This is a genomic window from Pseudomonas sp. Irchel s3f19, from assembly GCF_900187555.1.
Classification (GTDB): domain Bacteria; phylum Pseudomonadota; class Gammaproteobacteria; order Pseudomonadales; family Pseudomonadaceae; genus Aquipseudomonas; species Aquipseudomonas capeferrum.
Genome location: NZ_FYDW01000003.1, coordinates 284,396 through 342,066 on the forward strand (window position 1 = coordinate 284,396; position 57,671 = coordinate 342,066).

The window sequence follows — 57,671 nt, forward strand, 5'->3', positions numbered from 1 at the left end:
CAGCGATGCCCTGAGCCCGCGCACACGCATGGTCATCCTCAATTCGCCGCACAACCCCAGCGGCGCGTTGATCACCCGAGAAGACCTGGACCAGTTGGCGCGGCTGATTGCCGAGCGCGATATCTACCTGGGCAGTGATGAAGTCTACGAACACCTGGTCTACGACGGTGTAGGCCACGCCAGCGTACTGGCCCATGCCGAGCTGTATAGCCGTGCCTTCGTGGTCAGTTCGTTTGGCAAGACCTACCATGTGACGGGGTGGAAGACCGGCTACGTGATTGCGCCAGCGGCCCTGAGTGCAGAGCTGCGCAAGGTGCACCAGTACGTCAACTTCTGCGGGGTGACGCCTTTGCAGTGCGCGCTGGCGGACTTCATGGCCGAGCACCCCGAGCACCTCGACCAACTGCCCGGCTTCTACCAGGCCAAGCGCGACCTGTTCTGCGACTTGCTGGCGGGTTCGCGCTTCAGTTTCCGCCGCGCGGCCGGCACCTACTTCCAACTGGTGGACTATTCGCAGATCCGCCCGGACCTGAACGACGTCGACATGGCGCTGTGGCTGACCCGTGAGCATGGCGTGGCGACCATTCCGGTGTCGGTGTTCTACCAGCAACCTATCCCCGAGCAACGCCTGGTGCGCCTGTGCTTTGCCAAACGTGAGGAGACGCTGCGTCAAGCAGCGGAAAAACTATGCGCGATCTGAGTGCACTGCCCAACCTGAAAATCGCTCTGGTGCAAACCACCTTGGCCTGGCATGACCGCGAGGCCAACTATGCGCATTTCGAGGTATTGCTCGACCAGGCGGGTGACGTCGACCTGGTGATCCTGCCCGAGATGTTCACCACTGGGTTTTCCATGGAGTCGCAACGCCTGGCCGAGCCTGAGAACGGCCCGACCTACAAATGGCTCAAGGCCCAGGCCAAGCGGATCGACGCAGTGGTCACCGGCAGCGTGATCATCCAGGCCGCCGATGGCAGCCATCGCAACCGCTTGCTTTGGGCACGGCCGGATGGCGAGATCCTGCACTATGACAAGCGCCACCTGTTCCGCATGGCCGGTGAGCATAAGCACTACACCCCGGGCGAGCGCCAGGTGCAGTTCGAGATCAAGGGCTGGCGGGTGCGCCCGTTGATCTGCTACGACCTGCGTTTCCCGGTGTGGAGCCGCGATGCCCAGGACACCGACCTGTTGCTGTATACCGCCAACTGGCCGGCCGCGCGCCGCCAGCACTGGAACCGCCTGCTGCCGGCCCGCGGCATCGAGAACCTGTGTTATGTGGCGGCGGTGAACCGCGTGGGCACCGATGGCAAGGGCTTCGCTTATTCGGGTGACAGCCAGGTGCTGGACTTCCAGGGCGAGAGCCTGCTCAGCGCGGGCGAGGCGGACGGGGTGTTCACGGTGGTGTTGCGGGCGGCGGAGCTGGCGGCTTACCGCAGCAAGTTCCCGGCTAACCTGGATGCTGATACTTTCGAGCTTCACTGAGTCAGCACCGGCCCTTGTGTAGGAGCGGCCTTGCGTCGCGAACGGGCCGCGAAGCGGCCCCAGGATATTGGCGGCAGCGCTGAAATCGATGGGGCCGCTTCGCGGCCCGTTCGCGACGCAAGGCCGCTCCTACACAAAGGCGGGCTGCATCAGTTGTGGCAGTGATCAGTACACATCCCGCCGATAGCGCCCCTCTTCGATCAATTGCTCGACCAACGCTTCTCCGAGAATGCCCTTCAGCGCGGCATCAACACCGGCAGCCATCCCTTGCAGGCTGCCACAGACATACACACAGGCGCCGTCCGCGACCCAGCGCTTGACCGCTTCGGCCTGCTGCAGCAACACATCCTGCACATACACCTTCTCTGCCTGATCCCGCGAGAACGCGAGGTCCAGGCGCGCCAGGTCACCGCTGCCCAGCCAGCCCTGCAGCTCATCACCGCACAGCAGGTCGTGGGCCCGGTTACGCTCACCGAACAACAGCCAGTTGCGCTGCTCGCCCGCGTTGATGCGTGCCTTGATCAGGCTGCGCAAACCCGCCAGCCCGGTACCGTTGCCGATCAGAATCATGGGTGCCGGCGACGCGGGCAGGTGGAAGCCACTGTTGCGGCGCAGGCGCAAGCCCAGCGCGCCATCCACCGGCAGGTACTCGGTCAGCCAACCGGAACCCAGGCCGAGGGTGCCATCGGGGTGACGTTCCTGGCGCACGATCAACTCCAGCACACCGTCACTGGCGATCGAGGCGATGGAGTATTCACGCGTGCCGATCGGTACCAGCGCATCGACCAGCGCCTGGGCGTGCAGCCCCACCAGGTGATCGCGCCGGCTCGGCAGCTGGCGGCTGGCCAGCGCCTGACCCAAGGTTTCGCTCAGGCCGTCGAGCTGCACGGACGTGTCGGCATTCAGCCCCAGGCCATGGAGGAAGGCATCGACCCGCGGCTGACCATTGCGCGGCAAGATTTCCACCAGGTCACCAGCCTGCCAGCTGGCGGGCGCTTCGGCACGCAGGCCGATCAGGTAAACCGGCTGGCCTTGGCTGCCCGGGTTCATCAGCGCGCGTTGCACCAGGGTCCAGTTGCCGAAGCTTGCTGGCTGCCAGGCCGTTACCGGCTGAGCGCCGGTCAGTTGCGCCAGTGCCTGCTGCCATTGCTGCAGGGCCGCCGGGTCGGCGCTGTCTACCTCCACCGGGCTGAACGCAGTGCTGGCGCCGCGCTCAGCCAACCAGGCCTGCAGGCGCCGGGCGAAACCGCAGAAGTGCGGATACTGACGGTCGCCCAAGGCGAGCACTGCGTAGTTGAGGTTGTTCAGCGCCCACGGCTGGCCAAGCACCTTGCGCTCGAACGCGCGGGCGCTGTCAGGGGCTTCGCCATCGCCAAACGTACTGACCACGAACAGTGCACGGCGGGCTTGGCGCAAGTCATCCTCGCCCAGTTCGGCCAAGGCGCGGACCTGCACCGGGAGGCCTGCAGCCTGCAACTGCCCGGCACTCTGCCAGGCCAGCTGTTCGGCAAAGCCGCTTTGGCTGGCGAAGCTGACCAGCCAGCTGTCGCTGCCGGCGTTGACGCTGTCGACGTTGCCGCGGGCGGCGCGCACCTGGCGCTTCTTGCGGCGGCGGTCGAGGTACAGCAGCCAACCCGTCACGAAGAACAGCGGCATGGTCAGGCTGGCGACGGTGACGATGATGCGCCCCGGCAGGCCGAAGTACTCGCCCACGTGCAGGGCGTAAACGCTCTGCAGCAACTGCGCCTTGAAGGATTTGTCGGCGTAGCGGTCGTGGTTTTTCACCTGGCCGGTGGCCGGGTCCAGCATCAGGGTGTCGAAGGCGCGCGGGTGCGCAGCGTTGTCCAGCAGGAAGAACAAGTTGGCCGGTTGCCCACCTGCCGGTGGCAGGCGCAGGTTGTAGGCGGCCAGGCCGGGGCCTGCGGCAGCCTTGAGGCTGGCCCAGATGGCGTCGTAGTCGACCACCAGCGGCGGTGCGTTTTTATCGACCTTCTGTGGCCCGTGGCGGCCACGGCCTTCGCCGCGCTTTTGCTGCTGGCCTGCTGCCGGCGCGTCGGCCAGCAGGGTGTTCAGGCCTTGGCGATACCATTCGTAAGACCAGAACAGGCCGGTGAGGGCGAACAACAGATAGAACAGCAGGCACCAGGTACCTGCCACGGCGTGCAGGTCCCAGTTGAAGGCGCGGCCTTTCTTGGCCCAGTCGAAGGTCAGCCAGACCCGCCAATTGAGTGCCTTGCGCGGCCAGCGCAGGTACAGGCCGGAGAGGCAGAAGAAGATCAGTATCAGGGTGCAGGCGCCGGTGATCTGCCGACCACTGTCGCCCATGGCCAGGAAACGGTGCAGGTTGAGCATCAGGTTGAAGAAATCCTGCCCGGCCACTTCGCCCTTGAGCTCGCCGGTGTACGGGTCGGCATAGCGCAGCTCGCCGCGGCGCTGGCCCGGCGGTGGGGTGAAGAAGATTCGCGCTGCGTTGCCCTGATGAAGGTCGACCCACAGCATCGACACCTTCTCGCCTTGCGCAGCCTCGACCCGCTGCACCAGTTCGGCGGGCGGCAGCACGCCCTCGGGGCGCACTTCTACCTTCAGCACATCGGCATTGAACGCACGCAGCAGTTCTTCCTGAAACGACCAGATCGCCCCGGTAATGCCCATCAAGGCCAGCACCAGGCCAGCGGTGATGCCAAAGAACCAGTGCAATTGGAACAGCGTCTTCTTCACCACATCGATCACCTTGTCGTGCTGCCGCAACCTGCGCGGCGTGCATTATGCCTTGGTACGCAAAAGCCCCGCTCACTGGAATGAACGGGGCTCCGGGTTGCTGCTTTAGAAGTGGACGCTGGTGGTCAGCAACGCGGTCCGGCCCGCCGCCTGGTTGGCGAAGTGGGTGGAGAACGCCTTGTCGTAGTACACCTCGTTGGTCAGGTTCTGCACGTTCAGCTGCAGGTCGACGTTCTTGGTCAGCTTATAGGCCGCCATGGCGTCGTAACGTACATAGCTGTCGACCATGGTGGTGTTGGCCACGCTGCCGTAGACGTCATCCACATAGAACGCGCCGCCACCGACGGTGAGCTTCGGCGTGATCGCGTAAGTGGTCCACAGGCTGGCGCTGTTGTTCGGCGTGTTCGGCAGCTGGTTGCCGTCGTTGGCCTTGCCCAGCGCGCCACCGTCGATCTGGCGGGCCTGCATGTAGGTATAACCGGCGAAAACCTGCCACTTGTCGGTCAGCTTGCCGCTGGCCGACAGCTCGATGCCCTGCACGCGGGTTTCACCGACGTTTTCGTAGCTGGTGGTATCTACCTGCACGCGAGCGTTTTCCTTCTCGGTGCGGAACAGCGCGGCGGCCAGGGACAGGCGCTGGTCGAGCAGGTCCCACTTGGTGCCGATCTCGTAGTTGGTAGTTTCTTCCGGCTCCATGTCGCTGCTCAGCAGGTTGCCGGCGCGGTCACTGGTGTTGCCCAGCGGGTTGCCTTCGGTGCCTTCACCCAGCATTGCGCCGGGTGGCGTTGCGGAGGTGGCGTAGGAAACGTAGATGCTGCCGTTTTCGGCCGGTTTCCAGACCAGGCCCAGCTGGCCGGTGATGAACTCGCTGGTGTCACGGCCCTTGGAAGCAACGCCCTTGCTGTTCACCACGGTAGCGCCGGCGGCATCGTAAGTGCGGTACTGGGTGTCGAAGTGGTCGTAGCGCAGGCCCATGTTCAGCAGCCAGTCAGGCGTCAGCTCCAGGGTGTCGAACACGTAGAGGGCGCGGGTGTTGCTCTTGGTGTCGGTGCCCGCGTAGTTGCGCGCAATATTGCCGTTCCAAGGGTCGTCCGGGTTCGGGTTGCTCAGCGAGGTGCAGTTGTAGCCGCTGCTGGCGCCGATCATGCCTGGGGTGCAGTTGCTGTTGGCGCTGCCCCCCGGCACGGTATCGGTGTCAACGGTGTAGGACGAACGCTTGCTCTCTTCGCGGCTCAGCTCGATACCGGTGGAGAAGCTGTTCTTCATGCCGCCCAGGTAGAACTCGCCAAACAGGTCAGTCTGGTTGGTGGTGGTGGCGGTGTTGCCGACGCGGCTGTTGGCACGGCGCCAGACGCTGCCGTTGTTGACGTTGCCCTTGCTGTCGTCCGGCTGGGTCAGGATGTAGTCCTGCATGCTGTTGCCATGGCGCAGGGTGTTCTTGACGGTCAGCGAGTCGGTCAGGTCGTGTTCGATCGCGAAGGTGGCGATGTCGACCCGGCTCTTGCGGAAGTCACGGCCGGTCAGGCCGTAGAAGTTGTCGCTGTCGCTACCGTCGTTCGGCTTGCTCGGGTGCGCCGAGGTGCGCCCGCCGCTGCCCGAGGTCGGGATGGTGTAGGGAATGCCCGAGTCCGGCAGGTCGTCGCTTTCCAGGTGGTAGTAGTCGAGGTTGACGCGGGTCGGCGTGCCCAGGCCGAAGGCCAGGGACGGGGCGATGCCCCAGCGGTCGTAGTTGACCTTGTCACGGCCGGCGACGTTGCTCTCGTGGGTCATCAGGTTGAGACGACCGGCGACGGTGTCGCTGAACTGGTAGTTGCCATCGAAGGTGTAGCGTTGGGTCTGGTCACTGCCCCAGGTCCAGGCGCCGTCCAGCGAGTTGCCCAGGTGCGCACGCTTGCTCACCAGGTTGATGGTGCCGCCTGCGGCGCCTCGGCCACCGATGGCCGAGTTCGGGCCCTTGGCCACTTCCACCGACTCGATGGCGAAGATCTCACGGGTTTGCGCGCCGGTATCACGCACGCCGTCCAGGTAGGTATCGCCCTGGGCGTCAAAGCCGCGGATGAACGGGCGGTCGCCCTGGGGGTTGCCGCCTTCACCGGCACCAAAGGTGATGCCAGGTACCGTACGCAGGGCGTCCTGCAGGCTGAGGGCGTTGGTGTCCTTGATCACCTGCTGCGGAATCACCGTGACCGAGCGCGGTGTATCGACCAGCGGCGCGGTGTACTTCTGCGACGAGGCTTTCTCGACCTTGTAGTCGGTGCTGGCCTGTTCGGCCTTGCCGTTGACGCTGGTGGCATCAAGGGTAACGGCACGGTTGGCGGCAGGCTCGGCAGCGTAGGCGGTCGAGGCAGTGATGGCGACGCCGATGGCGGTCACGATCAGGCGTGGCGAACTCACAGCAGATGGCACGTAGTGACGCATTGGTAAGGACCTTCCCCAAGGTGATAAGGCGGCGGATCTTAATGTAAGCAATTGTGACTAACAATTGAGAGTCGTTACCATTCGTGAGGAATTTACAATCTTTACAGTTTGCCGTTACGGTTTTCGTCGGCTGAAACGTCTTAAGCGGCGAATGGGGCTTGTGGTGTGTAAAAGGTAATCAATATCATTGACGCCTTTACATTTGCCCAGGTGCCGCCGCCATGCTGCTTCACATTCCCGGCCTGTTCGATGCCGACGAACTCGCGCGTATCCGTGAGGCCCTGGAGCAGGCTGACTGGGCCGATGGCAAGGTCACGGCGGGTTATCAGTCGGCCAAGGCCAAGCACAACCTGCAGTTGCCTGAAGGCCACCCGCTGGCCAAGGAGCTCGGCAGCGCATTGATCGACCGCCTGTGGAACACGCCCCGGTTCATGTCGGCAGCGCTGCCGCACAAGGTCTTCCCACCGCTGATCAATTGCTACCGCGAAGGCGGCAACTTCGGCTTTCACATCGACAATGCCCTGCGCCAGCCCAAGGGCAGCGCGGAGCGGGTGCGTACCGACCTGTCGTCAACGCTGTTTCTCAGCGACCCGGACAGTTACGACGGCGGCGAACTGGTGATCCAGGACACTTATGGCGTGCAGCAGGTGAAGCTGGCGGCCGGCGACCTGGTGCTGTACCCCGGCACCAGCTTGCACAAGGTCAACCCGGTGACACGCGGCCAGCGCTATGCTGCGTTTTTCTGGACGCAAAGCCTGGTGCGCGAAGACAGCCAGCGGGCGCTGTTGTTCGAGATGGACAATGCCATCCAGCAACTCACCGCCGATGTGCCCGAGCACCCTTCGCTGCTGCAGTTGACGGGTACCTACCACAACCTGCTGCGCCGCTGGGCTGAGGTCTGAGACGTGTCATACCAATTGCGTCGTGAAGAAGTGATCGATGTTGCAGGCCTCAAGGCCATGCTCGAAGACAGCCCCGGCAAGGCTGCCCAGGCGATCCTGGCGGCAGCGGGGCAGGGGGCGGTCGAGGCACAGTTGCTGCTGGGGCAGATTCTGCTCGACGGGCGTGGCATCGAAGCCGATGCCGGTGTGGCCCGGCGCTGGTTCGGCATCGCCGCCCAGGCTGGCAATGCCATGGCGCACAACATGCTTGGGCGTTGCCTGGAACATGGCTGGGGGGGGGAGGTGAGCCTTTCGCAGGCGGCCATCCACTATGCGCGTGCGGCCGACGCGGGGCTGGGCTGGGGCCTTTACAACCTGGGCAACCTGCTGGCCACCGGGCGTGGGGTGCCGGCAAACCAGGCCCAGGCGTTGCTCTGTTACGAGAAAGCGGCGCACATGGGGCATGCCAAGTCGATGAACTTGTATGGGCGTTACCTGGAGCAGGGCATCGCCACGGCGCCCAGCCCGGCGCGGGCGGTGCGCTGGTATCGACGTTCGGCAGAGGCGGGGGACTTTCGCGGCATGTTCAGCCTGGCGCTGGTGCTGGTCGAGCGTGGGCAGGTGGCTGAGGCTGGGCCTTGGCTGGAGCGTGCGCGGGTTGAGGGGAATGTGAATTTTCTGCGCAGTGCAGTGGCCACTCTGCAGGGCGCTGGACCGTTGCTGGTGGGGTATGCTGCCGGGTACGCCGAGGAACTCGAACAGCGTCGGGAATAATGTTTACAGTGCCGGCCTCTTCGCGGGGCAAGCCCGCTCCCACAGGTTATCTGTTCCTGTGGCACAGCAGGGTCCGGTGGGAGCGGGCTTGTCCTGCGAAGAGGCCGGCATTGACACACACACATGAAAACGGGGCCTTTCGGCCCCGTTCTTCATTACAGGTAGTAAGCCTTCAGCGGCGGGAAGCCGTTGAATTCCACCGCGCTGTAGCTGGTGGTGTAGGCACCGGTCGACAGCCAGTACAGGCGGTCGCCGATCGCCAGGTTCAGCGGCAGGCCGTACTTGTAGTGCTCGTACATGATGTCGGCGCTGTCGCATGTCGGGCCGGCGATGACCACTTCTTCCATCTCGCCTTTCTTCTCGGTCCAGATCGGGAACTTGATGGACTCGTCCATGGTTTCGATCAGGCCGGAGAATTTGCCCACGTCGGTGTACACCCAACGCTCGACCGCGGTACGCGACTTGCGCGCTACCAGCACCACTTCGCTGACCAGGATGCCGGCGTTGGCGATCAGCGAACGGCCTGGCTCGAGGATGATTTCCGGCAGGTCGTCACCGAAGTCTTCCTTCAGGAAGCGGATGATCTCTTCGGCGTAGGTTTCCAGGCTGTTGGTACGGGTGATGTAGTTGGCCGGGAAGCCGCCACCCATGTTGATCAGTTTCAGCTCGATGCCGTCTTCTTCCTTCAGGCGCTCGAAGATCACCTTGACCTTGGCGATGGCCGCGTCCCACACGCTGATGTCGCGTTGCTGCGAACCGACGTGGAAGGAAATGCCGTACGGCACCAGGCCCAGGTCGCGGGCGAGGATCAGCAGGTCCATGGCCATGTCGGTCTGGCAGCCGAATTTACGCGACAGCGGCCAGTCGGCAGTGGTGGAGCCTTCGGTGAGGATACGCACGTAAACCTTGGAACCCGGCGCGGCCTTGGCGATATTGCGCAGGTCGGCTTCCGAGTCGGTGGCGTACAGGCGCACGCCCTTCTCGTAGAAGTAGCGGATGTCCTTGGATTTCTTGATGGTGTTGCCGTAGCTGATACGGTCGGCGCTGACGCCACGGTCCATCACTTTGTCCAGCTCGTAGATCGAGGCGATGTCGAAGCTCGAGCCTTTGTCTTTGAGCAGGTCGATGATCTCGACCGCCGGGTTGGCCTTGACTGCGTAGTAGACCTTGGCGAATTCGAAACCGGCGCGCAGGTCGTCGTAGGCCTTGCTGATCATCTGGGTATCGATGAGTACGAACGGGGTTTCTTGCTTGTCAGCGAACGCCTTCATTTTCTGGAAGGTGTCACGCGCGAAATAGTCTTCGACCTGGATCGACATGCTCAGGGACTCCATGGGCAAACTGAAAAGATAAGTGGCTGCAAACTGAACGTCCTCCGTATCCCCACTTTGGTTCGCCTACTCAGTACTTGAGCCGGATGGATCGTTTCCAGCATGGACGTTCGGCGCGCACTTTAGGGCGTGAAGAATGCAAGATCAACAGGCAATCCGGGCATGTTCGTCGCGTATCGACGACCTGCCATTTGAATAACCGACTCATGTGACCGGCAGATGTTCCCTGGGATGTTTGAAGCGTTAAATATTGTGGAATGGACCGTTTCGGCCCTTTGGCGGGTGAACCCGCTCCCATAGGGATTGCGCTAATCCTGTGGGCGCGGGCTCACCCGCGAATGGCCCTGAGGTGTTCATATTTATGGCCACATTTTCCTGGCACTGCAGTGCCTGAAATCCCTATAAATTTTTTGTTACCGACTGACGGATTTGCCGTGCTTGATGAGAAACATTACTATTCGCAGCCTTATCTGCCTCCCTGACGAACCCCGACCGTGTCCGGACCCAAAGGCTTCCTCGACCATTACCATGAGCTGATCGGCACCTGGACGCGCAAGCTGCGCAGTCGTCAGCAGGCCGAGGACCTCGCTCACGATGCCTTCGTACGGGTACTGGAAAACCCCCGCGAACAGGTCGAGCAGCCCCGCGCCTACCTGCACCAGACCGCCCGCAACATTGCCGTGGACGGTTTTCGCCGTGAAGACCGGCGCCAGGCACTGGCGCTGGAAGCCTTTGAGGAAAGCGCCAGCCACAGCGGTGACCCTGAAGCCTACGTACACGCGCTGGAGCTGGCCGACAGTGTCGAGCGGGCGCTGGCCGAGTTGCCGCTCAACTGCCGGCGGGTGTTCATCTGGCAGAAGCTCGAAGGCCTGACCCAGGCCGAGATTGCCGAGCGCATGGGCTTGAGCAAGAACATGGTCGAAAAGTATATGATCCGCACCCTCCGACACCTGCGTGAGCATCTGGATGTGTCGGCATGATGAGTCAGGAGACCTTTTCGATGAAACGGCACGGTACCGATAGCGTCCGCGAGCAGGCGGCCGAATGGTTCGCCCGCGTGCAGGATGCGCCGCGGGATGCCGAGCTGCTGGCCCGCTTGCAAGGGTGGCTGGAGGCGGACCCACGCCATCGCGAGGAATACCAGCAGCTCGCCAGCCTCTGGCGCGCCGCCGACTTCATACCGCGCCAGCGCCTTGATACCCTGTGCGCGCCAGAGCCCGTGCGCCAGCTGCCTCGGCGGCGTTTGCTGCGCCAGGCTTTGGCGGCCGGTGTGGCAGTGGTTGCCCTGGGGCTCGGCTGGAGTGGCTGGCAGTACCAGCGCCTCAATCATCAGGACCTGTTACAGACTGCCTTCGGTGAGCGCCGCCAGGTCGAACTGCCGGACGGCTCGCAGCTGACGCTCAACGGCGGTACGCAGTTGCAGGTCGATTTCAGCGCGGGGCGGCGGCACATTCAACTGAACGCCGGTGAGGCGATGTTCATCGTCGCCCACGACAGCAGCCGACCGTTCGTGGTCGACACGGCCCAAGGCAGCGTGACCGTCACCGGCACCCGCTTTGATGTACGGCTGGACCCGGCCGCCACCCGCGTAGCGGTCGAGCAAGGCTCGGTACGGGTGCAGGGCAAGGATGCTTCGCTGGCGCAACTGACGGCCGGCCTGGGCGCGCATATAGATGCACAAGGCAAGGTGGCGGCGCCCTACGCGGTCAATGCCGCAGCCCTGACTGCCTGGCGCCAGGGCAAGCTGGTGTTCGACAACGCCACCCTGGCCGAGGTGGTGGCCGAAGTTTCCCGCTACCGCACCCAGCCGCTGCGGGTTGCCCCCGGCAAGGTGGCACAGATGCGCCTCTCAAGCACCTTCAGCACCGACGACACCGATGCACTGCTGCGCGCCTTGCCGAGCATCTTGCCGGTGGGCATCAAAGCCCATGAAGACGGCTCTCGCGAAATAATCGCGAAATAGATTCAGGTTTATTTCAGCTCGTTCGTCTTCCTCGCCAGCTGCAACTGCCAAGCATTTACATTTGCATGCGGTTGGCGTTTATCCCGCACTTCAGGATGTCTGACGACGTGAACAACAACAAATCCTTGCCACGCTTTCGCGCCCTGGCGCTGGCTCTCGCGGTCAGTGCCGTGGCCGTCAACAGCCACGCCGAACAGGCTGGCGGCGCAATCCAGATCCAGGCACAACCGCTGGCCTCGGCCCTGAGCCAATTGGGCCAGCAGACCAACCTGCAACTGTTCTACAGCCCTGAGCTTGTGGCCGGCAAACAGGCCCCGGCGGTGTCCGGCAACCTGGCGCCGGTGCAGGCGCTGCAACAGTTGCTGCAAGGCAGCGGGCTGACCTTCGAGCAGGCCCAGGACACAGTGGTGGTAAAGCCGCTGCCGACCACCCTCGACCTGGGCAGCGGTAGCCTGGAGCTGGCGCCCACCGACATCAAGGTGGTCGGTGACTGGCTGGGCGATGCCGACCAGGCCGTGGTGCAGAACCACCCCGGCGCGCGCACCGTGGTGCGTCGCGAGGCCATGGTCGAGCAGGGTGCAATGAACGTTCGCGACGTGCTGCGCGGCATCCCTGGCGTGCAGGTGCAGGACTCCAACGGCACCGGTGGCAGCGACCTGTCGCTGAACGTTGGCGTGCGCGGCCTGACCTCGCGGCTGTCGCCCCGCTCGACCGTGTTGATCGATGGCATCCCGGCGGCGTTCGCCCCTTATGGCCAGCCGCAGCTGTCGATGGCGCCGATCTCTTCGGGCAACCTGGACAGCATCGACGTGGTACGCGGCGCAGGTTCTGTGCGCTACGGCCCGCAGAACGTCGGTGGGGTGATCAACTTCGTTACCCGGGCGATCCCAGAGAAGGCCTCGGCTGAGCTTTCCACCACCTTGGAAACCTCGCAGCATGGCGGCTGGAAGCACACCGAGTCGGCCTTCGTCGGCGGCACCGCCGACAACGGCATGGGCGTAGCACTGCTGTACACCGGGGTGAACGGCAACGGTTACCGCGAGAGCAACAACGGCAACGACATCGACGATGTGATCCTCAAGACCCACTGGGCCCCGACCGACGTCGATGAGTTCTGGCTCAACTTCCATTACTACGATGGCCGTGCCGACATGCCCGGCGGCCTGACCCAGGCCCAGTACGACAGCAACCCGTACCAGTCACTGCGCGACTACGACTACTTCGCCGGCCGGCGCAAGGATGTATCGTTCAAGTGGCAGCGCCAGCTCGACGACGCTACCCAGTTCGAAGTGCTGACCTACTACACCGACAGCTTCCGTGGCAGCGCCATCGCCTCGCGTGACATGAAGACCCTCTCGTCGTACCCGCGCAACTACCACACCTTCGCCATCGAACCGCGCCTGTCGCGGATCTTCTTCGCCGGCCCCACTACCCAGGAAGTCAGTGTGGGTTACCGCTACCTGAAAGAGGCCATGCGCGAGCAGTCGACCCGCCTGGCGCTGATCGACAACGTGCCGACGCCAACCCCGACTTCTGATGGCCATGTGTTCCAGGACCGTAGCGGCGGCACCGAGGCCAGCGCCTACTACATCGACGACAAGATCGACGTCGGCAACTGGACCATCACCCCAGGCATCCGCTTCGAGCACATCAACACCGACTGGCGCGACCGCCCGGTGCTGGACGCCAACAACCGCCCGGTGGCAGAGAAGAAGCGCAGCATCACCAGCAACGAACCGCTGCCGGCACTGAGCGTGATGTACCACCTCTCCGATGCCTGGAAGGTGTTCGCCAACTACGAGACCTCGTTCGGCAGCCTGCAGTACTTCCAACTGGGCCAGGGCGGTACCGGCAACAGCACGGCCAACGGCCTGGAGCCGGAAAAGGCCAAGACCTATGAGGTGGGTACGCGCTATGACAACGGCGGCTTCGCCGGTGAACTGACAGCGTTCTACATCGACTTCGATGACGAGCTGCAGTACATCAGCAACGATGTCGGCTGGACCAACCTGGGCGCCACCAAGCACCAGGGTATCGAAGCGTCGCTGCGTTTTGACCTGGCCGAGCTGGACCCGCGGCTCGAAGGCATGTCGGTGAATGGCGGCTACACCTATACCCGTGCCACTTACGAAGGGGAGATCCCAGGCTTCAAGGGGCGTGACCTGCCGTTCTACTCACGCCAGGTGGCCACTGCCGGCGTGCGCTATGCGATCAACCGCTGGACCTGGAACCTGGACGCCTATGCCCAATCCAAGCAGCGTGCGCCGGGCACCGGGATCAATAGTGATGGCAGCTTCAATGGTGACTACATCACCGAGCCGAGTGCCGATGGGCAATATGGGGATATTCCGGGTTACGTGACCTGGCATGCCCGTGGGGGGTATGACTTCGGGCCGCAGATGGCCAACCTGAAGGTGGCGGCGGGGGTGAAGAACCTGTTCGACAAGCAGTACTTCACCCGCTCCAGCGACAACAATGCTGGCCTCTATGTGGGTGAGCCGCGGACCTTTTATGTGCAGGCCAGTGTAGGGTTCTGATACAGCGTCGTCCCATTCGCGGGGCAAGCCCGCTCCCCACAGATGTGTGTAGGAGCGGCCTTGCCGGGGCGCCGGACCGGTCGGAAAGGGGCGCAAAGCGCCCCCAAAAAATCAGGAAACCACCGCCTCAGCCGGCGACACAATGCTGGTCTTCGCCCCACGCGATCGCCCCGAGCTCAAGTAAGCCGCAATCGACTCCTGCGTCACCTCGCCCAAGAACACCTGCTCGGCATCCAGCACCGGCAACCACGCCCGGTTGAACTCGTACATCCGCGACAGCAGGATGCGCAGGTTCTCATCGTGCGATGCGGTGGCATTGAACTGGCGCAGGAAGTCGCCGCAGGCCCCTTGCTGGCGGTGCATGTCGCGCCGGCGCACATAGCCCAGCGCCTTGTTCTGCGCATCGGTCACCACTACATAGCGGCGGTCGTGCTCGTCCAGCAGCTCCAGCGCATCGCTCACTGGCGTGTCCGGGCTGACTGACGGGGCGTTGTCCGCCGCATCTTCGGCACGCACCAGCAACAGGCGTTTCAAGGTGCTGTCCTGGCCGACGAAGTTGCTGACGAAGTCATCCACCGGGTGCGCCAGCAGGGTGTCCGGGTGGTCCAGCTGCAACAGCTTGCCGGCACGGAAGATGGCGATCTTGTCGCCCAGCTTTAGCGCTTCGTCGATGTCGTGGCTGACCATGATCACGGTCTTGTTCAACGCCCGCTGCATCTCGAAGAACTCGTTCTGAATCATCTCGCGGTTGATCGGGTCGACTGCGCCGAACGGCTCATCCATCAACAGCACCGGCGCGTCGGCAGCCAGCGCGCGGATCACGCCGATACGCTGCTGCTGGCCACCGGAAAGCTCACGGGGGTAGCGCTGCAGGTACTGCTTTGGCTCGAGCTTGATCATTTGCATCAGCTCGCGGGCGCGGTCGTGGCACTTCTGCTTGTCCCAGCCGAGCAGGCGCGGGACCACGGTGATGTTCTCCTCGATGGTCATGTTGGGGAACAGGCCGATCTGCTGGATCACGTAGCCAATGTGGCGGCGCAGGGTGACTTCGTCCAGCCCGCTGGTGTCTTCGCCATTGATGAACACCTGGCCGGAGGTGGGCGTGATCAGGCGGTTGATCATCTTCAGCGTGGTGCTCTTGCCGCAGCCCGAGGGGCCGAGGAATACGCAGATTTCGCCTTCGTTGACGGTCAGGCTGACCGCGTCGACGGCTTTGACATCCTTGCCGTTGACGTTGAAGGTTTTGCTGAGGTTCTTGAGTTCGATCATGAGCGCAGTCCTTCTGGAGTCAGGGCACGTTGCAGGGTTTGCAGGAGCAGGTCGGCGATGATCGCCAGCAGGCTGACCAGCACGGCGCCGACCAGCAACATCGACATGTCGCTGCGGCTGATGGAGGTCAGGATGAGCACGCCCAGGCCACCGGCACCGATGGTCGCGGCGATGGTCATCACGCCGATGTTCATTACCACGGCGGTGCGCACGCCGGCGAGGATCACCGGCACCGCAATCGGCAGTTCGACCATGCGCAGGCGTTGGCCGAAGGTCATGCCGATACCGCGCGCGGCTTCACGGATACCGGGCTCGACGTTGGTCAGGGCGAGGTAGGTGTTGCGCAGGATCGGCAGCAGTGAATAGAGGAATACCGCAGTGATCGCCGGCAGCGGGCCGAGGCCTTGGCCGAACTTGGAATAGAACGGCAGCAGCAGGCCGAACAGGGCGATCGAGGGAATGGTCAGCAGCACCGTGGCGCTGGCCTGCAGCGGGCCTGCGACGGCCGGGAAGCGGGTCATCAGGATGCCCAGTGGCACGCCGACGAGGATGGCCAGGCTGACGGCGATGCCAACCAGCATGATGTGTTGCCAGGTCAGTTGCAGGACCTGGGCCCAGTCAAGGTGGGCGAAGGTGTCGAGCAGGCTCATGGCTGTACCTCCTTCAAAGGATGCTCACGCAGGAAGGCTGCGGCCACGGCGGTGGGGTTCTGGTGTTCGACGTCGACCTGGGCGTTGAGCTGGCGCATGGTTTCGTCGTCGAGCTGCTCGGCCAGCGGCTTGAGCAGGGTGGCCAGGTTGGGGTTGGCGTCGAGCACGGCTTTGCGCACCACCGGGGCGGCGGTGTAGTCCGGGAAGTAGTGCTTGTCGTCGTCCAGCAGTTTGAGGTCGAAGGCGTTCAGGCGCCCGTCGGTGGTGTACACCAGGCCGGCGAACACCTGGTTGTTGCGCATCGCGGTGTACACCAGGCCGCCATCCATCTGGCGGATGTTGCGGCGGTCCAGCGGCAAGCCGTACAGCTCGCGCAGGCCTACCAGCCCATCAGGGCGGTTGGCGAACTCGGTGTCCAGGGCCACCAGGTGGGTGCGGTCGTGCTCATCACGCAGCACCTGGTTGAGGTCGCTGATCGAGTTCACCTGCGGGTAGGCTTCGGCCACTTGCTTGGGCAGGCCCAGGGCATAGGTGTTGCTGAAGTTCGAGGGGGTCAGCCAGATCAGGCCCTTTTTTGCGTCCAGTGCCTTGACCTTGGCGTAGGTGGCCTCGGCGTTGGGCATGCGTTCGTCGATGTGGTTGTACGACACCAGCGATACACCGGTGTATTCCCACATCAGGTCGAGCTGGCCGGTCTCTTGTGCCTGGCGGGCGATGTTGCTGCCAAGGCCGGTGGTCACGCGCACATCGAAACCGTTTGCGCGCAGGTATTGAGCGGTGATTTCGGCAAGCACGGTCTGTTCGGTGAACACCCGCGCACCGATACGGATCAGCGGTTTGTCCGCTGCCTGGGCAAAACCTGCGAACAGCAGGGCCGCGCCCAGCAGCAAGGCGATTCTCTTCTTCATACGTTCCCTCTTCTTATTGGGCCAGGCCACGTTCCAGCCAGCGCCTGCTGGAGAAGCTCACCAGGGCGTCGAGCAGCAATGCCAGCAGCGCCGTACAAGCGGCGCCCAGCAGCAGCTGCGGCTGGTTGTTCAGGGCGATGCCAGGGAAGATCAGGCTGCCCAGGCTGTTGGCGCCGATCAGGAACGCCAGGGGCGCGGTGCCCACGTTCAGGGCCAGGGCCACACGCACACCGCCGACGATGATCGGCACGGCATTGGGCAATTCCACCTGCCACAGTTGCTGGCGCGGGGTCATGCCGATGCCGGTGGCGGCTTCCTTGAGCGAGGCGGGGACGTTTTTCAGGCCCTCGTAGGTGTTGCGCACGATGGGCAGGAGGGAGGCGAGGAACAGCGCGAAGATCGCGGGCCCGGCGCCGATGCCCAGGATACTGAGCGCGATGGCCAGAACGGCCAGAGGGGGAATGGTGTTGCCAACGTTGAAGAACTGCATGAAGCGTTCGGCTTTGTCGACCCGGTGCGGTCGACTTAACGCAATGCCGGCGGGGATGCCCACGGCCAACGCCGCCGCCATCGAAGCCAGCACCAGTACCAGGTGCGCTTGCAGGTAGAACCCAAGATCGTCGCGGTAACGCGCGATCGTGTCGATGCCGATCCAGTGGATCAGCAGGGCCAGGATGACGAGCACGGTGGCGCATCCCAACAGCCCTTTTCCGTAGCGTGTAGCCACAGGCGGACTCCTTGTGTTGTCGGCGAGCACACTTCTTTTTTTGCCGGCCATCACTGGCGGCGGTGGGTGTGTTCGCGAGTAGCAGCGTGATGCGTGCGCAAGGCAGCGATCAGGCCATGAGCCGAACCCCGTCGGGCCCGAAAAAGCTGATGAAACCAGTCCCCAAGCGAAGCGGGTTGCAGGGGAGTGGACGTCTCCGAGGGCGTAAAGGTTCCCATCTGAGGCGGCATTTGGCCAGTGTTAATCACTGGGCATGTGCAAATTTTGCACGAGAAATAATCGTAAATTTTACTTCCGGGCACTGAATTGTCTGATATGGCGGGGTTTTTATTCAGGATCCAAATTGGTAGGGATTTTTCTCAAAGGAGGCAGGGTTGGTGGTAACAAAGTGGACGACGGTAGATTTTCATCGTTGTTGAAATCGAGCGCCGCCCGCGCGGCGCTCGATCTCACCGCCGACGAAAACTGCCGACATGCACGCCCAGATTTTGGTCCCCGGCCAAACTCAGGTATGATATTGCCCCTTTTCGAATCCCCCAGTCAGGCGATTTCCCATGACCAACCAGGCCGCCGAAGTCGCGAAGCGCCGCACTTTCGCAATTATTTCCCACCCCGACGCCGGTAAGACCACCATCACCGAGAAGCTCCTGCTGATGGGCAAGGCCATTGCCGTCGCCGGTACCGTGAAGTCGCGCAAGTCCGACCGCCACGCCACCTCCGACTGGATGGAAATGGAGAAGCAGCGCGGCATCTCCATCACCACCTCGGTGATGCAGTTCCCGTACCGCGAGCACATGATCAACCTGCTCGACACCCCCGGCCACGAAGACTTCTCGGAAGACACCTACCGCACCCTGACCGCGGTGGACTCGGCGCTGATGGTGCTCGACGGCGGTAAAGGTGTAGAGCCGCGGACCATCGCCCTGATGGACGTCTGCCGCCTGCGTGACACGCCCATCGTCAGCTTCATCAACAAACTCGACCGTGATATCCGCGACCCGATCGAACTGCTCGACGAAATCGAGGCGGTGCTGAAGATCAAGGCCGCACCAATCACCTGGCCGATCGGTTGCTACCGCGACTTCAAGGGCGTGTACCACCTGGCCGGCGACTACATCATCGTCTACACCCCGGGCCACGGCCATGAGCGTACCGAGGTAAAAATCATCGAGAAGCTTGATTCCGATGAGGCGCGTGCGCACCTGGGTGACGAATATGATCGCTTCCTCGAACAGCTTGAGCTGGTGCAGGGCGCCTGCCATGAATTCGATCAGGACGAGTTCATCAACGGCCAACTGACCCCAGTGTTCTTCGGTACCGCACTGGGCAACTTCGGTGTCGACCATGTGCTCGACGCCGTTGTCGACTGGGCGCCGCGCCCGCTGGCCCGTGTGGCGCACGAGCGTACCGTGGAGCCGGTAGAAGAGAAGTTCACAGGCTTCGTGTTCAAGATCCAGGCGAACATGGACCCGAAACACCGTGACCGTATCGCCTTCATGCGCATCTGCTCGGGCAAGTACGAGAAGGGCATGAAGATGCGCCACGTGCGTACCGGCAAGGACCTGCGCATCGGTGACGCACTGACCTTCTTCTCGTCCGAGCGCGAGCAGCTGGAAGAAGCCTTTGCCGGCGATATCATCGGCCTGCACAACCACGGCACCATCCAGATCGGCGACACTTTCACCGAAGGCGAAGCACTGGGCTTCACCGGTATCCCGCACTTTGCTCCGGAGCTGTTCCGCCGTGTGCGCCTGAAGGACCCGCTCAAGTCCAAGCAGCTGCGCCAGGGCCTGCAGCAGCTGGCCGAAGAGGGGGCGACCCAGGTGTTCTTCCCCGAGCGCAGCAACGACATCATCCTCGGTGCGGTCGGTGTGCTGCAGTTCGACGTAGTGGCCAGCCGCTTGAAGGAAGAGTACAAAGTCGAGTGCGCCTACGAGCCGATCACCGTGTGGTCGGCGCGCTGGATCAGCTGTGATGACAAGAAGAAGCTCGAGGAATTCCAGACCAAGGCCATGGAGAACCTGGCCATCGACGGTGGCGGCCACCTGACCTACCTGGCGCCGACCCGGGTCAACCTGGCGTTGATGGAAGAGCGCTGGCCGGATGTGAAATTCCGCGCTACTCGCGAGCACCACTAAAAGCAGCTTCGAGCCTCAAGCTGGAAGCTACAAGTGGAAGCGAGCCTGTATTGGCCCGCCTTTCTTGTAGCTTGCGGCTTGAAGCTTGAAGCTGTTGTCAGTTTCCGGCTTTGATACTGGTCCAGATCCGGGTGCGAATGCGGTCGATCTTCGCCGGCATCGCCTCCAGCGCATACAGCTTGCCCATCACTTCGTCACTGGGGTAGATCATCGTATTGCCCTTCATCGCCGGGTCCACCAGGCCGTCAGCCTTGAGGTTGCCGTTGGCGTACTGAACGTGGTTACTGATGTTGGCCATCACCTCCGGCTGCAGCAGGTAGTTCATGTAGGCATACCCCGCCTTCTCATCGGGGGCATCGGCCGGCATGGCAACCATGTCGAACCACATCGGCGCGCCTTCCTTGGGGATCGAATACCCCACCTTCACCCCATTCTTTGCTTCATCAGCGCGGTTTTTCGCCTGCAGCACGTCACCGGAGAAGCCCACCACCACGCAGATATCGCCATTGGCCAGGTCACCGGTGTACTTGGATGAATGGAAGTAGCTGATGTACGGCCGCACCTTCATCAGCAAGTCCTTGGCCTTCTCGTAGTCCTTCGGGTCCTGGCTGTGATGCGGTAAGCCCAGGTAATGCAGGGCAATCGGCAGCAGCTCGGGGCCGTTGTCCAGCACTGCGACGCCGCAGCTTTTCAGCTTGCTCATGTACTCGGGCTTGAAGATCAGGTCCCATGAGTCCAGCGGCGCGTTGTCGCCGAGGACTGCCTTGACCTTATCGATGTTGTAGCCAATGCCCGTGCTGCCCCAGAGGTACGGGAAGCCGTACTGGTTGCCCGGGTCGTTGACCTCAAGTGCCTTGAGCAGCACCGGGTTGAGATTTTGCCAGTTGGGCAACTGCGACTTGTCCAGCTTCTTCAGGGCCTTGCCCTGAATCTGCCGGGCCATGAAGTGGTTGGACGGAAACACCACGTCGTAGCCGGAATTGCCGGTCATCAGCTTGCCATCGAGGGTTTCGTTGCTGTCGTACACGTCGTAGGTGGGATTGATGCCCGTGGTTTGCTGAAAGTGCTTGAGGGTGTCCGGCGCGACGTAGCTGGACCAGTTGTAGATTTTCACCGTGTCGGCGGCGTTGGCCATGCTGGCGGCCAGCATCAGAGGTGCAAGAAGAAGGGTGCGCATGTCGGGTTTACCTTGCTTTGTCTGTTGTTATCGAAGGCAGGCGATCAGCGGATCAGAAAATAAGCACGTAAGTCTTGCGCACGGTCTCCAGGATGTCCCAGGTACCGGTGCTGTTGGCCGGTAGCGTCAGTGCGTCTCCGGCTTCTATGTAGAGGGGCTCGCCACCCTCGGGGGTGAAGGTGCAGCGACCCTTGATGATGTGGCAGAACTCTTGTTGCACGATCTGCCGTCGCCAGCGCCCGGGGCTGCACTCCCAGATGCCGGTTTCGACGCCATCGCTGCGTTCCACGCAGGTGACCGAGGTCACCGCCACGGGCTCGCCGAGCGGCACTGCGACCGGGTTGGTGCTGTCCAGGACGGCGCTTTCAGTGTGTTTGAAGTGAGTGATGTTCATGACCGGTGGATCCTGTGTAGGTGAACGGTAAGTCAGTGCATGAAGCCTTCCATGAAGTCTGCCAGTGAGCTGGCCAGGCGCCGCCGCCACGGTGCGCTGGCGCGATTGGCGAGGGTACGGTCCTCGTGGACGAAACTCTGGATGATCGCGTTGTAGCCCAACCAGCGGCAGGGCTCGGGTGGCCAGCTGGCCAGGCTCGACAATGGGCGGTTGTCGAGTACCCAGGGTTGCGCGGTCAGTGCGTTGTGCTGGTTGAGGATCAGTGCCGCCAACGTCCGCCCGCCGAGGTTGGTGGCGCCGACCCCCTCGCCGCCGTAGCCGCCGGCCAAGGCGATGCCGCGCTGGCGGTCGCACAGCATGTGCGGTCGGAAGCGTCGGGCCATGCCCAAGTTGCCGCCCCAGGAGTGGGTGATGCGCACATGCTTGAGCTGCGGGAACAGCTCGCTGAACAGGTAGCGGCGCAGTTCGACTTCGGCTTCGGTCAGGGTGAAGTCTTCGCGCAGGCGGCCACCGAAGCGATAGCCGCCACGGGCGCCGAACACCAGGCGGTTGTCGGCGGTGCGCTGGCCGTAGGTAACCTGACGGCTGCTTTCGCTGAAGGCTTGGCCCTCGGCCAGGCCGATCTGCTCCCAAGTCGAATCGGGCAGTGGCTCGGTCGCCACCAGCAAGCTCTGCACCGGTAGCTGATGCTTGCCCAGCGGTGGCAGGCTGGCGGCGTAACCTTCCACGGCGGGCACCGTCCACTGGCAGCGGATGCGCGCCAAGGGGGTGCGAACTTCACCGGGCTGCCAGTCGATGGCAGGGGTGTTCTCGTAGATCGGCACGCCCAGCGCCTCTACCGCTCGGGCCAGGCCGCGGGCCAGCTTGGCGGGCTGGATGGTCGCGGTGTGCGGGCTGTAGATCGCGCCGTAGGCGTTGCTCACCCGCAGTTGTGCGTCCAGTTGCTCGGGCCGCAGCCAGCGGTAGTCATCCTCGGTCATGCCCTGGCGGTACAGGTCATCGAGGTAGGCACGCAGGCTGCGTTCCTGTTCCGGGTAGCGGGCGGCGCAGTACAGCACGCCACCTTTGCGGTAGTCGCAGTCGATGGCTTCGCGTTGCAGCACGGCGTGGACTTCATCGGGGATGCCATGCAGCAGGTCGATGCTGGCGCGGCGTTGTTGCGGCGACAGAGCGGCAAGCAGGCGGTCTTCGCCGAGCAGGTTGCCCATCAGCCAGCCGCCATTGCGCCCAGAGGCGCCGAAGCCGGCGATGTTGGCTTCGATCACGGCAATGTTCAGCTGGGGCGCCTGGCGCTTTAGGTAGTACGCGGTCCACAGGCCGGTGTAGCCGGCGCCGATGATGCACACGTCAACGTCAAGGTCGTTTCGCAGTGCCGGGCGCGCGCACAGCGGCTCGTCGAGCTGGTCCATCCACAGGCTGAGCGTGCGCAGGGGTTGCATCAGTTTCGGCTCCACATCCGTCAAGGTCTGTGGGCGATCCTAGTGGCGTTGGGGGAGGGCTGTCTTACGTGCGTGCACGCAGGGAAATTTGCTTGAGGTAGGCCTTGGGTGTGAGCCCGGTCTGTTCACGGAAGCACTTGTAGAACGCCGACAGCGAATTGAAGCCCGCGCTGAACGCCAGCTCATCGATCGTTGCCTCGACGCTGTCGTCGTTCAGGCTGGCCATCAGGTGCTGTAGCCGCGCCTGGTTCACGTAGCGGTAGAAGCTTTGGCCAAGCACCTGGTTGAGCAGGTAGGAGATCTGGTTGCGGCTGTAGCCGCTGGCATCGGCGACCTGCTGCAAGTCAAGTTCAGGGTCGAGGTAGGGGCGTTGACGCTGGAAGTAGCACTCCAGGTCCTGGGCCATGGTTGACAGCTGGCGCGGTGAAAGGCCCAGGCGGCTGGTGGCCGGGCGCGGGCCGCTGCCAGCTTGCCCTCGGTTGTTCTGCCGGACCAGCGTGGCGTATTCGTTGACGCGCCAGATCAGCCCGTCCTTGACGGTGATGGCCTCGCTGGACTGGAACGCCACCAGGCCTTCACCGCCCTGCACCGTGACCTGGTACTGGATGAACGCAGTGCAGCCATCGACGCGGATTCGGTCGCTGTGGACGATGTCCTCGCCGGCTTCATGGGGCAGGCAGGCGCGCACGTAGTCGCGCAGCGCGTCGAAGCCGAGCACGCGGTTCTGGAAGAAGTCGTGGTACTGGACGTCGGGGTGGTAGAGCGCGATCACGCCGTCGAGGTCGCGGTGCTTCCAGCACAAGTGGTAGCGCATCACAGTTTCGGCGGTGATGGGCGTCTGTTGCGGGCCGTCGGCTGGGTACTGGGAGGTCATGGGCAGATAGTGCCAGATCAACCGGCATTGCAGAACACGGCGTTGGCGTGTGGTGAATCCGGCATTTTGCACGGTCCTTGGTTGGCCCAGTGATTTAAGTCATTGATTCAGTTGGGTGTCATTTTTTGACACAACTGGCACATCCCCTGCACCGGCTCTAGGGCGAACGGACTTGTTGATCACTACAAAGGCGAAAAACCATGATCCCCTCTGCCGATTACCCGTATGTCGATTCACAGCATCGCTCTGGCGTGTCCTGGGCGGCCATTTTCGCGGGGGCCGCAGCGGCTGCCGCGTTGTCATTGATCCTTGTGGTGCTGGGTGCGGGGCTAGGCTTCGCGGCTACCTCGCCCTGGGCTGATGAAGGTGCCAGCGCCCAGACCCTGGGTGTTTCGGCGATCATCTGGCTGCTACTGACACAGATCTTCGCCTCAGGCTTGGGCGGCTATATAGCCGGTCGGCTGCGGGTGAAGTGGGCCAATCTGCAGGGTGATGAAGTGTATTTTCGTGATACGGCCCATGGCTTCCTTGCCTGGGCAGTGGCCACGCTGGTGGCGGCCATGTTGATACTGAGCACCGCCGGTGGCCTTGCTACTGCCGGTGCGCAGGCCGGGGCAAGCGCGGTAGGGGCTGCCGCCAGCATGGCGCCAAAGCCTGATCCCAATGCCTATTTCGTTGACAGCCTGTTCCGCAATGACGGCCCGGCACCTGTCAGTGATGACGCCGCCAATGGTATTGCGGCGCGCATTATTGCCAAGTCCATCGCGCAAGGGACGCTGGCCGAAGGTGACCGCGCTTACCTGGCGCAACTGGTGGCCCAGCGTACCCGCCTGAGCCAGGCCGAGGCCGAGGCACGGGTCGATCAAGTGTTCGCTCAGGTTCAACAGGCCAAGGTAGAGGTGCAGCAGGCCGCTGATACGGCAGCCAAAGTGGCGGCCTGGACGGCCCTGTGGACCTTCGTTGCACTGTTGTGTGGGGCATTCTTCGCCAGCCTTGCCGCGCTGCTCGGTGGCCGTCAGCGTGATCGTGTCGTATGGCTGGAAGCGGAAGGGGTGGACTACACCGCGCGTCGTACCATTCAACGTTAAGTAAGGAGAAACATCATGCGCTCATTACTGCTGTGGATGATTGGGGTGCCGATTCCGGTGATTATCCTGATTGCGATATTCATGCATTGAGATTCTTGGGGGCGCTTTGCGCCCCTTCGCGGGGCAAGCCCGCTCCCACAGGTACCTCGCATGTCCCAACCAGGCGAGGTACAGGGGGGAGCGGGCTTGCCCCGCGAAAAAACTCACACCGATCTAGAGAAACTGCTCCGCATAGTGGCACGCCACCTGTCGCGTCCCCACCTGCCGAAACGCTGGCACCTCCTTCCCACACCGTTCCGTCGCATACGGGCAGCGCTTGTGAAAGGCACACCCATCCGGCGGGTTCAATGGGTTGGGCAGCTCACCGACAATCCTGATCTTCGGTTTCAACGGGTCGGGGTGAATCGCCGGCGTTGCCGACAGCAATGCCTGTGTATAAGGATGCAGCGGCTTCTCGTAGATGTCCGCCTTAGGCCCCATCTCCGCCGGCCGCCCCAGGTACATCACCAACACGTGGTCCGCCACATGCCGCACCACGGCGAGGTTGTGCGAGATGAATACATAGGCTGTATTGAATTCCTTCTGCAGGTCCATGAACAGGTTCAGCACCTGTGCCTGGATCGACACGTCCAGCGCCGAGGTCGGCTCGTCTGCCACCAGCACCTTGGGCTGTAGCATCATCGCCCGGGCCAGGGCGATACGCTGGCGCTGGCCGCCCGAGAACATGTGCGGGTAACGCTGGTAATGCTCGGGCCGCAGGCCGACCTGCTCCATCATCTTCTGCACTTTCTCGCGCCGCTCGGCCTTGCTCAACGAGGTGTTGATCAACAGCGGCTCGGCCAACTGGTCGCCGATCTTCTGCCGCGGGTTCAGCGAGGCATAAGGGCTCTGGAAGACCATCTGCACGTCACGGCGAAGTTGCTTGCGTTCGGCCTTGCTGGCGCCCTTGACCTCGGTGCCGGCGATCTGCAGCGAGCCGGACGAGGGCTCTTCGATCAAGGTCAGCGCGCGGGCCAGGGTCGACTTGCCGCAGCCGGACTCGCCGACCACGGCCAGGGTCTTGCCGGCCTCCAGTTCGAACGACACGCCATTGAGCGCGCGCACCAGGGCGTGGCCCTTGAACAGGCCACGGGACACTTCGTAATGGCGAGTCAGCTCGCGGGCAGTGAGTACGACGGCCATCACGCCACCTCCTGGTTCAGCGGGTAGAAACAACGCACCAGGCTATGCGCCTGGGGGGCGAGGGGGGGGCGCTGTTGCCGGCAGTTGTCCTGCACGTAGGGGCAGCGCGGCGACAGCAGGCAGCCTTGCGGCCGGTCATAGCGACCGGGGACGATGCCGGGCAGGGTCGCCAGGCGCTCGGCACCCAGGCTGTGCTCGGGGATCGCCGCCAGCAGCGCTTCGCTGTAGGGGTGCGCTGGCACGTCGAACAGCTCGGGCACCTGGCCCACTTCCACGGCCTGGCCTGCGTACATCACACAGACACGTCGCGCGGTTTCGGCCACCACGGCCAGGTCATGGGTGATCAGGATGAGCGCCATGTTGCGCTCCTTCTGCAGGTTCACCAACAGCTCCATGATCTGCGCCTGGATGGTGACATCCAGGGCCGTGGTCGGCTCATCGGCGATCAGCAGCTTGGGTTCCCCGGCAATCGCCATGGCAATCGCCACGCGCTGGCTCATACCGCCGGACAATTGGTGCGGGTAAGCGTCCAGGCGGCTTTCTGCGGCCGGGATCTCGACTTTTTTCAGCAGCTCCAGGGCACGCTGGCGCGCCGCCTTGCCCTTCAGGCCCAGATGCTGGCGCAGTACTTCCTCGATCTGAAAACCTACGGTGTAGCTTGGGTTGAGCGCGGTCATCGGGTCCTGGAAGACCATGGCGATGTCCTTGCCCACCACCTTGCGCCGCTGCCGGCCGCTGAGCTTGAGCATGTTGGTGCCGTTGAACGTCAGGGTGTCGGCGGTGATGCGCCCGGGGGCGTCGATCAGCCCCATCAAGGCCATCATGGTGACCGATTTGCCCGAGCCGGATTCGCCGACGATGGCCAGGATCTCGCCGGCATCCACTGCCAGGTCCAGGCCGTCGACCACGGGTACCGCGTTGGCGTCGCCGAAGCGCACGTTGAGGTTGTTGATCTGCAGCAGTGACATGGCGTTCTCCTCAGGCGGCGTTCTTGAGTTTCGGGTCCAGCGCATCACGCAGTCCGTCGCCCATCAGGTTGATTGCCAGCACGCTGAGCAGAATGGTCACCCCAGGCAGGCTGACCACCCACCAGGCGCGTTCGATGTAGTCGCGGGCCGAGGCCAGCATGGTGCCCCACTCGGGCGTTGGCGGTTGCACGCCCAGGCCCAGGAAACCCAGGGCCGCGGCGTCGAGGATCGCCGAAGAGAAACTCAAGGTGGCCTGCACGATCAACGGCGCCATGCAGTTGGGCAGCACGGTGACGAACATCAGGCGCGGCAGGCTGGCACCGGCCAGGCGGGCGGCGGTGACGTAGTCGCGGTTCAGTTCACCCATCACTGCGGCGCGGGTCAGGCGCACATAGGCGGGCAGCGAGACGATGGCGATGGCGATCACCGTGTTGAGCAGGCCGGGGCCGAGGATGGCGACGATGGCCACCGCCAGCAACAGCGACGGCAGGGCCAGCATCACGTCCATCAGGCGCATGATCGAGGGGCCGAGCAAGTGCGGGAAGAAGCCGGCCAGCAGGCCCAGCAGAATCCCCGGGATCAGCGAAATCACCACCGACGACAAGCCGATCAGCAATGACAGCCGGGCACCCTGGATCAACCGCGACAGCAGGTCGCGACCCAGCTCGTCGGTACCGAGGATGAATTGCCAGGTACCCCCTTCGAGCCACACCGGTGGGGTCAGCAGGAAGTCGCGGTACTGCTCGCTCGGGTCATGCGGGGCGACCCAGGGGGCGAACAGGGCGCAGAACACCACCAGGCACATGAAGGCCAGGCCCATCACCGCGCCCTTGTTGCGCGAGAAGGCGTGCCAGAATTCCTTGTACGGCGAGGGGTAGAGCAGGCTTTGGTCCACCGGGCTGGCCGGTGTGACGGGTTTTGCAAGTGGACTGGTCATGGCGGGGGCCTCAGCGCTGATGACGGATGCGTGGGTTGGCCAGGCCGTAGAGGATGTCCACGACGAAGTTGACCAGAATCACCAGGCAGGCGATCAACAGGATGCCGTTCTGGACCACGGGGTAGTCACGGGCACCGATGGCTTCGATCAGCCACTTGCCGATGCCCGGCCAGGAAAAGATGGTTTCGGTAAGCACCGCACCGGCCAGCAACGTGCCGACCTGCAGGCCGAATACAGTGAGCACCGGGATCAGCGCATTGCGCAGGCCGTGCACGAACACCACGCGGGCCGGCGACAGGCCCTTGGCGCGGGCGGTGCGGATGTAGTCTTCGCGCAGCACTTCGAGCATCGACGAGCGGGTCATGCGGGCGATCACCGCCAGCGGAATGGTGCCCAGCACGATGGCCGGCAGGATCAGGTGCATCACGGCGTCCTTGAACGCGCCCTCTTCGTCGCTGAGCAGGGTATCGATCAACATGAAACCGGTTTTCGGCTCGATGTCATAGAGCAGGTCGATGCGCCCGGACACTGGCGTCCAGCCCAGGCTGACCGAGAAGAACATGATCAGGATCAGCCCCCACCAGAAGATCGGCATGGAGTACCCGGCGAGCGAAATGCCCATGACCCCGTGATCGAACAGCGAGCCGCGCTTGAGCGCGGCGATCACCCCGGCCAGCAACCCGACGATGCCGGCGAACAGCAGCGCGGCAAAGGCTAGCTCCAGGGTGGCGGGGAACAGGGTGAGGAATTCGGTCCACACGCTTTCGCGGGTGCGCAGCGATTCACCCAGGTCACCCTGGGCGAGCTTGCCCACATAGTCCAGGTACTGGACCGGCAGCGGCTTGTTCAGGCCCAGGCGCTCCATGGCCTGGGCGTGCATTTCGGGGTCGACCCTGCGCTCGCCCATCATCACTTCCACCGGGTCGCCGGGGATCAGGCGTATGAGCGCGAAGGTCAGCAAGGTGATACCGAAAAAGGTCGGGATCAGCAGGCCCAGGCGCCGGGCAATAAAACTCAACATTGTCGGGGTTACCTCATCAGCCGTTGTACGGCAGTGCCGCTGGTCCCCGTGTGGGCTGCCAGCGGTCGTTGTTTTTCTACTTCACCTTGGTGGTGGCGAAGTTGTTGTTGGTCAGAGGGTTGATCACGTAACCCTCCACGTTCTCACGCATGGCGGTAAATATCTTGGGGTGGGCCATGCTGATCCAGGGCTGGTCGTCATCGTACACCTTCAATGCCTCGCTATAGAGCCTTGCCCGCTCGCCGTTGTCGGTCACCTGACGGGCCTGGTTGATCAGCGCCTGGAATTTCGAGTTGCACCAGCGTGCGTAGTTCTCGCCATTTTTCGCCGCCTCGCAACTGAGCAGCGGGGTGAGGAAATTGTCCGGGTCGCCGTTGTCGCTTGCCCAGCCTGTGGAAACCAGGTCGGCCTCGCCTTTTTTGGCCCGGCGTAGCATCTCTGCCCACTCCATGACGCGAATGTCGAGCTTGATGCCGACCTTGGCCAGGTCGGCCTGGAGCATTTCCGCCGACAGCCGTGGGTTGGGGTTGGTCGGGCCACCGCCGCTGCGGGTGAACAGGGTGATGACCGTACCGTCTGGCACACCGGCCTGTTTGAGCAGCGCACGTGCCTGGTCGAGGTCGCGCGGTGGGTTTTGGTTGTCGCGGTTGAAGCCGATCATGCTCGGCGGATAGGGGTTGATGCCGACCACGGCATTGCCTTTGCCGAACAGCTGGTCGACGTGGGCCCGGCGGTCGAAGGCCATGTTGATGGCTTTGCGCACACGCACATCGCTGAGGTATTTGTGTTCGGTGTTCATGGCGATGTAGCCGGTGACCAGTGCTTCGGTATTGGCCACCTTGAGCTTGGGGTCGGCCTTGATCGACGGCACGTCCTCAGGCTTGGGGTACAGCGCCACCTGGCATTCGTTGGCGCGCAGCTTTTGCAGGCGTACGTTGCTGTCGTTGGCGATGGCGAAAATCAGGGCATCGGCCGGTGGCTTGCCACGGAAATAGTCCGGGTTGGGCTTGTAGCGTACCTGGGCGTCCTTGTTGTAGCGCTGGAAGATGAACGGGCCGGTGCCGATCGGCTTGCTGTTGAGGTCGCCGGTCTTGCCAGCCTTGAGCAACTGGTCGCCGTACTCGGCGGAGTAGATCGAGGTGAAGCCCATGGCCATGTCGCGCAGAAACGGTGCTTCAGGGCGGGTCAGGGTGATGACCACGGTGCGATCGTCGGTCTTGTCCACCGACTTGAGTAATTTGCCAAAGGCCATGCTTTCGAAATATGGATAGCCGACGCTGGTCTTGTCGTGCCAGGGGTGTTGCGGGTCGAGTTGGCGGCGCAGGCTCCACAGCACGTCATCGGCATTGAAGTCGCGGGTAGGGGTGAAGTAGTCGGTGGTGTGGAACTTCACCCCCTGGCGTAGGTGGAAGGTGTAGGTCAGGCCATCGGCTGAGATGTCCCAGCGCTCGGCCAGGGCTGGCTGGATGTCGGTAGTCCCAGGTGTGAAATCGACCAGGCGATTGAACAGCGTTTCGGACGAGGCATCGAACGTCACGGCGGTGGTGTACTGGACGACGTCGAAACCTTCGGGGCTGGCTTCGGTACACACCACCAGCGGCTTGGCCGCAAGCGGCGCGGCGCTGCCCAGGATGAGCGCTGCCAAGGCAGCGTGGAGCGGTAGCGATTTCATGAGTACTCCCTGCAAGCATTGATTCCAGCGTAGCCGCCACGGCCTGTTTTTTTCAGTGGGTGAGGCAGGCCGTGGCGTCATCGGTCAGAGGATGTTGAACGGAATGGTGGTCACCAGGCGGAACTCGTCCAGGCTGCCATCGGCCTGCGCCTTGCTGGCGCGGTGCGCGGTGTAGGTGGCGCGGATACTGGTGTCCTTCAGCGGGCCGCTCTGCACGGCGTAGCTGGTGCCGATGCCCCACTCGTAGTGGGTCTCGCCGTCCATGCCGTTGACGTCATAGGCAGTGCCCCGGTAATGGGTGCCATCGATGCCCCAGCCGCGTGCGTTGTACAGGTTGAACTTGAGGCCCGGCACGCCATACGGCGCCATGTTCAGCACATAGGAAAGCTGCAGCGATTTCTCGTTCGGGCCGTTGAAGTCCGAGAGCAGCGAGTTGGCCAGGTAGATGCCGTTGGTTTCGTGCAGGTAGTCGAAGTACTCGTTGCCGTTGACCTGTTGCCATGACGCGCTGAGGGTGTGGGCCTGGTGGGTGAGGGCGAGCGACAGGCTGTAAGTGTCGTTGTCGATCTCGCCCATCTTCTTGCTGCCTGCATCCACGGTCTTGTAGTAGTTCAGGCCGGTGCTCAGGCTGAGCACGGCGCTGTCGCCCAGCACGTGGTTGGCGCCGAAGTAGTACTGGTTCCAGAAGTCGTCGACCTTGGTGGCGTACAGGCTGGTGCTCAGGCTTTTGAACGGCTGGTAGTTGACCCCGGCAGTGCTGGCGCGGTCGGTCTCGACGCCGGCGGCGCCGTACTCGGAGCGGAACTTGCTGAGGCTTTGTTCGGTTCGGGGCGAGACGCGGTCGAAGGTGCCCAGGTCGAACGACAGGTTGTCGAATTCGGCGCTGTGCAGGAAGGCGCCCTGGAAGCTCGATGGCAGGGCGCGGTTGCCAATGTAGGCGATCATCGGCGTGTCCACCGACTGGCGGCCGAGAGTGAGCGTGGTGTTGGACACGCGGGCCTTGATGTTGCCCAGGCCCAGCTTGCTCCACTGGCCCACGGGGTCGCCGTCGCTGTGGGTCAGCGTGCGGTTGTTGGGCCCGGCGATTGCCTCGCGGCTCTGTTGCAGGGCAATGGCATTATAGCCGGCGGCTTCGACGGCAATACCGACGGTGCCTTGGGTAAAGCCCGAGCTGTAGTTGAGGATGGTGCCCTGCAGCCAGTTCTCGCGGCTGTGGGTGTCGTGGCGAGTACCGTCGCGCTTGTAGTACTTCCAGAGCGGGGCGCGGGTGGCGCGCTCGCGGGCATACCAGTTACGAGTGCTGCCAGAGACGCTTTGGCCGTCGATGAAGCCGGTCGCCTGGTCTTGTTCACTGCTGGTCTTGAGGCTGAGTGGGACGTAGGCCTGGCTTTGGGGTTCGGCTTCGGCCACGGAGCAGACGCTACCGAGGGTCAATGCCAGTGCGGTTGAGGTGAATAGTCTCAAGGTGAAAACTCCCTTTCTTTTTTCTAGTTATTACCGGCCTTGTGAGCCGGGCGTGTTGCTGCGGTGTTGCCAGAGTTGCCCGGGGTTGCCGGGCTAATCAGGGGAGGGGTGTTGTTTGTAGCGTCTAGTGCCTAATCAACACTCACACCGGAAAAATTGTTGCGGCCAAAGGGGCTGACCTTGAAATCGGCAACCTTGATGCTGATCGGCTGGTTCACCGTGGAGTGCGCCACCGGGGTGATTGGCACCTGTTGCTTGAGCCGCTGCTGGGCCTGCCGGTAGAGGGCGGTGCGTTGTTCGCGGTCGGTCACCTGCTTGGCTTGCTTGACCAGGCTGTCGTACTGCGGGTCGCACCACCGGGAGTAGTTGTTGCTGCCGATGGCGTCGCAGTTGTAGAGGGTGCCGAGCCAGTTGTCGGGGTCGCCGTTGTCACCGGTCCAGCCGATCAGGGCAATGTCGTGCTCGCCGCTTTTCATGCGCTTGAGGTATTCACCCCACTCGTAGCTGACGATACGTACCTTGAAGCCAAGCTTGCTCCAGTCGGCCTGGAGCATCTCGGCCATGAGCTTGGCATTTGGGTTGTAGGGGCGCTGCACGGGCATGGCCCACAGGGTGACTTCGGTGCCTTCCTTGACCCCGGCCTGCCTGAGCAGTTGCTTGGCTTTTTGCGGGTCGAAGGGCGCGTCCTCAAGGCTGTCGTCATAGGACCACTGGGTCGGTGGCATGGCGTTGACTGCGCGCTGCCCGGAGTCCTGATACACCGCCTGAAGGATCGCCTGCTTGTTCACCGCCATGTCCATGGCCTGGCGCACTTGCAGGCGGTCGAACGGCGGGTGCTGGGTGTTGTAGGCGATGTAGCCGAGGTTGAAGCCAGGTTGCTGCAGCACTTCGAGTTTGTTATCGGCCTTGAGCGCCGGCAGGTCGGCGGGGCGCGGGTGCAGGGTGACCTGGCATTCGTTGCGCCGCAGCTTCTGGATACGTACCGAGGGGTCGATGTTGATCGAAAACACCAGGTTGTCGATTTTCACCTGGCCCGGCGCCCAGTACGCCTTGTTGCCCTTGAAGCGGATCTGCGAATCCTTCTGGTAGCGCTGGAACACGAACGGTCCGGTGCCGATGGGCTGCTGGTTGATGTCGCTGGGGCGTCCGTTGGCCATCAAGTGCTCGGCGTACTCGGCGGACAGCACCGAGGCGAAGCTCATGGCCAGGTTCTGCACGAAGGCGGCGTCGACCTTGTTCAGGGTGAACATCACGGTCAGCGGCCCGGTCTTTTCGAGGCGGGCGATGTTCTTGTCCAGGCCCATGCTGACGAAGTAGGGGAATTCGGTGGGGTAGGCCTGACGGAACGGGTGGCCCTTGTCGAGCATGCGGTTGAAGGTGAACAGCACGTCGTCGGCATTGAAGTCGCGGCTGGGGCTGAACGCCTTGTTGGCGTGGAACTTCACCCCCTCACGCAGGTGGAAGGTGTAGCGCAGCCCATCGTCAGACACGTCCCATTGGGTGGCCAGGGCCGGCTGCACCGCCGTGCCACCGCGCTCGAACTCGACCAGGCGGTTGTACAGCGGTTCGGCGGCGTCGTTGTCGGTGGCGCTGGTGTACTGTGCCGTGTCGAAGCCGGCCGGGCTGCCTTCGGAGCAGAACACCAGGTTTTTTGCGAGCAGGGCCGGGGAGAGGCTTATCAGGCCCAGCGCGAGCAGGGTCGAAAGGGTGGTGGCAGGGCGCATGGCAAGTCCTTGTTGGTCTGTTTCGCCGGCTCGGGGTACGAATGGCGGCAACAGTTCGCCGATCCCGCTGCGGATGGCGGCGGGGCGGTATGCTGTGATCGGATCTGGTGGGGCTGGCACCCGCCGCCTGGCGGGTGCCGGGATCTACCCTATTTGTCCACGCTGACGCCGTAGAAGGCGTTCAACGCGAACGGGCTGATCTTGAAGTCCTTCACCTTGGCGCTCATGGGCTGGTACACGGTGGAGTGGGCGATCGGGGTGATCGGCACCTGCTCCTTGAGGATGTGCTGCGCCTGCTGGTACAGCTCGGTGCGCTTGGCCTGGTCCGAGGTGGCCTTGGCCTGCTTGATCAGGTCGTCGTAAGGCTTGTAGCACCACTTGGAGAAGTTGTTGCCGTCGACGGCATCGCAGCCGTACAGGGTGCCCAGCCAGTTGTCCGGGTCACCGTTGTCGCCGCTCCAGCCAATCAGCATGGCGCCTTGTTCGCCGCCTTTTGAGCGCTTGATGTACTCGCCCCATTCATAGCTGACGATTTTTGCCTTGATGCCGATCTTTGCCCAGTCGGCTTGCAGCATTTCAGCCATCAGCTTGGCATTTGGGTTGTACGGGCGTTGCACCGGCATGGCCCACAGGGTGATCTCGGTGCCTTCCTTGATGCCGGCTTGCTTGAGCAGCTGTTTGGCCTTTTCCGGGTCGTAGGTGGCGTCCTTGATACTGTCGTCATAGGACCACTGGGTGGGCGGCATGCCGTTTACCGCCAACTGACCGGCACCCTGGTAAACCGATTCGATGATCTTCTTCTTGTCCACCGCCATGTCCAGTGCCTGGCGCACTTCGAGCTTGGCCATGGGGTTGGGTGCGTCGCTGCCCTTGATCTTGTCCATCACGTTGTAGGCGATGTAACCGAGGTTGAAGCCGGCCTGATGCGGCATCTGCAGGTTCTTGTCGGCCTTGAGCGGCTCGATGTCCGCCGGCCGCGGAAACAAGGTGACCTGGCACTCGCCCTTTTTCAGCTTCTGCATGCGCACCGAGGCATCGGTGGTGATGGCGAAGATCAGGTTGTCGATCTTCACGTCCTCGGGTTTCCAGTAGTCCTTGTTGCCCTTGAAACGGATCTGCGCGTCTTTCTGGTACTTGCTGAACACGAACGGGCCGGTGCCGATCGGCTTCTGGTTGAGGTCGGCGGCCTTGCCCCCCTTGAGCAATTGGTCGGCGTACTCGGCCGACTGAATGGAGGCGAAACTCATCGCCAGGTTCTGGATGAACGCGGCGTCGACGTCGTTGAGGGTGAACTTGACCGTGTGTTCGTCGACTTTCTCCAGCTTGGCAATGTTCTTGTCCATGCCCATGTCGGTGAAGTAGGGGAACTCGGTGGGGTAGGCCTTACGGAACGGGTGGTCCTTGTCGAGCATGCGGTTGAAGGTGAACAGCACGTCGTCGGCATCGAACGGGCGGCTTGGCTTGAAGTAGTCAGTGGTGTGGAACTTGACCCCTTCGCGCAGGTGGAAAATGTAGGCCTTGCCGTCGTCGGACACTTCCCATTTTGTCGCCAGGCCCGGAATCACGGCGGTACCGCCACGTTCGAACTGGGTCAGGCGGTTGAACACGGTCTCGGCCGAGGCGTCGAAGTCGGTTCCCGTTGTGTACTGCCCTGGGTCGAAGCCGGCGGGGCTGCCTTCGGAGCAGAACACCAGGTTGGACGCCGCGTGGGCGTGGGGGGCGCCAGCGAGCAAACCTGCGCCAAGCAGGAACGGAATGACTGCGTGTTTGAGCATGGTGGCCTCATTGTTGTCATTTTTGATTGAGGTGGCCTCGTGAGCCGACCTGAGGATACTTATGCAGGGGCTATTCCCAATGCAACACTCGGAAGGATAGTTGGCGCCAGAAATGTGGAACGACCGTACATGGATGTCGCATCAGTATAACTTTTGGCGAAGTTAAACGTTTGCGAGGGCAAAATGATGGCTTTTTGCTGAATGTTACGAGGGGGAGGAATTGTAGGCATGCACCGTCAGGGTGCGTAGGAGATGTCTGAAAACGCTAAAAGTGGCCCTGCTGTGGGGCTGGCCAGAAGGGGGCGCAACGCGCCCCACTGTGCCTCAAGGCATCTGAACTTCGATCAAGCCATCGGCATTCATGCTGACTTCGCTGGTGCCCGCCTCGATATCCGGCGCCGGTGCCGCTTCGTCACCCGCCATAGCCTTCATGGCCATCGGTGCGCTGCGCATATAAGGGCGCGGGTAACCGCTGCTGTTGAGGTTCAGGTTGACCACTTTGTAGCCCTTGCCCCCCAGTGCCTCGGTGGCCAACTGAGCGCGTGCCTTGAAGGCATTGACGGCGTCCTTGAGCAGGTCGTCCTCGCTGGCCTTGCGCGTGGCCGGGGCGATGGAGAAGTCCATGCCGCCCATTTTCAGCGCCTGCAACAGGTCGGCGGTCAGTTGCGACAGGGCTGGGAAGTTGGCGCTCTCCAGGCGCAGCTCGGCACGTTCACGCCAGCCGGTGATCTTTTGCCCTTTGCTGTCGTACACCGGGTAGCTGTTGCGGCTGCCCTGGCTGATCTTCACGTCCTTGACCTGGCGAGACTGCTGCACAGCCTTGTTCATGGTCTCGGTGATCTCTTTGGCAAGCTTGCCCGGGTCGCTGTTCTGCGCTTCGCTGTAGAGGGTCACGACCATCAGGTCGCGCGGCACTTCCTTGCTGACTTCGGCACGCAGCGATACCTGGTTGTAGCGCGGCTCTTCGGCCGCCAGCGCAGGCAGGCTGGCGAGCAGCCCGCACGACAGGATCAGGGCAGTGCCGCGACGAGGGATTTGCATGTAAGACTCCTTGGCAATAAAAGGGCGTGGGATCTGGTCTCCATTCCACGCATGGCCCATCAGACCGGGAACAGTGTAGTGGGTTCAAAAGTGCCACTATGCACCTGTGACAAAGTGTGGCGCTTTGCCGCATCGCTGCAGTGAGGCGCCCGGCTTCGGTATACTCCAGCCGATTTTCTGGAGCACTCATCAGGAGAGCTCATGCTCGCTGACGTACAACCGTTGTCCGCTACCCGTCAGAACCTCTGGCGCCTGACTGTCATCCGCGTGCTGGTCCTGGCTGCCCAGGCAGGCTCGGTGGGCGTCGCCTACTGGACTGACCTGCTGCCCTTGCCATGGTTTTCGCTGGCAGCAACGCTGGCCCTGTCGTCCATCCTGTGTGCGTTCACCGCGTTGCGCTTGCGCCTGTCGCTGCCGGTCACTGAACTTGAGTATGCACTGCAGCTTGCCTGCGACCTGTTGATCCACAGTGCCTTGCTGTATTACTCCGGCGGCTCGACCAACCCGTTCGTTTCCTATTACCTGGTGCCGCTGGCCATTGCCGCGGTGACCTTGCCCTGGCTCTATTCGTTGATCCTTTCGGGCATCGCGCTGACGGCCTACAGCTTGCTGCTGGTGCAGTTCTACCCGCTTGAAGGGCTGCCGATGGCGCGGGACAAGATGCAGGTCTACGGCATGTGGCTGAGCATCGCCCTGGCGGCCGCAGTCATCACCTTCTTTGCCGCGCGCATGGCCGAGGAGCTGCGGCGCCAGGAACAACTGCGCTCCGAGCGCCGTGAAGAGAGCCTGCGCGATGAGCAATTGCTGGCCGTGGCCACCCAGGCCGCCGGCGCTGCCCATGAGCTGGGCACACCGCTGGCGACCATGAGCGTACTGCTTAACGAAATGCGCCAGGACCACCCGGACCCTTTGTTGCAGGAAGACCTGCAGATCCTTCAGGACCAGGTCAAACTGTGCAAAGAAACCTTGCAGCAACTGGTGCGTGCCGCCGAGGCCAATCGCCGCCTGGCCATGGTCGAGCAGGACGTCACCGTCTGGCTGGACGAGGCGCTCAACCGTTGGCACCTGATGCGGCCCGAAGCCAGTTACCGCTTCCAGCGCCTCAGGGACGGCCAGGTACCTCGCCTGACGCCGCCACCTGACCTGACCCAGGCCCTGCTGAACCTGCTGAACAATGCAGCCGACGCGTGCCCGGACGACCTTGAGGTGCGCCTGGACTGGGACGCCGAGGACATTGTCATCAGCATTCGTGACCATGGCCCTGGTGTGCCCCCGGCAATCGCCGAAGCGATTGGCAAACCCTTTATTACCACCAAGGGCAAAGGCTTCGGCCTGGGCCTGTTCTTGAGCAAGGCCAGCGTGACGCGTGCGGGCGGTTCGGTGAAACTCTATAGTCATGAGCAGGGTGGCACCCTGACCGAACTGCGCCTGCCCCATGGCAAGCGAGGAGATGAATGATGAGTGAAGATATCCAGGTTGAAGGCGAAGAGCTGCCGCACCTGCTGCTGGTGGATGACGATGCCACCTTTACCCGGGTCATGGCGCGCGCCATGAGCCGCCGCGGGTTCCGCGTGAGCACCGCAGGCTCGGCTGAGGAGGGGCTGATCCTGGCCCAGCAGGACCTGCCGGACTACGCCACGCTGGACCTGAAGATGGAAGGTGACTCGGGGTTGGTGCTGTTGCCCAAGCTGCTGGAGCTGGATCCGGAGATGCGGGTGGTGATCCTCACCGGTTACTCGAGCATCGCCACCGCAGTCGAGGCGGTCAAACGCGGTGCCTGCAACTACCTGTGCAAGCCGGCCGATGCTGACGATGTACTTGCGGCGCTGCTTTCCGAGCACGCTGACCTGGATGCCCTGGTGCCGGAAAACCCGATGTCGGTCGACCGCCTGCAGTGGGAGCACATCCAGCGCGTGCTGAACGAACACGAAGGCAATATCTCGGCCACGGCGCGGGCGTTGGGCATGCACCGGCGGACCTTGCAGCGCAAGCTGCAGAAGCGACCGGTTCGGCGCTGACCCGTTCGCGGGGCAAGTCCGCTCCCACAAATCATGGGAGCGGGCTTGCCCCGCGAAAGGTCCCTGGCTGTCAGACACTTCTCTGTATCGCATCCCGATCCCCGCAACTCGCAGCCGTTGACGTATCATTAGCCCCCTGACGGCAACTCCCTGCAGGATCGCATGCTCGCCCTTCTTATCCAGACGCTGAACATCACGGCGCCCGTTTTCGCCATGCTGTTCATGGGCATACTGCTCAAACGCATCCACTTGATCGACGACAACTTCAACCGTGTCGCGTCGCAGCTGGTGTTCAATGTCTGCATGCCGGCGCTGCTGTTCCTGGGCATCTACCACGCCGACCTGGCGGCCGCGGTCAAACCCGGCGTCATCCTGTATTTCGTCGCTGCCACCCTGGTAGGCTTCGCCGTGGCCTGGGGGCTGGCCCTCTGGCGTTGCCCGCCGGCAGACCGCGGCATCTACACCCAAGGCGCATTTCGCGGCAACAACGGCGTGATCGGCCTGGCGCTGGCCGCCAGCCTGTACGGCGACTACGGTATCTCGCTAGGGGCGGTGCTGGCAGGCCTGGTGATCCTCCTGTACAACTCGCTGTCGGCGGTGGTGCTGGCGGTGTACAGCCCGGACCTCAAGTCCGACCCGTGGAGCATCTGCAAGAGCATCTTCAGCAACCCCTTGATCCTCAGCGTGCTGGTGGCAACGCCCATGGCCTACGGCCAGGTGCCGCTGCCCAACTGGTTGCTCACCTCGGGCGACTACCTGGCGCAGATGACCCTGCCGCTGGCGCTGATCTGCATTGGCGGTACCCTGTCGCTGGCGGCGCTGCGTGACAGTGGCAGGCTGGCGATCGATGCCAGCCTGGTGAAGATGGTCTGGTTGCCGCTGGTCGGCACGTTGGGTGCCTGGCTGTGCGGTTTCCGCGGTGCCGAGCTGGGCATCCTGTTCCTGTACATCGGCAGCCCTACCGCAGCGGCCAGCTACGTGATGGCACGGGCGGCCAATGGCAACCATGAATTGGCTGCCTCGATCATCGTGATCACGACGCTAATGGCGGCGATCACCACCAATATCGGTATTTTCATCTTGCAGTGGGGCGGATGGATCTAGATCCTTGACTGCAAATAACAGCAATAACACTGCCTCACTGAGCTAAAGGACACTTCATGCAAGACCAGAGCACGCCCGAGCGCTTGCAGCGCGGGTTGAAGAACCGCCATATCCAGCTGATCGCGCTGGGTGGGGCCATCGGCACGGGGCTGTTTCTGGGGATCGCCCAGACCATTCAGCTGGCTGGACCTTCCGTTTTGCTGGGCTATGCCATTGCCGGCCTGATGGCCTTCTTCATCATGCGCCAGCTTGGCGAAATGGTGGTCGAAGAGCCGGTCGCCGGCAGCTTCAGCCACTTTGCCCACCAGTACTGGAGCGAATTCGCAGGCTTCGTCTCGGGCTGGAACTACTGGGTGGTGTACGTGCTGGTGGGCATGGCCGAGCTGACGGCGGTGGGCATCTATGTGCAGTACTGGTGGCCAGATTTCCCTACTTGGGCGACGGCGGCGATCTTCTTCGTGGTCATCAACCTCATCAACCTGACGCAGGTGAAAGTCTACGGTGAGATGGAGTTCTGGTTCGCCCTGGTCAAGGTGGTGGCCATCGTCAGCATGATCGGCTTTGGTGCCTGGCTGCTGAGCAGCGGCCATGGCGGCCCGGATGCCAGCGTGGCCAACCTGTGGCAGTACGGTGGTTTCTTCCCTAACGGCGTCACTGGCCTGGTCATGGCCCTGGCCGTGATCATGTTCTCCTTCGGTGGGCTGGAGCTGGTGGGGATCACCGCTGCCGAGGCGGACAACCCGCGTCAGAGCATCCCCAAGGCCACCAACCAGGTGGTCTACCGCATCCTGATTTTCTACATTGGCGCCTTGGCGGTGCTGCTGTCGCTGTACCCATGGCAGAAGGTGGTGCAGGGGGGCAGCCCGTTCGTGATGATCTTCCATGAGCTGGACAGCGACTTGGTGGCGACCATCCTCAACGTCGTGGTGTTGACGGCTGCGCTGTCGGTTTACAACAGTTGTGTCTACGCCAACAGCCGCATGCTGTTCGGCCTGGCCAGCCAGGGCGATGCGCCGCGCCAGTTGCTCAAGGTCAGCCGCAGTGGCGTCCCGCTGACGGCGCTGGGCGTTTCGGCGTTCGCCACCGGCCTGTGCGTACTGATCAACTACCTGATGCCGGGGGAAGCCTTCGGTTTGCTGATGGCCCTGGCGGTGTCGGCGCTGGTGATCAACTGGGCGAGCATCAGCATTACCCACCTGAAGTTCCGCAAGGCCAAGCTGGGCGCGGGCATTACCCCGTTTTATCAGAGCTGGGGGCACCCGATTACCAATTACCTGTGCCTGGCGTTCATCGTGCTGATTCTGGTGGTGATGTACCTGACGCCGCCGATTCGTATTTCGGTGATGTTGATTCCAGGGTGGATCGCGGTGCTGTGGGTGGCGTTCCGGTTGAAGAAGGCGCGGCAGGCCAAGGGGTGAGGGGCTGACAAGCGCCTGGCTTGAGCCTTGTGGGGCCTGTGAGATCGAGCGCCGCCCGCGCGGCGCTCGATCTCACAGGCGCAGCAAACCGCAAGGCATGCACCTGGCAGCCATCACGCTACCCCTTACGGCACCTCAATGCTGTCGGCGCCAGGCGCGCACGGTGGTATATAGCAACACCACCGCTAGCACCGGCAGCACATAAAACAGCATGAGCCGTTCCAGGCGCCCGGCCAGTGGCATGCCGGTGGTGAAGGCCACCACATGCAGCCCATAGGCCAGGTACAGGCAAAGGAACACCAAGCCTTCAGCGCGGGTAATCCGGTACCCCGAATAAAACACCGGCAGGCTTAGCGCCGCCACACCCAGCATCACCGGCAAGTCAAAGGCCAGTGCGTTGGGTGAGATCGACAGCGGCTCTGGCGTGATCAGCGCAGTCAGCCCCAATACCCCCAGCAGGTTGAACAGGTTGCTGCCGATCACCGTGCCCACGGCGATCTCCCGTTCGCCGCGAAGGGCGGCGATCATCGCCGCCGCCAACTCTGGCAGCGACGTGCAGACCGCCACCACGGTCAGGCCGATGATGCGTTCGGACAGCCCCAGGTCGGTCGCTACCTCGACGACGGCTTCCAGCAGCAGGTGCCCGGCCAGGCTCAGCAGGCCAAGGCCGAGGGCAATCTGCAACAGGGCGCCAGACCAGAAGCGTGCGCCGCTGACGGTGATGACGCTGGGCGCGGGGTAGGTGCGGGCGTAATGCCGCGATTGGTGCCAGAGCATGCCCAGGTAGCCCACCAGTGCCAACAGCAGCAGCAGGCCCTCCCAGCGGCCCAGGTAGCCATTGGCGGCGAGCGCATACACCAGCGCGCTGGCGACGATCATCAGGGGGATATCCAGGCGCACCAGCTGGCGTGATACGCGCAGCGGGATGATCAGCGCGGCCAGGCCGAGAATTACCAGCACGTTGAAGATATTGCTGCCGATCACGCTGCCGACTGCGACATCGGGTGCGCCTTGGTAGGCAGCCTGCAGGCTTACGGTGAGCTGCGGCGCGGTGCTGCCGAAGGCCACCAGGCTCAGGCCGATGATCAATGGCCGCACGTGCAGGCGCAGGGCCAGGCGCAGGGCCACACGTACCAGTAGCTCTGCACCGCAGGCCAGCAGCACGAGGGCGACGCCCAGTTGCAGGAGGCTGAAGGTGGGAAGGGTGGCGAGGTCGAAAATGGTCGGGCTCCAGTCGGTCAGTCGCTCAGACCTTGTACCCGGACGCGCGCCGTTCCGCTACGGAGCATGCCGATTTTTTCTGCTGCGGCGCGTGACAGGTCGATCAGCCGGCCACGTGTGTGCGGGCCGCGGTCGTTGATGCGCACCACCACGCTGCGTTGGTTGGCAAGGTTGGTGACCAGCACCTTGCTGCCGAAGGGCAGGCTGCGGTGAGCGGCGGTGAGGCCATGCTGGTTGAAAGGCTCGCCACTGGCCGTGCGTTTGCCGTGGTGGCGGGCGCCGTAATAGGAGGCGGTACCGGTCTGGTTGTAGCCGCGAGGGTCGATGTCGTGGCTGGCGCAGCCGGCCAGCAGGGAGAAGAGTGCGAGGGTGCCGAGGGATCGTTTTAGCAAGTCGAAAGCTCCGGTGCTGCCGTTGGGGCTGCTGTGCGGCGTTCGCGGGGCCAGTCGGATCGCCGCACCGCCGCTCCCACAGCTACTGGGCTGCGCAATACCTGTGGGAGCGGCGGTGCGGCGATCCGACTGGCCCCGCGAACGAGGGCAAAGCCCTCGCCGCTTTTTTCAGCTCAGCCTTCGAGCTTGGCTTTGAGCAATTGGTTCACTTGCCCAGGGTTGGCCTTGCCCTTCGACGCTTTCATCGCCTGGCCGACGAAGAAGCCGAACATCTTGCCACGCTTGGCCTCGTCGGCAGCGCGGTATTGTTCGACCTGTTCGGCGTTGGCAGCCAGCATCTCGTCGAGCATCGTCTCGATTGCACCGGTGTCGGTAACCTGCTTCAGGCCACGGCTTTCGATGATGCTGTCGGCATCGCCTTCACCGGCGGCCATGGCTTCGAACACGGTCTTGGCAATCTTGCCGCTGATGGTGTTGTCGCGAATCCGCAGCAACATGCCACCGAGCTGCTCGGCACTGACCGGCGCCTGGTCGATCTCGATACCCAGCTTGTTCAGCAGGCTGCCCAGCTCGACCATGACCCAGTTGGCGGCCAGCTTGGCGTCGCCGCCAATCTTCACCACTTCTTCGAAGTAGTCCGCCTGTTCACGGCTGGAGGCCAGCACGTTGGCGTCGTAGGCCGACAGGCCGTACTGGCTCTGGAAGCGCTCGACCTTTTGCGGTGGCAGCTCGGGCAAGCCGGCACGGATGGTGTCGAGGAAGCTGTCCTCGATGACCACCGGCAGCAGGTCCGGGTCGGGGAAGTAACGGTAGTCGTTGGCTTCCTCCTTGCTGCGCATGGAGCGGGTCTCGTCCTTGTTCGGGTCGTACAGGCGGGTTTCCTGGATGACCCTGCCACCGTCTTCGATCAGGTCGATCTGGCGCTGGATCTCGCTGTTGATCGCACGCTCGATGAAGCGGAACGAGTTGACGTTCTTGATCTCGCAGCGGGTGCCGAACTCGGCTTGGCCCTTGGGGCGGATCGACACGTTGCAGTCGCAGCGCAGCGAGCCTTCGGCCATGTTGCCGTCGCAGATGCCCAGGTAGCGCACCAGGGCGTGGATGGCCTTGACGTAGGCCACGGCCTCCTTGGCGCTGCGCATGTCCGGCTCGGAGACGATTTCCAGCAGCGGCGTGCCGGCACGGTTCAGGTCGATGCCGGTAGAGCCGCTGAAGTCTTCGTGCAGGCTCTTGCCGGCGTCTTCTTCCAGGTGCGCACGGGTAACCCCGATGCGCTTGATGGTGCCGTCTTCCAGGGCGATATCCAGGTGGCCCTTGCCGACGATCGGCAGCTCCATCTGGCTGATCTGGTAGCCCTTGGGCAGGTCGGGGTAGAAGTAGTTCTTGCGCGCGAACACGTTGCGCTTGCCGATCTCGGCGTCGATCGCCAGGCCGAACATGCAGGCCATGCGCACGGCTTCCTGGTTTAGCACCGGCAGTACGCCGGGCATTCCCAGGTCAACCAGGCTGGCCTGGGTGTTCGGCTCGGAGCCGAAGGTGGTGGCGCTGCCGGAGAAGATCTTCGACTGGGTAGCGAGCTGGGTATGAATTTCCAGCCCGATCACAACTTCCCATTGCATGTGTGAACTCCTCAGAAGCCGTTGGGGGCACGGGTGTGCCAGTCGGTCACTTGCTGGTAGCGGTGCGCGACGTTGAGCAGGCGGCCTTCCTGGAAGTACGGCGCCAGCAACTGCACACCAACGGGCAGGCCATCGACGAAGCCGGCCGGCATCGACAGGCCGGGCAGGCCTGCCAGGTTGGCGGTGATGGTGTAGACGTCTTCAAGGTAGGCGGCGACTGGGTCGCTGCTCTTGGCGCCGAGCTTCCAGGCCGGGTTCGGCGTGGTCGGGCCAAGGATCAGGTCGACGTCGTTGAACGCGGCCATGAAGTCGTTCTTGATCAGGCGGCGGATCTGCTGCGCCTTGACGTAGTAGGCGTCGTAATAGCCGGCCGACAGGGCGTAGGTGCCGACCATGATGCGGCGCTGCACTTCGGCGCCGAAGCCTTCGCCACGCGAACGCTTGTACAGGTCGGTCAGGTCTTTGGGGGCTTCGCAGCGGTAGCCGAAACGCACGCCATCGAAACGCGACAGGTTGGAGGACGCTTCAGCGGGCGCGATCACGTAGTACGCCGGGATGGCATGCTGCATGTTCGGCAGGCTGATTTCCTTGACCACGGCGCCGAGCTTTTCCAGCTCCTTGACGCTGGCTTGCACCCGTTCGGCGATGCGCGGGTCGAGGCCGGCGCTGAAGTATTCTTTCGGCAGGCCAATGCGCAGGCCTTGCAGCGAGGCGTTGAGGTTGGCGCTGTAGTCCGGCACCGGTTCTTCGATGCTGGTGGAGTCCTTGGCGTCGAAACCGGCCATGCCTTGCAGCAGCAGCGCGCAGTCTTCGGCGGTACGGGCCAGCGGGCCGCCCTGGTCGAGGCTGGAGGCGTAAGCGATCATGCCCCAGCGCGAAACACGACCGTACGTCGGTTTCAGGCCGGTCAGGTTGGTCAGCGCTGCCGGCTGTCGGATCGAGCCGCCGGTGTCGGTGCCAGTGGAGGCTGGCAGCAGGCGCGCGGCGACGGCAGCAGCCGAGCCACCGGACGAGCCGCCAGGCACGTGCTCGAGGTTCCACGGGTTTTTCACCGGGCCATAGTGGCTGGATTCGTTGGCCGAACCCATGGCGAATTCGTCCATGTTGGTCTTGCCCAGGGTGACCATGCCGGCTTCGGCCAGCTTGGCGACCACGGTGGCATCGTACGGCGCCTTGAAGTTGTCGAGCATCTTCGAGCCGCAGCTGGTGCGTACACCGTTGGTGCAGAACAGGTCCTTGTGGGCGATCGGCGCGCCCAGCAGTGCACCGGCCTCGCCAGCGGCGCGGCGGGCGTCGGCGGCACGGGCCTGGCCCAGGGCCAGCTCTTCGGTGACGCTGATGAAGCTGTTGATTTGCGGGTCGAGTTGCTTGATGCGCGCCAGCAGGGCGCCCGTCAGCTCTTCGGAGGAAAACGACTTGTCGGCGAGTCCGCGGGCGATCTCGGCCAGGGTCAATTGATGCATGGCAGGCTCTATCCCTTACTCGATGACTTTGGGAACCAGGTACAGACCGCTTTCGGTCGAGGGTGCGATGGCCTGGTAGGCCTCGCGCTGGTTGCTTTCGGTGACCTGGTCGGGACGCAGTCGCTGGCTGGCCTCCAGGGGGTGGGCCAGGGGCTCGATGCCCGTGGTGTCGACCGCTTGCATCTGGTCGACCAGCCCGAGAATGCTGTTCAGTGCATCGGTAATGCGTGGCAGTTCGCCATCATTCAGCCCCAGACGGGCCAGATGGGCGATCTTTTCCACGTCGCAGCGTTCAAGCGCCATGGGGATCTCCAGGGGGAACAAAGAACGGAATAAGGTCCGTGATGAGGAACATGTCGGCATTCTGGCGGTCATACGGCCGCGATCATCTGCTGGCGTGCTCGGAAAAACGACCAATTTAACATATTGGCTCCTTGCCCAAAATCCCTGCCATTGTTAGAGTTTGCCGCACTTTTTTACCCACGCTTTCCCCAGGGTCACTTTCCCATGTTCAAGAAACTGCGTGGCATGTTTTCCAGCGATCTTTCCATCGACCTGGGTACTGCCAACACCCTTATTTACGTGCGTGAGCGCGGTATCGTCCTGAATGAGCCCTCGGTTGTTGCCATCCGTACCCATGGCAATCAGAAAAGCGTCGTCGCCGTCGGTACCGAAGCCAAACGCATGCTGGGCCGTACGCCCGGCAACATTGCTGCCATTCGTCCGATGAAGGACGGCGTCATCGCCGACTTCAGCGTTTGTGAAAAAATGTTGCAGTATTTCATCAACAAGGTTCACGAGAACAGCTTCCTGCAGCCCAGCCCTCGCGTGCTGATCTGCGTGCCGTGCAAGTCGACCCAGGTAGAGCGCCGCGCGATTCGCGAGTCGGCCCTGGGTGCCGGTGCCCGCGAAGTCTTCCTGATCGAAGAGCCAATGGCCGCCGCCATCGGTGCCGGCCTGCCGGTTGAAGAGGCCCGTGGCTCGATGGTCGTCGATATCGGCGGTGGTACCACCGAAATCGCGCTGATCTCCCTCAACGGTGTGGTCTATGCCGAATCCGTGCGGGTTGGCGGCGATCGCTTCGACGAAGCCATCGTCACCTACGTGCGCCGCAACTACGGCAGCCTGATTGGCGAGTCCACCGCCGAGCGTATCAAACAGGAAATCGGCACCGCCTACCCGGGCGGCGAAGTGCGCGAAGTCGATGTCCGTGGCCGTAACCTGGCCGAGGGCGTACCGCGTGCCTTCACCCTGAACTCCAACGAAGTGCTCGAAGCGCTGCAGGAATCGCTGGCGACCATCGTTCAGGCGGTCAAGAGCGCCCTGGAGCAGTCGCCGCCGGAGCTGGCCTCCGACATCGCCGAGCGCGGCCTGGTGTTGACCGGTGGTGGCGCACTGCTGCGCGACCTCGACAAGCTGCTGGCCCAGGAAACCGGCCTGCCGGTGATCGTCGCCGAGGACCCGCTGACCTGTGTCGCCCGTGGCGGCGGTCGCGCCCTGGAGATGATGGACAAGCACGCGATGGACCTGCTCTCCAGCGAGTGATCCTGCTCGCGGCTCATGAGCGCCCGGTTTACAGGTAGCACGCACAGTGCTACCTGTATGCGCTGGGCTGGCGTCCGTTTGGGCGTCGTTTCCGTCAACCCGCAACCAGGCTGGTGCGTTGTCCCATGTCCAATGACCTCCTGAGTCGTCCACGAGGAACGGCCCATTAAACCGCTTTTCTCCAAGGGCCCTTCGCTGGGCGTTCGTCTACTCGTATTGGTGGTGCTGTCGATCGCGTTGATGGTGGTCGATGCGCGCTTTGCCGTGCTCAAGCCTGTGCGCAGCCAGATGGGCATGGTGTTGATGGAATCGTACTGGATCACCGATTTGCCGCAGCGCTTGTGGCAAGGCGTGGCGGGCCAGTTCGGCAGCCGTACCGAACTGATCGCGGAAAACGAAAAGCTCAAGACCGAGGCCCTGCTGTTGCAGGGGCGCCTGCAGAAGCTGGCGGCCCTGACCGAGCAGAACGTGCGCTTGCGTGAGTTGCTCAACTCTTCGGCCCTGGTCAACGAAAAGGTCGAAGTGGCCGAACTGATCGGCGTCGACCCCAACCCGTTCACCCACCGCATCCTGATCAACAAGGGTGAGCGCGATGGTGTGTTCCTCGGCCAGCCGGTGCTCGATGCCCGCGGCCTGATGGGCCAGGTGGTCGAATTGATGCCTTACACCTCGCGGGTGCTGTTGCTGACCGATACCACCCATAGCATTCCGGTGCAGGTCAACCGCAATGGCCTGCGCGCCATCGCCAGCGGTACCGGCAACCCGGAGCGGCTGGAGCTGCGCCATGTGGCCGATACCGCCGACATCAAGGAAGGCGACCTGTTGGTCAGCTCCGGTATGGGCCAGCGCTTCCCGGCCGGCTACCCGGTGGCCACGGTCAACGAAGTGATTCACGACTCCGGCCAGCCGTTTGCCATTGTCCGCGCCATCCCTACCGCCGCACTCAACCGCAGCCGCTACATGCTGCTGGTGTTCAGTGACCGGCGTACCCCGGAACAGCGCGCCACCGACGCGGCGATTGCGCAGGAAGAGGCCGACCGCAAGGGCACCGCGGTGAGTGTTCAGCCTGGCGCCAATGGCGAGCAGGCCGCACCTGCCGGTACCGCAACCGCGCCCGTCGCGCCCGCAACTCCGGCAGCCCCTGCCACGCAGCCCGCTGCTGCGCCTGTAGCGCCTGCGGCACCCGCCGTGCCAGCGGCAGCGCCCGCTCAACCCCGGAGGCAATGATGGCTGCATCACGCCGCAACAACGGCTGGGTCATCTGGCTGACATTCGCCATTGGCTTGCTGCTCAGCGTCTCGCCCATGCCTCAGTTCATGGAAGTGTTCCGGCCCATGTGGCTGGCGCTGCTGGTATCGTTCTGGACCCTTGCCGTGCCGAGCAAGGTCGGCATGACCACGGCCTTCGTGCTGGGCCTGGCCGAGGATGTGCTGTATGGCACGTTGCTTGGGCAGAACGCGCTGATCCTGACCCTGATCACCTTCCTGGTGCTGTCGCTGCAGCAGCGCCTGCGCATGTTCCCCATGTGGCAGCAGAGCCTGGTGATCCTGGTGATCTTCGGCATCGCCCAGCTGATACAGCTATGGCTCAGCGCGCTGACCGGCAACCGCCTGCCGACCCTGGCGCTGGTGTGGTCGGCGGTCATCAGCGCCTTGCTCTGGCCATGGATCAGCTTTGCCCTGCGCGACCTGCGCCGACGCTTGCACATAAATTGACGGCGTTGCCGCGACTGACAGGGAGATGTCTACATGAACCCGTTTTACCTGGCCTCTGGCTCGCCCCGTCGTCGTGAACTGCTGACTCAGATCGGCGTACCGTTCACTACAGTAAGCGCCCCCATCGATGAAACCCCGCTGGCCAATGAAGGTGCCCAGGCCTATGTCGAGCGCCTCGCCCGGGCCAAGGCCGAAGCTGGCCTTGCCAGCCTGAAGGGCCCGGCGGTGGTGCTGGGCGCAGACACCGCAGTGGTCCTCGATGGCCGTATTCTCGGCAAACCTGAAAACCGTGAACATGCCCTGGCCATGCTGGCCGACTTGTCTGGCCGCGAACATCAGGTATTGACCGCTGTCGCCCTGAGCGATGGGGCGCGCACCCTGAGCCTGTGCGTCACCAGCAGTGTGCGCTTTCGTGCCATCAGCGCCGATGAAGCAGCGCGCTACTGGGCCAGCGGTGAGCCTGCCGACAAAGCCGGCGGTTATGCCATCCAGGGGCTGGGCGCAGTGTTCGTCACCGGCCTTGCAGGCAGTTACTCTGCGGTGGTGGGTTTGCCGCTGAGCGAGACCGCCGATCTGCTCGCCGGGTTCGGCATCGCCTGCTGGCAACTGCCTGCGCTTTCTCCAGAGGTAACAAAGCCGCAGTAGCCAGCGCTGCCTGCGCGATCCATCATTATCCAAGACCTTTGACGAGAGCCTGCCATGAGTGAAGAGATCCTGATCAACATCACCCCGATGGAGTCACGTGTGGCGGTGGTGGAAAACGGGGTGCTGCAGGAAGTGCACGTCGAGCGCACCCAGCGCCGCGGCATCGTCGGCAATATCTACAAGGGCAAAGTGGTACGCGTGCTGCCCGGCATGCAGGCGGCGTTCGTCGACATCGGCCTGGAGCGGGCTGCCTTCATCCATGCCTCGGAAATTTCCCAGCGCGAAGGCTCGGCGGTAGAAAACATCACCGCGCTGGTGCATGAAGGCCAGGCGCTGGTGGTACAGGTGACCAAGGACCCGATCGGCACCAAGGGCGCCCGCCTGACCACGCAGTTGTCGATCCCTTCGCGCTACCTGGTGTACATGCCGCGCAGCAGCCATGTCGGTATTTCCCTCAAGATCGAAGACGAAGCCGAGCGTGATCGCCTCAAGCAGGTGGTCAGCAGCTGCATGGACAGCGAGAACATCAAGGACGCCGGCGGCTTCATCCTGCGCACTGCCGCCGAAGGCGCCCGCGCCGAAGAGATCCTGCAGGACATTCGCTACCTGCGCCGCCTGTGGGAACAGATCGGCAGCCAGATCCAGACCTGCGGCGCGCCCACGGTAATCTACGAAGACCTCGGCCTGGCCCTGCGTACCCTGCGCGACCTGGTCAACCCGAAGATCGAGAAAATCCGCATCGACTCGCGGGAAACGTTCCAGAAAACCACGCAGTTCGTCGGCGAATTGATGCCGGAGATTGCCGATCGGCTCGAGCACTACCCTGGCGAGCGGCCGATCTTTGACCTGTACGGTGTCGAAGACGAGATTCAGCGTGCCCTGGAGCGCAAGGTGCCGCTCAAGTCCGGTGGCTATCTGGTGGTCGACCCCGCTGAGGCAATGACCACCATCGACGTCAACACCGGTGCCTTCGTCGGCCATCGCAACCTTGAAGAAACTATCTTCAAGACCAACCTTGAAGCCGCTACCGCCATTGCCCGGCAACTGCGCCTGCGCAACATCGGCGGCATCATCATCATCGACTTCATCGACATGGAAGATGAAGAGCATCAGCGCCAGGTGCTGCGCACCCTGGAAAAGCAGCTCGAGCGTGATCACGCCAAGACCAACATCATCGGCATCACCGAGCTGGGCCTGGTGCAGATGACCCGCAAGCGCACGCGTGAGAGCCTCGAGCAGGTGCTCTGCGAACCCTGCCTGGCGTGTCAGGGCCGTGGCAAGCTGAAAACCCCCGAGACCATTTGTTACGAGATCTTCCGTGAGATCCTTCGCGAAGCCCGTGCCTACCAGGCCGAGGGCTACCGCGTACTGGCCAACCAGAAGGTGGTCGACCGCCTGCTGGACGAAGAGTCGGGCAACGTGGCGGAGCTTGAAACCTTCATCGGCAGAACTATCCGCTTCCAGGTCGAGTCGATGTACTCGCAGGAACAATACGATGTGGTGCTGCTCTGAGGCTTACCAAAACGCAGCACAGGATGGCCGGGCTGGCAAAACCGGTACTTGGGGCCATCATGGATAAACGACCTGGAGGGCCATGGCCATGGGACGTCTGAACCGCGTTCTTGTCGCCTTGACTCGCTGGGGGCTGGGCTTGTGTGCGCTGCTGGCGGTGCTGGTGGCGTTGTATGTCAGCCTCGGCCGGCAATTGGTGCCGTTGGTGGCCGAGTACCGAGCCGATGTCGAGAGCAAGGCCGAACAGGCGTTGGGCCTGCCAGTGCATGTCGGTGCCCTTGAGGGGCGCTGGAGCGGGCTGGCGCCTGTGCTGCGCGTTCGCGACCTGCAATTGGGCGAAGGCGCCACCGCGTTGCGCCTGGACGACGTCAAGCTGGTGCCGGACTTGTGGGCCAGCCTGACCTCCCGCGAGGTACGCCTGGCGCGTATTCAGTTAGGCGGCTTGCAACTGATCCTGCGCGAAGATGAGCAAGGCGCCTGGAACCTCGAAGGGCTGCCGAAAAAAGACGATGCCCCCCTCGACCCCGCCGAGTTGCTGCAGCGCTTGCGCCAACTGGGGCGTATCGATGTATTCGACAGCCAGGTTACCTTGCAGCCCTGGCAGCGCGACCCCCTGACCTTGACGTATGTGAGTGCCGGCCTGCAGGCCGGTGCCTCGCGCCAGGCCCTCGACGTGCGCGCAACCCTGCCGGACGGCCAGCCCCTGGCGCTGAACCTGCGCAGCCGCGCGTCGGCCAAAGCCTGGCAAGACGCTGAGGTTGCGGCATACCTGAGCCTGCCGCAGAGCGATTGGGCGCGCTGGTTGCCGCCGCGTCTGCTGGGCCAGTGGCAGGCTGACGCATTGCGCGCCGGGGGCGAGTTCTGGGTCGACTGGCGCCAAGGCCAGTTGCAACACGCGGTGGTCCGTGTCAATGCGCCAACGCTGCAAGGTGCGTATGCCGGGCGCAAGGCCGCAACCTTGGACAACCTGGCGCTGGCCGCTTGGTTCCAGCGCAGCCCGCAAGGCTTCGATGTGAGTGTCGATTCCCTGGCCATGAGCATCGGCAAGACCCGTTGGGAAACCCATCTGCAGTTACGCCAGCGCCCTGGGCAGGCACCCGCCGACGAGCGCTGGGAAGTGCAGGCCGACCGCCTTGACCTCACTCCGCTGACCCCATTGATCGATGCCTTGGCACCGCTGCCGGATAACCTCATGGCCGTGGTCGACGGCCTGAAGGTCACCGGCGCGCTGCGCAACTTGCGCCTGGAGGCGCGGCCCAAGGCTGAGGGCGACCAGCGGCTGCAATTTGCCGCCAACCTGGAGCAGGTCGGTTTCAACGCCTACCACGGTGCCCCGGCGGCCGGCAACGTCAGTGGCAGCATCAGCGGCGACCTGGGCCATGGCGAGCTGCGGCTCGACACTGAGGCCTTCATGCTGCACTTGTACCCGATCTTCGCCAAACCTTGGCATTACCAGCAGGCCAATGCCCGCCTGACCTGGGCCCTCGACAAGCAAGGCTTCACCCTCGTCGCGCCGTACCTCAAGGTGCTGGGCGAGGAGGGCAAGATCGCCGGTGACTTCCTGATCCGCCTGCTGTTCGAAGAGGGCCGCGAGGACTACATGGACCTGCGCGTCGGGTTGACCGAAGGCGATGGCCGATACACCGCCAAATACTTGCCGGAAGTGCTCAGCCCGGCCCTCGACGAATGGCTGCGCAGTGCGATCGTCAAGGGCACCGTGGATGAGGGCTACTTCCAGTACCAGGGTTCGCTGAACCACGGCGCCGCCCCGGAGGCTCGCAGTATCAGCCTGTTCTTCAAGGTGCGTGACGCGGCGCTGGACTTCCAGCCCGGCTGGCCTCAAGTGCAGCAGGTCGATGGTGACGTGCTGATCGAAGACAGTGGTGTGCGCATCAAGGCCCACCATGGCCTGCTGCTCGATACCAAAGTCAGTGACGTCAGTGTCGACATCCCCCACGTCGAAGGCGACCAGCACAGCCATCTGTACCTGGATGGCGATTTTGACGGCAGCCTGGGTGACGGCCTGAAAATTCTCAAGGAAGCCCCGATCGGGACGGGTGAGATCTTCGCCGGTTGGGAAGGCGAGGGCCCGCTCAAGGGCAAGGTCAAGCTCGATATCCCCCTGGCACATGGGCAGCGGCCCAAGGTCAAGGTGGACTTCGCCACCGCTGACGCCCGCCTCAAGGTGGCCCCGCCAAGCCTGGAGCTGAACCGCCTGAAGGGCGACTTCAGTTTTGACTTCGACAAGGGCCTGAGCGGCAAGGACATCAGCCTGCAGGCGTTCGGCAAACCGGTGACCGCGCAGATCGTCGCCGAGGGCGAGCCAGGGCAGATGCAGACCCGCATCAACGCCAACGGCCAGGTTTCGCTGAAAGCGCTGACCGAATGGCTGCAGTTCAACCAGGCGTTGCCTGCCTCGGGCGAGCTGCCCTATCAGTTGCAGGTCAACCTGGGTAGCCGGGACAACAGCCTGAACGTCAACTCGTCGCTCAAGGGGTTGGCGATCGATTTGCCGGCACCCTTCGGCAAGGCTGCGGCGGATACCCGCGACAGCCGCTTCAGCATGAACCTGCAGGGCCAGGAGCGGCGCTTCGACGCCAGCTATGCCGACCTTGCACGCTTTGCCTATGCCGCGCCCGGCGACAAACTGGCCCAGGGCCGCGGTGAGCTGCTGCTGGGCACAGGCCAGGCGCAAGTGCCAAGCGGCCAGGGGCTGCGGGTACGCGGGCACCTGGAAACACTGGACCTGGCGCCCTGGCAAGCGCAGATGGCCAGCCTGGGCGGTGACGACCCTGGTGGCAGTGCCCGGCAGAGCCTGCAAAGCGTCGACCTGAGCATCGGCCAGCTCAAAGCCTTCGGCATGGACCTGAATCAGGCGGTGGTGCGTCTGGCCCGTGGTGGCCCGGCGTGGGACCTGCGCCTGGACAGCAAGGAAGTCATCGGCAACGCGCGCGTACCCGACGCCAAGGCCGCGCCCATGTCGGTGCGCCTGCAGACCTTGCGCCTGCCAGCGGCGGACCCGGCCCAGGCGCAGGCCGAGGAGGGGCCCGACCCGTTGGCATCATTCGACCCGCGCAAGGTACCTGCCCTGGACCTGCGCATCGACAAGCTCTACCGTGGCGACGACCTCTACGGCAGCGCATCGATCAAGTTGCGCCCGACCGCGCGTGGCGTATCGGCAGACGATATCGACCTTGACTTCAAGGGCCTGCGCATCGATGGCGGCGGTGGCTGGGAAGGCCCGCCGGGCAGCAGCAGTAGCTGGTACAAAGGGCGCCTGGACGGCAAGAACCTGGCCGATGTGCTCAAGGCGTGGGGGTTTGCCCCCACCGTGACCAGCCGCGATTTCCGCCTGGATGTCGACGGCCGCTGGCCGGGCTCACCTGCCTGGGTGGGCTTGAACCGCTTCTCCGGGAGCATGGATGCCGCCCTGCGCACCGGCCAGTTCGTCGAAGTCGAAGGCAGTGCCCAGGCCCTGCGCGTGTTCGGCCTGCTCAATTTCAACTCCATCGGCCGCCGCCTGCGCCTGGACTTCTCCGACCTGTTCGACAAAGGCCTGGCCTATGATCGGGTCAAGGGCCTGCTGGTGGCCAGCAATGGCGTCTACGTGACCCGCGAGCCGATTACCGTTACTGGCCCGTCGAGCAACTTCGAGCTCGACGGTACCCTCGACCTGGTCCGTGACCGGGTGGATGCCAACCTGCAGGTGAGCCTGCCGGTGACCAACAACCTGCCGCTGGCCGCCCTGATCATCGGCGCACCTGCGGTGGGGGGCGCGCTGTTCCTGGTCGATCGCTTGATCGGCGACCGGGTATCACGCTTTGCTAGCGTGCATTACCGCGTCGAGGGGCCGTGGAAAGAGCCTAGAATCACATTTGTGAAACCTTTCGAGAAATCGCGCTAGGAGTCTTCATGAAGGCAGCGGTGATCCAGATGGTCAGTCAGGACGACGTGCTGGCCAACCTGCAGCGTGCCGGCGCCCTGCTTGAACAGGCCGCGCTCGGTGGCGCACGCCTGGCCGTGCTGCCAGAAAACTTCGCCGCCATGGGGCGCAAGGATGCTGCAGCGATCGGCCGCGCCGAAGCCTTGGGCGAAGGGCCGATCCTGCCATGGTTGAAACGCACCGCGCGCGACCTCAAGTTATGGATTGTTGCCGGCACCTTGCCGTTGCCACCGGTCGGCCAGCCTGATGCCAAGGCCCATGCCTGCTCACTGCTGATCGACGAGCACGGTGAAGTGGCGGCACGCTACGACAAGTTGCACCTGTTCGACGTGGACGTCGCCGACAACCGAGGCCGTTACCGTGAGTCCGACGACTATGCCCATGGCGCGCAGGTGGTGGTGGCCGATACCCCGGTGGGGCGCTTGGGCCTGAGCGTATGCTATGACCTGCGCTTCCCCGAGTTGTACAGTGCCTTGCGCGCTGCCGGGGCCGAGCTGATCTCCGCGCCAGCCGCCTTCACTGCGGTGACGGGCGCGGCGCACTGGGACGTGCTGATTCGCGCGCGTGCCATCGAGACCCAATGCTACCTGTTGGCCGCAGCGCAGGGCGGCACCCATCCAGGCCCACGGGAAACCCATGGGCATGCAGCGATCGTCGACCCTTGGGGGCGGATCGTTGCGCAGCAGGCGCAGGGCGAAGCGGTATTGCTCGCCGAGCGCGACACTGATGAACAAGCGTCCATTCGGGCGCGCATGCCGGTGGTTTCGCACCGGCGCTTTTTCTCGCAGGACGCCTTGCGGCCTGCGCACACCTCGGAGTGACTATGAGCCAGATGTTATCCACCGTCAGCGAGCAGCTCCTGGCCCCAGGCGGGTTGACCCTGGACAGCCTGCAGGCTGTGCTGGGTGAGTTGGCCGGCCCGGGCATCGATGCCGCCGACTTGTATTTCCAGGGCCAGATCTCGGAAACCTGGGCGCTGGAGGACGGCATCGTCAAAGAGGGCAGCTTCAACCTCGACCAAGGCGTGGGCGTGCGTGCCCAGTCCGGTGAAAAGACCGGCTTCGCCTACAGCAACGCCATCAACCTGGAGGCACTGACCTCGGCGGCCCGTGCCGCGCGTTCGATCTCCCGTGCCGGGCAGAATGGTACGGTCCAGGCTTTCCGCAGCCAGGATGTGACGGCCCTGTATGCGCCGGACAACCCCCTGGATGTGCTCAGTCGGGCCGAAAAGGTCGACCTGCTCAAGCGTGTCGATGCCGCCACCCGCGCGCTGGACCCGCGTATCCAGCAGGTCAGCGTGAGCATGGCCGGGGTCTGGGAGCGCATTCTCATCGCGGCGGCCGATGGCAGCCTGGCCGCCGACGTGCGCCCGCTGGTGCGCTTCAACGTCAGCGTCATCGTCGAACACAATGGCCGCCGCGAGCGCGGTGGCCAGGGTGGCGGCGGGCGTACCGACTACCGCTTCTTCACCGAAGAGAAGGTCATGGGTTATGCCCGTGAGGCGTTGCGTCAGGCCCTGGTGAACCTGGAGGCGATTCCTGCCCCGGCGGGCACCTTGCCCGTGGTGCTGGGGCCGGGCTGGTCGGGCGTACTGTTGCATGAAGCGGTGGGCCATGGCCTGGAAGGCGACTTCAACCGCAAGGGCAGCTCGGCGTTCAGCGGCCGGATCGGTGAGCAGGTGGCGTCGAAACTGTGCACCATCGTCGACGACGGCACCCTTGAAGGCCGCCGCGGTTCGTTGAGCGTGGATGACGAAGGCACCCCGACCGAGTGCACCACGCTGATCGAGAACGGTGTGCTCAAAGGCTACATGCAGGACAAACTGAACGCCCGCCTGATGGGCATGGCCGTGACCGGCAATGGCCGCCGCGAATCCTACGCCCATCTGCCGATGCCGCGCATGACCAACACCTACATGCGCGCGGGCGAAAGCGACCCGCAGGAAATCATCGCTTCGGTGAAGAGGGGCATCTATTGCGCCAACCTGGGCGGTGGCCAGGTGGATATCACCAGCGGCAAGTTCGTCTTCTCCACCAGTGAGGCTTACCTGATCGAAGACGGCAAGATCACCGCGCCGGTCAAGGGTGCAACGCTGATTGGCAACGGGCCGGAGGCGATGAGCCGGGTGTCGATGGTCGGCAATGACCTGGCGCTGGACAGTGGCGTCGGCACGTGCGGCAAGGATGGGCAGTCGGTGCCGGTAGGGGTTGGGCAGCCGACGTTGAAACTCGATGCGATTACCGTCGGCGGGACCGGGGCGTGACAGGTGTGGGGGCTGCGCAGCAGCCCCTGGGCAATCAGCGCAATCCGCGCTGCAGCTCGTCGAGGTCGCGGATGTACTTGAACACCTTGCGCGCGGCGGCAGGCGGTTTGTTACGCGCCTTCTCGTGCTGGGCATGGCGGATCAGCGAGCGCATTTGCTGGCGATCGGTATCGGGGTACTCGTTGACGAAGCGTTCGAGGTCTTCGTCATTGCCGTCGATCAACCGGTCGCGCCAGCGCTCCAGGCCGTGGAAACGCTCGTTGT

Annotated in this window: 47 protein-coding genes (2 of these 47 running past the window's edge); 21 read left to right on the forward strand and 26 right to left on the reverse strand. The window is 63.4% G+C overall.

What is annotated here, in order from left to right; translation table 11 throughout:
* Together CKW22_RS09230 and CKW22_RS09235 are read left to right on the forward strand one after the other, a co-directional pair.
* A protein-coding gene (locus CKW22_RS09230; protein WP_095064038.1) for a pyridoxal phosphate-dependent aminotransferase crosses the window boundary here: on the forward strand, window positions 1–700 show its 3' portion. Its footprint begins 449 nt before the window's first position; only the last 700 of its 1,149 coding nucleotides appear in the window; its start codon lies off the left edge, out of view; it ends in the stop codon at window positions 698–700.
* Window positions 688–1,479: an amidohydrolase gene (locus tag CKW22_RS09235; RefSeq protein WP_033701169.1), complete on the forward strand. Its 792-nt coding sequence runs from the start codon at window positions 688–690 to the stop codon at window positions 1,477–1,479. Before CKW22_RS09230 ends, CKW22_RS09235 begins: the two co-directional genes overlap by 13 nt.
* 165 nt (window positions 1,480–1,644) lie before the next feature.
* On the opposite strand, the gene CKW22_RS09240 is transcribed toward CKW22_RS09235, so the two are convergent.
* Both CKW22_RS09240 and CKW22_RS09245 read right to left on the reverse strand, forming a co-directional pair.
* On the reverse strand, window positions 1,645–4,200 hold the full coding sequence (locus CKW22_RS09240) for a sulfite reductase flavoprotein subunit alpha (RefSeq protein WP_095064154.1): 2,556 nt from the start codon (window positions 4,198–4,200) through the stop codon (window positions 1,645–1,647).
* Between the two features lie 102 nt (window positions 4,201–4,302).
* Entirely contained in the window at window positions 4,303–6,615 is a 2,313-nt protein-coding gene (locus CKW22_RS09245) for a TonB-dependent siderophore receptor (protein ID WP_095064039.1), read from the reverse strand.
* Between the two features lie 221 nt (window positions 6,616–6,836).
* Here CKW22_RS09245 and CKW22_RS09250 point away from each other — a divergent pair, with 221 nt between their 5' ends.
* Both CKW22_RS09250 and CKW22_RS09255 read left to right on the forward strand, forming a co-directional pair.
* The gene (locus CKW22_RS09250; RefSeq protein WP_095064040.1) at window positions 6,837–7,517 is read left to right on the forward strand and encodes a Fe2+-dependent dioxygenase; all 681 of its coding nucleotides are present in this window, start codon (window positions 6,837–6,839) and stop codon (window positions 7,515–7,517) included.
* 3 nt (window positions 7,518–7,520) lie between these two features.
* Complete coding sequence (locus tag CKW22_RS09255) at window positions 7,521–8,270, forward strand: tetratricopeptide repeat protein (protein ID WP_033701163.1); 750 nt, start codon at window positions 7,521–7,523, stop codon at window positions 8,268–8,270.
* 155 nt (window positions 8,271–8,425) lie between these two features.
* On the opposite strand, the gene CKW22_RS09260 is transcribed toward CKW22_RS09255, so the two are convergent.
* Window positions 8,426–9,589 carry a type III PLP-dependent enzyme gene (locus CKW22_RS09260; RefSeq protein ID WP_047581355.1) on the reverse strand — a complete coding sequence of 388 codons (1,164 nt, stop codon included), beginning with the start codon at window positions 9,587–9,589 and terminating at the stop codon, window positions 8,426–8,428.
* A 506-nt stretch (window positions 9,590–10,095) separates the two neighbouring features.
* Between CKW22_RS09260 and CKW22_RS09265 the strand changes: the two genes are divergently transcribed.
* The 3 genes from CKW22_RS09265 to CKW22_RS09275 all read left to right on the forward strand — a co-directional run bounded on the left by CKW22_RS09265 (window position 10,096) and on the right by CKW22_RS09275 (window position 14,101).
* The gene (locus CKW22_RS09265) at window positions 10,096–10,581 is read left to right on the forward strand and encodes a sigma-70 family RNA polymerase sigma factor (protein ID WP_033701160.1); all 486 of its coding nucleotides are present in this window, start codon (window positions 10,096–10,098) and stop codon (window positions 10,579–10,581) included.
* A gap of 20 nt (window positions 10,582–10,601) precedes the next feature.
* Window positions 10,602–11,564 (forward strand): FecR family protein, encoded by a 963-nt coding sequence (locus CKW22_RS09270; RefSeq protein ID WP_095064041.1) that lies wholly within the window; start codon window positions 10,602–10,604, stop codon window positions 11,562–11,564.
* A 107-nt stretch (window positions 11,565–11,671) separates the two neighbouring features.
* Window positions 11,672–14,101, forward strand: a complete 2,430-nt coding sequence (locus tag CKW22_RS09275) for a TonB-dependent receptor (RefSeq protein WP_095064042.1) — start codon at window positions 11,672–11,674, stop codon at window positions 14,099–14,101.
* A gap of 111 nt (window positions 14,102–14,212) precedes the next feature.
* Here CKW22_RS09275 and CKW22_RS09280 read toward each other — a convergent pair whose 3' ends face one another.
* Genes CKW22_RS09280 through CKW22_RS09295 form a run of 4 tightly spaced genes read right to left on the reverse strand, consistent with a single transcriptional unit; the run spans window position 14,213 to window position 17,655 of the window.
* Window positions 14,213–15,370 (reverse strand): betaine/proline/choline family ABC transporter ATP-binding protein, encoded by a 1,158-nt coding sequence (locus CKW22_RS09280; RefSeq protein ID WP_095064043.1) that lies wholly within the window; start codon window positions 15,368–15,370, stop codon window positions 14,213–14,215.
* Window positions 15,367–16,020, reverse strand: a complete 654-nt coding sequence (locus CKW22_RS09285) for an ABC transporter permease (protein ID WP_008090677.1) — start codon at window positions 16,018–16,020, stop codon at window positions 15,367–15,369. Before CKW22_RS09285 ends, CKW22_RS09280 begins: the two co-directional genes overlap by 4 nt.
* Window positions 16,017–16,928, reverse strand: coding sequence for a glycine betaine ABC transporter substrate-binding protein (locus CKW22_RS09290; RefSeq protein WP_095064044.1), 912 nt, complete (start codon window positions 16,926–16,928; stop codon window positions 16,017–16,019). The genes CKW22_RS09285 and CKW22_RS09290 overlap by 4 nt, the downstream gene beginning before the upstream one ends.
* 13 nt (window positions 16,929–16,941) lie before the next feature.
* Window positions 16,942–17,655 (reverse strand): ABC transporter permease, encoded by a 714-nt coding sequence (locus CKW22_RS09295; RefSeq protein WP_033701148.1) that lies wholly within the window; start codon window positions 17,653–17,655, stop codon window positions 16,942–16,944.
* A gap of 554 nt (window positions 17,656–18,209) precedes the next feature.
* Between CKW22_RS09295 and CKW22_RS09300 the strand changes: the two genes are divergently transcribed.
* A complete protein-coding gene (locus CKW22_RS09300) occupies window positions 18,210–19,793 on the forward strand; it encodes a peptide chain release factor 3 (protein WP_033701146.1) in 1,584 nt (527 codons plus the stop codon).
* Window positions 19,794–19,890: 97 nt separating this feature from the next.
* Here CKW22_RS09300 and CKW22_RS09305 read toward each other — a convergent pair whose 3' ends face one another.
* The 4 genes from CKW22_RS09305 to CKW22_RS09320 form a co-directional block, all read right to left on the reverse strand.
* Window positions 19,891–20,970 (reverse strand): polyamine ABC transporter substrate-binding protein, encoded by a 1,080-nt coding sequence (locus CKW22_RS09305; protein ID WP_033701145.1) that lies wholly within the window; start codon window positions 20,968–20,970, stop codon window positions 19,891–19,893.
* 52 nt (window positions 20,971–21,022) lie between these two features.
* On the reverse strand, window positions 21,023–21,364 hold the full coding sequence (locus CKW22_RS09310) for a cupin domain-containing protein (RefSeq protein WP_095064045.1): 342 nt from the start codon (window positions 21,362–21,364) through the stop codon (window positions 21,023–21,025).
* 32 nt (window positions 21,365–21,396) lie between these two features.
* Window positions 21,397–22,803 carry an FAD-binding oxidoreductase gene (locus CKW22_RS09315; RefSeq protein ID WP_033701143.1) on the reverse strand — a complete coding sequence of 469 codons (1,407 nt, stop codon included), beginning with the start codon at window positions 22,801–22,803 and terminating at the stop codon, window positions 21,397–21,399.
* Window positions 22,804–22,867: 64 nt separating this feature from the next.
* On the reverse strand, window positions 22,868–23,677 hold the full coding sequence (locus CKW22_RS09320; RefSeq protein ID WP_033701142.1) for a nuclear transport factor 2 family protein: 810 nt from the start codon (window positions 23,675–23,677) through the stop codon (window positions 22,868–22,870).
* Between the two features lie 200 nt (window positions 23,678–23,877).
* Between CKW22_RS09320 and CKW22_RS09325 the strand changes: the two genes are divergently transcribed.
* Window positions 23,878–24,765 (forward strand): hypothetical protein, encoded by an 888-nt coding sequence (locus CKW22_RS09325; RefSeq protein WP_033701140.1) that lies wholly within the window; start codon window positions 23,878–23,880, stop codon window positions 24,763–24,765.
* A gap of 213 nt (window positions 24,766–24,978) precedes the next feature.
* On the opposite strand, the gene CKW22_RS09330 is transcribed toward CKW22_RS09325, so the two are convergent.
* The 9 genes from CKW22_RS09330 to CKW22_RS09370 all read right to left on the reverse strand — a co-directional run bounded on the left by CKW22_RS09330 (window position 24,979) and on the right by CKW22_RS09370 (window position 36,549).
* Window positions 24,979–25,947 (reverse strand): peptide ABC transporter ATP-binding protein, encoded by a 969-nt coding sequence (locus tag CKW22_RS09330; RefSeq protein ID WP_033701139.1) that lies wholly within the window; start codon window positions 25,945–25,947, stop codon window positions 24,979–24,981.
* Window positions 25,947–26,915, reverse strand: a complete 969-nt coding sequence (locus tag CKW22_RS09335) for an ABC transporter ATP-binding protein (protein WP_033701138.1) — start codon at window positions 26,913–26,915, stop codon at window positions 25,947–25,949. Before CKW22_RS09335 ends, CKW22_RS09330 begins: the two co-directional genes overlap by 1 nt.
* A 10-nt stretch (window positions 26,916–26,925) precedes the next feature.
* Window positions 26,926–27,852 (reverse strand): ABC transporter permease subunit, encoded by a 927-nt coding sequence (locus tag CKW22_RS09340; RefSeq protein ID WP_033701137.1) that lies wholly within the window; start codon window positions 27,850–27,852, stop codon window positions 26,926–26,928.
* Between the two features lie 10 nt (window positions 27,853–27,862).
* Window positions 27,863–28,873, reverse strand: coding sequence for an ABC transporter permease subunit (locus CKW22_RS09345; RefSeq protein ID WP_016485006.1), 1,011 nt, complete (start codon window positions 28,871–28,873; stop codon window positions 27,863–27,865).
* Between the two features lie 76 nt (window positions 28,874–28,949).
* Window positions 28,950–30,545 carry an ABC transporter substrate-binding protein gene (locus tag CKW22_RS09350; protein WP_095064046.1) on the reverse strand — a complete coding sequence of 532 codons (1,596 nt, stop codon included), beginning with the start codon at window positions 30,543–30,545 and terminating at the stop codon, window positions 28,950–28,952.
* 84 nt (window positions 30,546–30,629) lie between these two features.
* Window positions 30,630–32,009 (reverse strand): OprD family porin, encoded by a 1,380-nt coding sequence (locus CKW22_RS09355; RefSeq protein ID WP_033701134.1) that lies wholly within the window; start codon window positions 32,007–32,009, stop codon window positions 30,630–30,632.
* Window positions 32,010–32,140: 131 nt separating this feature from the next.
* On the reverse strand, window positions 32,141–33,733 hold the full coding sequence (locus CKW22_RS09360; RefSeq protein ID WP_095064047.1) for an ABC transporter substrate-binding protein: 1,593 nt from the start codon (window positions 33,731–33,733) through the stop codon (window positions 32,141–32,143).
* Between the two features lie 149 nt (window positions 33,734–33,882).
* Window positions 33,883–35,508 (reverse strand): ABC transporter substrate-binding protein, encoded by a 1,626-nt coding sequence (locus tag CKW22_RS09365; RefSeq protein ID WP_047581369.1) that lies wholly within the window; start codon window positions 35,506–35,508, stop codon window positions 33,883–33,885.
* Between the two features lie 324 nt (window positions 35,509–35,832).
* Window positions 35,833–36,549 carry an SIMPL domain-containing protein gene (locus tag CKW22_RS09370; protein ID WP_033701131.1) on the reverse strand — a complete coding sequence of 239 codons (717 nt, stop codon included), beginning with the start codon at window positions 36,547–36,549 and terminating at the stop codon, window positions 35,833–35,835.
* 201 nt (window positions 36,550–36,750) lie between these two features.
* On the opposite strand from CKW22_RS09370, the gene CKW22_RS09375 reads away from it, so the two are divergent.
* From CKW22_RS09375 to CKW22_RS09390, 4 genes are all read left to right on the forward strand, one after another.
* Window positions 36,751–38,007 (forward strand): ATP-binding protein, encoded by a 1,257-nt coding sequence (locus CKW22_RS09375; protein WP_033701130.1) that lies wholly within the window; start codon window positions 36,751–36,753, stop codon window positions 38,005–38,007.
* Window positions 38,007–38,567 (forward strand): response regulator transcription factor, encoded by a 561-nt coding sequence (locus tag CKW22_RS09380; RefSeq protein ID WP_033701129.1) that lies wholly within the window; start codon window positions 38,007–38,009, stop codon window positions 38,565–38,567. Before CKW22_RS09375 ends, CKW22_RS09380 begins: the two co-directional genes overlap by 1 nt.
* Window positions 38,568–38,729: 162 nt before the next feature.
* Complete coding sequence (locus CKW22_RS09385) at window positions 38,730–39,671, forward strand: AEC family transporter (protein WP_095064048.1); 942 nt, start codon at window positions 38,730–38,732, stop codon at window positions 39,669–39,671.
* Between the two features lie 56 nt (window positions 39,672–39,727).
* On the forward strand, window positions 39,728–41,089 hold the full coding sequence (locus CKW22_RS09390; protein ID WP_033701127.1) for an amino acid permease: 1,362 nt from the start codon (window positions 39,728–39,730) through the stop codon (window positions 41,087–41,089).
* 135 nt (window positions 41,090–41,224) lie between these two features.
* Here CKW22_RS09390 and CKW22_RS09395 read toward each other — a convergent pair whose 3' ends face one another.
* From CKW22_RS09395 to gatC, 5 genes are all read right to left on the reverse strand, one after another.
* Window positions 41,225–42,268 carry a calcium/sodium antiporter gene (locus CKW22_RS09395; RefSeq protein WP_033701126.1) on the reverse strand — a complete coding sequence of 348 codons (1,044 nt, stop codon included), beginning with the start codon at window positions 42,266–42,268 and terminating at the stop codon, window positions 41,225–41,227.
* A 59-nt stretch (window positions 42,269–42,327) separates the two neighbouring features.
* Entirely contained in the window at window positions 42,328–42,702 is a 375-nt protein-coding gene (locus tag CKW22_RS09400; protein WP_033701125.1) for a septal ring lytic transglycosylase RlpA family protein, read from the reverse strand.
* Window positions 42,703–42,875: 173 nt separating this feature from the next.
* Window positions 42,876–44,321, reverse strand: a complete 1,446-nt coding sequence (gene gatB, locus CKW22_RS09405) for an Asp-tRNA(Asn)/Glu-tRNA(Gln) amidotransferase subunit GatB (RefSeq protein ID WP_033701124.1) — start codon at window positions 44,319–44,321, stop codon at window positions 42,876–42,878.
* A gap of 11 nt (window positions 44,322–44,332) precedes the next feature.
* Window positions 44,333–45,784, reverse strand: coding sequence for an Asp-tRNA(Asn)/Glu-tRNA(Gln) amidotransferase subunit GatA (gatA, locus tag CKW22_RS09410; RefSeq protein WP_033701123.1), 1,452 nt, complete (start codon window positions 45,782–45,784; stop codon window positions 44,333–44,335).
* 15 nt (window positions 45,785–45,799) lie between these two features.
* Complete coding sequence (gatC, locus tag CKW22_RS09415) at window positions 45,800–46,087, reverse strand: Asp-tRNA(Asn)/Glu-tRNA(Gln) amidotransferase subunit GatC (protein WP_027595588.1); 288 nt, start codon at window positions 46,085–46,087, stop codon at window positions 45,800–45,802.
* 204 nt (window positions 46,088–46,291) lie between these two features.
* Between gatC and mreB the strand changes: the two genes are divergently transcribed.
* From mreB to tldD, 8 genes are all read left to right on the forward strand, one after another.
* The gene (gene mreB, locus CKW22_RS09420; protein ID WP_003255163.1) at window positions 46,292–47,329 is read left to right on the forward strand and encodes a rod shape-determining protein MreB; all 1,038 of its coding nucleotides are present in this window, start codon (window positions 46,292–46,294) and stop codon (window positions 47,327–47,329) included.
* Window positions 47,330–47,524: 195 nt separating this feature from the next.
* Window positions 47,525–48,556: a rod shape-determining protein MreC gene (gene mreC / locus CKW22_RS09425; protein WP_241380773.1), complete on the forward strand. Its 1,032-nt coding sequence runs from the start codon at window positions 47,525–47,527 to the stop codon at window positions 48,554–48,556.
* A complete protein-coding gene (gene mreD / locus CKW22_RS09430; RefSeq protein ID WP_019473693.1) occupies window positions 48,556–49,044 on the forward strand; it encodes a rod shape-determining protein MreD in 489 nt (162 codons plus the stop codon). The genes mreC and mreD overlap by 1 nt, the downstream gene beginning before the upstream one ends.
* Before the next feature lie 33 nt (window positions 49,045–49,077).
* Entirely contained in the window at window positions 49,078–49,689 is a 612-nt protein-coding gene (locus CKW22_RS09435; protein ID WP_033701122.1) for a nucleoside triphosphate pyrophosphatase, read from the forward strand.
* 54 nt (window positions 49,690–49,743) lie between these two features.
* Window positions 49,744–51,201 (forward strand): ribonuclease G, encoded by a 1,458-nt coding sequence (gene rng / locus CKW22_RS09440; RefSeq protein WP_033701120.1) that lies wholly within the window; start codon window positions 49,744–49,746, stop codon window positions 51,199–51,201.
* A gap of 82 nt (window positions 51,202–51,283) precedes the next feature.
* Window positions 51,284–55,105, forward strand: coding sequence for a YhdP family protein (locus CKW22_RS09445; RefSeq protein ID WP_095064049.1), 3,822 nt, complete (start codon window positions 51,284–51,286; stop codon window positions 55,103–55,105).
* An 8-nt stretch (window positions 55,106–55,113) separates the two neighbouring features.
* A complete protein-coding gene (locus tag CKW22_RS09450) occupies window positions 55,114–55,965 on the forward strand; it encodes a carbon-nitrogen hydrolase family protein (RefSeq protein WP_047581397.1) in 852 nt (283 codons plus the stop codon).
* Between the two features lie 2 nt (window positions 55,966–55,967).
* Window positions 55,968–57,407 carry a metalloprotease TldD gene (tldD, locus tag CKW22_RS09455; protein WP_033701116.1) on the forward strand — a complete coding sequence of 480 codons (1,440 nt, stop codon included), beginning with the start codon at window positions 55,968–55,970 and terminating at the stop codon, window positions 57,405–57,407.
* A gap of 34 nt (window positions 57,408–57,441) precedes the next feature.
* Here tldD and yjgA read toward each other — a convergent pair whose 3' ends face one another.
* Window positions 57,442–57,671 carry the final stretch of a ribosome biogenesis factor YjgA gene (yjgA, locus tag CKW22_RS09460; RefSeq protein WP_033701114.1) on the reverse strand. The gene runs 292 nt beyond the window's last position, so the window shows 230 of its 522 coding nt (coding positions 293–522); its start codon lies off the right edge, out of view; it ends in the stop codon at window positions 57,442–57,444.

Bases quoted from the DNA above. Each gene is read 5' to 3' on its own strand.
- CKW22_RS09235 (WP_033701169.1), top strand. From the start codon at position 688: ATGCGCGATCTGAGTGCACTGCCCAACCTGAAAATCGCTCTGGTGCAA.
- CKW22_RS09245 (WP_095064039.1), bottom strand. From the start codon at position 6,615: ATGCGTCACTACGTGCCATCTGCTGTGAGTTCGCCACGCCTGATCGTG.
- CKW22_RS09250 (WP_095064040.1), top strand. From the start codon at position 6,837: ATGCTGCTTCACATTCCCGGCCTGTTCGATGCCGACGAACTCGCGCGT.
- CKW22_RS09260 (WP_047581355.1), bottom strand. From the start codon at position 9,589: ATGTCGATCCAGGTCGAAGACTATTTCGCGCGTGACACCTTCCAGAAA.
- CKW22_RS09270 (WP_095064041.1), top strand. From the start codon at position 10,602: ATGAAACGGCACGGTACCGATAGCGTCCGCGAGCAGGCGGCCGAATGG.
- CKW22_RS09280 (WP_095064043.1), bottom strand. From the start codon at position 15,370: ATGATCGAACTCAAGAACCTCAGCAAAACCTTCAACGTCAACGGCAAG.
- CKW22_RS09285 (WP_008090677.1), bottom strand. From the start codon at position 16,020: ATGAGCCTGCTCGACACCTTCGCCCACCTTGACTGGGCCCAGGTCCTG.
- CKW22_RS09290 (WP_095064044.1), bottom strand. From the start codon at position 16,928: ATGAAGAAGAGAATCGCCTTGCTGCTGGGCGCGGCCCTGCTGTTCGCA.
- CKW22_RS09300 (WP_033701146.1), top strand. From the start codon at position 18,210: ATGACCAACCAGGCCGCCGAAGTCGCGAAGCGCCGCACTTTCGCAATT.
- CKW22_RS09305 (WP_033701145.1), bottom strand. From the start codon at position 20,970: ATGCGCACCCTTCTTCTTGCACCTCTGATGCTGGCCGCCAGCATGGCC.
- CKW22_RS09310 (WP_095064045.1), bottom strand. From the start codon at position 21,364: ATGAACATCACTCACTTCAAACACACTGAAAGCGCCGTCCTGGACAGC.
- CKW22_RS09315 (WP_033701143.1), bottom strand. From the start codon at position 22,803: ATGCAACCCCTGCGCACGCTCAGCCTGTGGATGGACCAGCTCGACGAG.
- CKW22_RS09320 (WP_033701142.1), bottom strand. From the start codon at position 23,677: ATGACCTCCCAGTACCCAGCCGACGGCCCGCAACAGACGCCCATCACC.
- CKW22_RS09325 (WP_033701140.1), top strand. From the start codon at position 23,878: ATGATCCCCTCTGCCGATTACCCGTATGTCGATTCACAGCATCGCTCT.
- CKW22_RS09330 (WP_033701139.1), bottom strand. From the start codon at position 25,947: ATGGCCGTCGTACTCACTGCCCGCGAGCTGACTCGCCATTACGAAGTG.
- CKW22_RS09335 (WP_033701138.1), bottom strand. From the start codon at position 26,915: ATGTCACTGCTGCAGATCAACAACCTCAACGTGCGCTTCGGCGACGCC.
- CKW22_RS09340 (WP_033701137.1), bottom strand. From the start codon at position 27,852: ATGACCAGTCCACTTGCAAAACCCGTCACACCGGCCAGCCCGGTGGAC.
- CKW22_RS09345 (WP_016485006.1), bottom strand. From the start codon at position 28,873: ATGTTGAGTTTTATTGCCCGGCGCCTGGGCCTGCTGATCCCGACCTTT.
- CKW22_RS09350 (WP_095064046.1), bottom strand. From the start codon at position 30,545: ATGAAATCGCTACCGCTCCACGCTGCCTTGGCAGCGCTCATCCTGGGC.
- CKW22_RS09360 (WP_095064047.1), bottom strand. From the start codon at position 33,733: ATGCGCCCTGCCACCACCCTTTCGACCCTGCTCGCGCTGGGCCTGATA.
- CKW22_RS09365 (WP_047581369.1), bottom strand. From the start codon at position 35,508: ATGCTCAAACACGCAGTCATTCCGTTCCTGCTTGGCGCAGGTTTGCTC.
- CKW22_RS09370 (WP_033701131.1), bottom strand. From the start codon at position 36,549: ATGCAAATCCCTCGTCGCGGCACTGCCCTGATCCTGTCGTGCGGGCTG.
- CKW22_RS09375 (WP_033701130.1), top strand. From the start codon at position 36,751: ATGCTCGCTGACGTACAACCGTTGTCCGCTACCCGTCAGAACCTCTGG.
- CKW22_RS09380 (WP_033701129.1), top strand. From the start codon at position 38,007: ATGAGTGAAGATATCCAGGTTGAAGGCGAAGAGCTGCCGCACCTGCTG.
- CKW22_RS09385 (WP_095064048.1), top strand. From the start codon at position 38,730: ATGCTCGCCCTTCTTATCCAGACGCTGAACATCACGGCGCCCGTTTTC.
- CKW22_RS09390 (WP_033701127.1), top strand. From the start codon at position 39,728: ATGCAAGACCAGAGCACGCCCGAGCGCTTGCAGCGCGGGTTGAAGAAC.
- gatB (WP_033701124.1), bottom strand. From the start codon at position 44,321: ATGCAATGGGAAGTTGTGATCGGGCTGGAAATTCATACCCAGCTCGCT.
- gatA (WP_033701123.1), bottom strand. From the start codon at position 45,784: ATGCATCAATTGACCCTGGCCGAGATCGCCCGCGGACTCGCCGACAAG.
- gatC (WP_027595588.1), bottom strand. From the start codon at position 46,087: ATGGCGCTTGAACGCTGCGACGTGGAAAAGATCGCCCATCTGGCCCGT.
- mreB (WP_003255163.1), top strand. From the start codon at position 46,292: ATGTTCAAGAAACTGCGTGGCATGTTTTCCAGCGATCTTTCCATCGAC.
- mreD (WP_019473693.1), top strand. From the start codon at position 48,556: ATGGCTGCATCACGCCGCAACAACGGCTGGGTCATCTGGCTGACATTC.
- CKW22_RS09435 (WP_033701122.1), top strand. From the start codon at position 49,078: ATGAACCCGTTTTACCTGGCCTCTGGCTCGCCCCGTCGTCGTGAACTG.
- rng (WP_033701120.1), top strand. From the start codon at position 49,744: ATGAGTGAAGAGATCCTGATCAACATCACCCCGATGGAGTCACGTGTG.
- CKW22_RS09445 (WP_095064049.1), top strand. From the start codon at position 51,284: ATGGCCATGGGACGTCTGAACCGCGTTCTTGTCGCCTTGACTCGCTGG.
- CKW22_RS09450 (WP_047581397.1), top strand. From the start codon at position 55,114: ATGAAGGCAGCGGTGATCCAGATGGTCAGTCAGGACGACGTGCTGGCC.
- tldD (WP_033701116.1), top strand. From the start codon at position 55,968: ATGAGCCAGATGTTATCCACCGTCAGCGAGCAGCTCCTGGCCCCAGGC.